Consider the following 41,616-nt stretch of genomic DNA (forward strand, 5'->3'; position numbering starts at 1 on the left):
CCATCAGGCCGGACTACGCCAGCTTATGGATAGCGCTTCATCCGGCCTGATGACCCCCTGCGTCGTGCCCGGATCATACCGTTCAATGAAGCGACAGGCACGGTGCAGACTGTCCAGATAACGTGCCCTTTTCCTCGAAGCCATAGTCGGCCTTGAGCTTGGCAGTCAGTTCTCGGTGCAAATCTTCACGCATGGGAGCGGGGTCGATCTTTCAGGCAAGCCGGGGGCGTTCCCGGCAGCGGGGGAGCTGCCGCCGGGTCCGGCGGGTGTTCGGTCGGGTCGGGAGCGGTGCGTGCGGCCGAGGCCGCGCAGGATCAGCCGCTCATGGTGATTTCAGCCGGGGGCGGCGTCACGCCGACGTCGTTCGCCGGCTCGGGCGTGTCGTCGTTGGCGTGGCGCGGCTTCGGGCCGCAAAGCTGCGGGTTGGCGACCGGCAGGTGAACCTTGGGGTTGGGCTTCCCGCTCGGGCGGATCGTGCGAATGATCGACAGTTGGGCGAGGAAGCTGTGGTTGCACTCCTCGTCCGAGCAGGTGAAGCGGATCTCGCGCACCAGGTTGTCGAGTTCCTCACTGGTGCGGACCATCGACCGCGCGCCGCAGTGCGGGCAGCTGATAGTGGGTAGGCGGTGACGGGTAATCTTACTCATTGGGCTCCCCCGGTCTTCCCTGCGGCCGACCCCGCGCCGAACGTCAGGAAACTGGTGACCCGCCGGCGCATGCGGACGAGGGCGCTCTCAGCCTGGTCGATCTCGATCAGGGCGCGCCGCGTGTCGTTCTCGCTGTGGCCGGGCTGGGTAAGGGAAACGGTGGCTTCGATCGCTTCGCCGAACTCGCGGGATGCGGAGGCGATGTCGGCGACCAGGGCGCGATGGCAGGCGGTGCGGCGGGCGATGGTCACCTCGAGCTGGTCGGCATAGGCCTCCAGCAGGGGCGCCCCCTCCCCGCCGGCTGCGGCAAAGGCGGCGTCCAGGGCGATGGCCTGCCGCCAGGTGGGGCAGGACGTGCGATCCTCGTTCATCCACCCGCGCAGGCAGTGCTTGGACCGGCCGACGATCTCGCGGCTAAGCTCGAACCCGAGCAGGCCGACGATCCGCGTCACGGCATGGGCCGAGGTGTTCGGGGTCTTCGGCTTCGTCACGAGCGAACCGCCGGGTCAAAAACGGGTGCGGGATTGGACGCGACCGATGCCGCACCCGTGCGGTACGAGTGCGGCATGAGCGGGAATGGGGGACGGCCGATGCTGGTCAGCGCGGCAGCGGCATCGTGAGGGATCGACAGGTTCGGCCAGTTGGCGGGCTCGCGGAACCAGGCCGCGAACTTTTCGAGATTGTGGACATGGAAGGTTTTGCCCTCCCGCAGCCGCGTGAAGAAGGCGCCACTGCTGACGACGATCGTTGCAATGCGAGCGAGGGACTTTCCTCCATGCTCAGCTACAGCGGCCTCGTAAGCGTCTGCGACTGTCGCCAGCGCGGTTTGATAGGCGTTGTCCATACCGCTCATGTGCGTCAGGCGTGACGCTCTTGTCAACGTCAAACTTGACGCTCGCGGCAAGCGGCATGCTGAGGCAGAAGCGCGTCATGGGTGCCGCGCCTGAAATCCTGAAAGAACGGCTTGAGGCTAAGCTGCTGGAGCTGGGCGTGACAGCACGCGAAGTCTCTATGGCAGCACTCGGCCAGCCTGACGGTATCCGGAACATCATCAGGAAGGGCGCCATGCCCGGGGCAGCGCGGCTCGACGCCATCGCTGCGGAACTCGGCACCACCTCAGATTGGCTGCTCGGCCGCGAGAATGGGATCGAGCGCACCATTCCGGCGGAAGGCGGCTTCTCGGCTGACACGTTTCGGCGCCTGCCAAAGACGCTTCCGATCTACGGTAGCGCGTTAGGCGCTGACATCGAGTACGACGATGAAACCGGCGTCGTGGTGAAAGTCGAACAGACGGAAGTGCATATGGTCGAGGCGATCGACTTTATGGCGCGCCCGATCGGGGTGACCGGGCGGCCCGACCTCTATGTCGTGGAGGTTGCCGGTCACTCGATGGAGCCCCGCTACGACTCGGGCCGGCGCCTGTTGATCGACCCGAAGCGTTCTCCGGGCGTCGGCGACGACGTCGTCGTGCAGCTGCGCGGCCCGACGTTCGACGGTGAGGAAGTGCGGCACGTCCTGATCAAGCAACTGGTGCGGCGCCGGCCGGGGGCGGTGATGCTGCGCCAGTTCAATCCGGACGCGACCTTCGCGGTGCCGAACGAGCAGGTCGCCGCCGTGCATCGGGTTATGCCTTGGGATGAGGCGCTAGGGTTTTAGGGGGGCACAGGGGGGGCTTAATGAAGGCAGACGAGAAGAAGTGTCCGCGCTGCGCTGAGGTGGTGAAAGCCGACGCGCTAGTCTGCCGACATTGCGGGCACGAGTTTGATCCTGCCGAAGTGAAAGCGGCGCAGGACAAAAAGAAGAACGATACGAAAGCCGGAGCGATCGGCTGTCTGGTACTCGGGGGCGTCCTGCTGGCAGCTCTCGGCATGTGCAGCGGCTCATCCGAAACACCCGAGGAGGCGAAAGCCAAAGAAGTCGCGGCGGCGGAGGATCGACGCAAAGGCATGCATTGCCTGAGCGAGTGGGATGGATCGAACAACAGCTTCACCGAGAAGGTGAAGGCCGCTCTGCGCGATCCGGAATCTTTCGAGCACGTTGAGACCCGCATCACCCCAGTCGACAAAGACGGCGAGCACATGATCTTTATGCGGTATCGCGCGAAGAACGGCTTCGGAGGGACGAACAATCCCACGGCGACTGGCGTTGTTCGGCAATCCGACTGCTCCGCACGAGTGGCCACCATATCACTAGACGGTCAGTAAACTGAGCGCGCTCCTCGCCTGCTTGCTGGTCGCGATCGACGGCGACACGCTGCGGTGTGGGCGGGAGCGTATCCGGCTGCTCGGGATCGACGCACCCGAGCTGCCGGGACATTGCCGAAGCGGCCGGAGGTGCGCCAAAGGCGACCCGCAAGCGTCCAAGGAGTCGCTGGCTGCGGCGATCGAGGGAAAGGCGACGATCGAGCGGCGCGGGCGGGACCGCTACGGCCGCACGCTGGCACGGGTGCGGGTGAACGGGGTGGACCTGTCGTGCTATCAGCTGCGCGCCAAAGCAGCTGCATACGTTCCGAAATGGGACACGGGCAAGGTCATCGCTCGCCGCTGCGCCCTGCGTAGGTGAGCCGCTTGGTCTATCAAACCCCCGATGAAGTTCCACGCTTCACGAGCAAGAGGTTGGCAGGCATGGGCATTACCACGATCGAAAACTTCGTTTCTCTTGACGCGATCGAAGAGGTGGACGCCAAACATCAGGGCGCGGGGCTGTTTATCCTGCATGATACTCAGCGCCCCGTCGGTCGCCAGTGGCTGCTTACCGTATCCCACGCGAAACAGCGCGCGGTATATCTTGATGCACCCGACTACCAATTCCGCTTCGTGGATCTCGCATCTGCGATACCTACGGTCCGGGGTGTATTGTTCCCCGAACCTGTCATCGAGGTCGATTACACGAGCGCATTCGCCGCAGATGCCAGCAAGGGGGAACCCGGCGATTTGATCGTCAATGCTGGGATTGCGTCAATCGTCGCTCTTCCAGTTGGCGGCGAGCACGGCTTCGATAACGAGCGGGTTTCCCTGTGGCCGACTTCCATGAAGGTGTCTGCCGAAACCGGGTTCAAGCGTTGGCGGTTGGTAGTGGGAGCTGGTACCGACCGGAAGGCGCTCTGGGCGCGCTTCTAGGCGCCCTCCAGCTTCGCACTGACCGTGTACCCTCTATCCCTGGAGAGGCTGTGCGACACCTCTTCGACCAGCCACCCAAGCTTATCGATCTCCGGCCGAAAGCCGGAGGTCGCAACCCGCCGCTCTGGATAAAGATCCGCGCGACCGAGCGCGAACGTCAGCTCCAGGCTGCGCGGCTGCCGACCGGCGCGCGCCTTTGCCGCACTGGCCGCCTCGCGCGCGGCCGCTTCGTTCGGGTAGACCTTGCGCAGGCGCTTGGCGCCCTTCCCCTCCCCGACCGTCACCGTCTGCCGCTTCGCGCCCTTGCGGTCGTGCCAGCTGGCGGTGATGCCGGTCGCCTCTTCGCGTTTCTCAACGCGGAAGCGGTGGCTGTCGCCCTCCCGCCTATTGATGGTGAGCGACGGGATCGCGCCGCCGGCGGGCGTCACGCCCGCGCCCTTGCCGCTGAAGATCAGCAGGCCCTGCTTGATGGTGGCAACCGCGTCGTGCTGGCGGCCGAGGCGGCGCAGAAAGGCGAGATCGCTCTCCCGGCTCTGCGCGAGCGCGGGCACGGCGATGGCGGCGAGCGCCGGGGCGATGCGCGCGGTGAGCCCGTTGCGGCCGGCGAGTGCGGCAACGACGGCGCCCAGCGTGGTGTCGTGCCAGCTATGCTCGCGCCGGGTGGTGAGCGCGCCGGTGAAGTCGGCGGAATGGGCACGGATGGTGACGACGTCGGGCGGGCCGCTGTGCTCGACCTCGTCCACCACGAAGCTGCCCTTGTCGACCAGGCCGGGCTGCACGTCGGCCCCGGACAGCCAGCCCAGCTGGATTCGCAGCGTCGCGCCGGCGGCGGGCAGCGGAATGTCGTGCCGGCTGTCGTCGAGCACCAGGTCGAGCTGATCGGCCTCGTCGCCACGCTTCTCGGTGAGCCCAAGCGACATCAGCCGCGGGCGCAGCTTGTCCGTCAGGTCGCGGTCGCCCAGGTGCACACGGAAATCGGGGATGTTGTTGCGCGGCTTCATGCGCGCTCCTCGTCCACGCGCAGCAGATCGAGGCCGAAGTCGATGCGCAGGGGAGTGCCATCGGCCAAGAAGATTTTGTGCTTTTCGTCCAAAGCGGTGATGACGAAGGCGCCGTAGATCCTGCCGGCGCCGTCGACCAGCGACCAGGCTTCGCCGGCATCGGCCATGCGGCGCAGCTCGGCGAGCGAGGCCTGCCCGTCGCACAGCTCGGCATAGGCGGTGCCCGACAGGCTGATGGTGTCGTCGCCCGGGCCGGTGAACTGCGTCGCGTCGCGCGCACCGATGCGCGGGTTGCGCGCGTGGCGCCAATCGGTGCGGCGCTGCAGCTCCTCATAGGCGAGCAGCGGCAGGTCGAAGGGGAACATGCCCAGAGCCATCAGCATCGTTATTCATCCCAATCGTCAGGGCGGGTGAAGCTGGAGCGGTCACGCGCGCTCGCCTGGTTCTGGTGGTCGGAAAACCACTTCTTCCACAGGTCGAACAGCTCACGCTCGTCCATGCCGGGCGCGGCGTGGAAGTGCGGCTCGTAGCGGGCGCCCGCAGCTGCCGCCGGGCCGCCACCGGCGGAACCCGCTGCGGCCGCTGCCGCAGGCGCACCGGCCGCCAGCGCGGGCACCGCGAGGCCGGTGCCGACCGCGCCGGCGATGCGGCGGGACAGCTTATCGAGCCGGGCGATCGGGGCGCCCTCCCCGGCCGCTATGCCGTTGGTGAGCCCTTCCATCATGAAGCCGCCAAAGCCCATGAAGACGCGGCTCGGCGAGTGAATGCCGAGCTTCTGCTTGAACCAGGTCGCGGCCGAGTTGGCGGTGCCGACGATCGTCGACTTCAGTTTGCCAAGCATGCCCGTGACGCCGTTGATGAGGCCCTGAATAAGGTTGCGCCCAATCTCTGCCAGCATCCCAGGCAACGGCGACAGATAGACAATCCATCCGTACAGGTAGCCCTTGAGGCGTGGCCACAGCGTGGAGGCGAAGCCGACGACTGCGTCGATCCCTGCGGAAAAGAAGCTCTTGATGCTGGCCCAGAGGCCGGAGAACCAGGCGGCGATGCCGCTCCAGTTGGCGTAAACGAGATACGCGGCAGCCGCGAGCAGCGCGATGCCGGCGACGACGGCCGCGACGATGCCGATCATCGGCAGCATGGCGATGTTGAAGGCGCCGGCGACGAAAGTCAGCGCCGCGAAGGGTGCGAGGATGCCGGCAATTGCAATCGCGCCGCCGCCCAGCACCAGGAACAGCGCGGCGAGGACGCCGGCGGCAATCGCCGCGCCCTTGGCGAGCTGGGGATTGGCCTCGGCCCAGGCGTTCGCACGCTCAAGGAAGCCGGAGGCCTTGTCGGCGAGCGCGCTGACGCTGGGCAGCAGCATGCCGCCAAGGGTACGGGAAAGCCGCTGGCTGGTGATCGTCCAGCGCTTCGTCTTCTCGGCACTGTCCTCGAGACGGCCGACAAAGTCGGTGTCTGTGGTGCCGCTTGCGCCCATGGCTTCGCCACGGATGCGGCGATATTCCTCCATGTTCTGGATCAGCGGGCGCAGGCCCTGCTGCACCTGGGCGTCCTCGAACAGGTAGCCGAGCTTCGACAGGTCGCCCTTCAGCGTCTTGTTCGTCAGCTCGGAGATCGCCTCAATCGGGGTCTTGCCCTCGGCGTAGAGCTTCTTCAGCGACGCCGGCAGGTCGACGCCCATCTTCTTGAAGGCGCGCACGGTCGCCGGCGACGTGATCTTCTGCAGGATGTTGCCGAGGTTGGTGGCGGCGGTGGCGCTGTCGCCCGCGCCCTTGCGCACGATCTGCAGGGCGGCCGCGAGATCGCCGCCAGCGGCGACGCCCGTCTGGCCCAGCCCCTGATAAGCGGCGCTGAGCGACGGGAAATAGGCCGCCATGTCCTTGACCTCGAAGGCGCCCGACTTGCCCGCCTGCGCCATGATGTCGATCATGCGGGCGGTGTCCTCGAGCGGCACCTTGAGGTTGTCGTGCGCGGCGAAGGATGCGGCGGCGAGATCCGCGATCTCGGCCTTGTAGGCGGTGGCCGCGCGCCCGATCGGCGTCATCATTTGCGTCGCCTGGCGCGGATCGAGGCCGAAGCCGGCCAGCACGTCGACGCCCTGCTGCAGAGCCTCGGGCAGCTGGTTGGCCTTGCCGGCGGCGATCAGCAGGTTGCGACCCATCTGCGCGGACGCCTCGCGCGACAGATCGGCCTTCTGCCCGATGTCGGTCATCACCGACTCATAGGCCTGCGCGTCTTCGATGGCGGCGATCAGCGGACGCCCGAGCGTCATGCCGGTAGCGATGCCGGAGGCGCCGCTCGCGGCGAGCCCGACCGCGGCGCCCTGGACGCGGCCGAACCCGTCGCGTGCGCGGGCCATGCGCTGGGCGCGCGCTGACGCGGCCTGTAAGCGCCGCTCCTGCTCGGCCAGCTCCTCGTTGGTGGCGCGGGCCTGCTGGCGCAGATCGCGTTCGTGACGGGCGAGGTCGTTGGTGGCGACGCCGGCGGCGCGCAATCGGTCGCGCAGCTCCTGCAGGCGGCGGCTCTCGCTTTCGTGCTGCTGCCCGAGCTGCTGCGCCTCCCGCTTGGCGCGGGCGAAGTCGGCGGCCAGCTTCTTGGTCGGATTGTCGGTAGCCTGCATTTCGCGCGCGAGCTGGCCGACGCGCGTCTGTGCGGCCTGCAATGCCTGTTCGGTGGTGCGCAGGCCCGCCTTCAGCTGTCGGAAATCGCCGACGTCCTGCTGCGCGCGGTTGATCTCCTTCAGCCGATCGCGCGTGATCTTGAGCGCCTGGCCGGCGCGAGTGGAGCCGCCGGCGATATCGCGCAGCGGCCGGGTGACCCGGTCGCCCGCCTCGAGCAGCATGCGGATGCGCAGGTTGCGGTCGGCCACCGGGTCACTCCTTGGGGTTGTGGCGTTTGGCGGCGCGCTCGCGCCACTCCATCAGTTCGGGCAGGGTCATGGGGTCCATGTCCGCCGGCACCCATCCGAAGACGAGCGCCAGGTCGGCCATGGCGTCTTCTACTCGGTCGGGGAGACCGCCTCCTTGGCGGCAGTCGGCAGCAAAAAATCCATCACCTCGCCGCCGAACTGCATCAGGTCGGCCGGATCCATTTCGCCGAACACCTGCTTGGTGAGCACGGGGCTGGTGATGCGCGGGGCGAGCCGCTCGAGCTGGTTATAGTCGAGCTGGCTGAGGCCCATCAGGGTAAGCCCGCGCATCTCGCCGGCACCGGGCTTTCGCACCGTGATCTCGGTGCCGGCGGCGTGGAGCACTTCACCAGCGACGACGATCTCGTGGTCGAGCTTGAACTTGCGGAACTTGGCGCCGGCGCTGGGCGCGGCAGTCTGTTCGGTCATGGTCGGTTCCTATGGAGCGGGAAGAAAGGCGACGCCGGCGAACCGGCGCCGAGGGGATCAGCCGAGGCCGAGCGCGGCACGGTGAGGCGCCATCAGGTCGACGCCGTCGACGATCTCGATCATGTTGATCGGGTCGCTCTCGATCTCGGTGCGGCCGTTCCAGACGAGCTTGTAATAGGCGACGGCCATCTTCGCCTTCAGCTCGGTGTCCTCGCCGGGCTTGCTTTCGCCCATGTCGATCTCTTCGTATCGGCCGCGCAGCACGACCTCGACCGACGTGATCTCGCCGGTGTCGTCGTTCTCGTAGGATCCGGCGAAGCGGAGCGCGACGCCTGCGATCGAGGCGCCATAGCCGCGCAGCACGTCGCGCACGACGCCAGCGCAGGTGAACTCGGCCTCCAGGGCTTCGCCGCCCATGTCGGTCTTGACGGGGCGGCCCATGCCGCCACCACGATACTCCTCGAGCTTGCGAGTGAGCTTGGGAAGGGTGACCGACGCGGTTTCGTCGACCCAGCGGCCGTCGATGAACAGCGCCATCTGCTTAAGCTTGCGGGGGAAGCCCATGGTGGTTCTCCAATTCTAAGGGCGTGGTGGCGATCAGCCGGCGGTGGCGAGGCTGGAGAAGTCGGCGAGGAACTCGTCGGTGATCTCCTGCACCAGGCCAAGCTGCTCGAGCGGCGGCGTGGGCGTGTAGCGGTAGGAGATGGCGAGCTTGCCGACCTTGAGGCTCTCGGTCGGGTTACGGCTCGGGTCGTACCAGGCCTCGGCGCCGAGGATCTGGCCCGCCGACTTCATCTGGCGGAACGCGGCGTTGATCTCCTCGACGATGTCGCGTGCGAGGCTGGGGAGCAGCGGGCGGTCGATCGCCCAGACCAGGCCGTTCGCCATCGTGTCGGCGATGATGTGCGCGGTGCGGGTCGCGCTTTCGAAGGCGAAGTTCGGGTCTTCCGAGCAGGTGCGCGAGCCCCAGAAGCGAAGCTGCCCGTTCAAGCGCACCAGCGTGGTCACGTCATGGGCGTTGAGCCGGTTGGCGTCGCACTCCGGATCCTGCAGGTCGAAGGCGATGTCGCGGGTGATGCCGACCACGTCCGCTACGGCCACGTTGGACAGCGTCTTGTTCCAGCCCTCCGTCTTGTCGATCGCGGCGCGCAGGCCCATTGCATGGGCGACGGCGTAGCTGGTGACGATCGCGCCGGCGTCGCGCACGGTGAAATCCGGATGGATCAGCATCAGCGCGCGCGAGGTGAAGGCGCCACGGTAGGCGATGACGGTCTCGACGTCGTCGCCCTCGGCACGGGCATAGGCGATGGCGCGCAGCCGATCGCCCAGCTCGCCCAGCGCCTCGGCAACATCGGCATCGTCGAGGCCGGGGGCGCCGAGGATGCGCGGCTTCACGCCCAGCAGGGCCTCGGCCGCAAGCATCGCCTGCATGCCGGTGCGCCGGCCGGCCACGTCGGTGCCGATGACGTTCAGCGAGGTGGCGTCCGGATCGGCGGCATCGGCGACGCGCACCACGACGACGGGCGCGCGCACCTGGACGAGGATCGCCTCGAGGGCGTGCTTGAGCGTGCCGGTCGCGCCGGCTTTGGCGATGGCGGCGGGGAGATCCTCGACCAGCACCGGCCGGTCGAGCGGGAACGCGGCGGCGTCGGCGGCGGGGCCGGTCGCGATCAGGCCGATCACGGCGGTGGCGATCGTCGAGATCGCGCGCGAGACGGTGGCGGTTTCGGAGACGGTGATGCCGTGGCGGTAGTCAGGGAGGGCAGCCATGGTGGATCCTTTCAGGCGGCGCGGACGGGGACGGTGAGCAACAGGGCGGAAGCGGCAGCCGCGGTGTCGGTGCGGCTGCCCTGCAGGGTCAGCACTGCGCTGCCGGGGCGATCGCCGGCCACGAAGCTGACGCGGGAGAGCGCGATGCGCGGCTCGTGGCGGCGCAGGGCATCGGCCGTGGCGGCGTAGATCAGCACGCGGGTGCGGGCGTTCATGGGCTGGTCGAGCAGCTCGGGCAGGCGCGAGCCGAAGTCGCGCCGGCCGACGCGGCTGCCGAGCGGCGTGCCGAGGATCTTGCCTACCGACTGCTCGAGGTGGTCGGCGCCGGCGAGCGGCTTGCCGGTCAACGCATCCATCCCGATCATTGCGGCGCTCCGGAAATCCCGGTGCCGGGCTGCACCTTGAGGTGCACGTGATCCTTGAGGCTCTTGCCGGCGGCGACCACGTCCTCGGTCGCGGTGAGCGTCCCTTCGATGGTGACGGAGCCGCGGATGGTGAGCCCGCCGGGCGCGTCGATGGCAGCGGTGCCGCCGGGGGCGAGGATCGCCTCGAGCGCGTGGGTGGCGGGATCGTAGCGCAGGCGGGTGCCGTCTTCGAAGGTCACCAGCCATGCGTCGTCATCGGCCGGCGCCGGATTTGCTTCGGAGAAGATGCCCGGTAGTACGATTCCGGCGGCAGCGTCGCCCTCGGGGCAGATCAGGAGAACCTGCTCGCCGATGCTTGGGGGCGACCAGACGCGGGCGTTGCCGGCACGGCCAGAGATCCACGGCAGGTCGCCGGTGAGCAGGTCGCCGACCCGCACTCGGCAGGTGTCGCCGCTGCGAGAGGCGATAACGCCAAGGCGCGCGATGTCGCCGATTAGCCGAGGGAGGTCGGGAGTGTCGCCCATGCAAGCGACCTTGGCGCGGTCGCCGAGCCTTCGCGCGGTCCCGCTCTTGTGGAAAGCGTCTCCACAAGAGCGAGGGCGCATTCGTCAGATGAGCACTGGCTCTACCCTGCCCACGTCCTCAGCCCAGCGCCGCGCGGGGCTGAATGGCGTGAACAGGCTCCACCCAGCGGGCTCCAAGCGACGAAGCCAGAACCGCGGCGAAGTTCGGGAACACCAGAAACACTCCCTGAAATTCCGGCTTCACCTGGGACATCTTGGAAAAGTCGAGCTTTCCCGGGCGACCTGGGTCTTCCGGCGCCAGAGGCACAACGATAGATCCCTCATCGCCCGCAAAACGGCGCGCAGGATTGGTCGGCGTGACGACGAAAGGCTCCAGATCCTCCGACATCAAGTGAGGATTGCGAAGATTGATCTCATAGCCGGTCGCCGGTTTTCTCCGTGCATCAGCCGGTACGAGCTGCAGATCATCGATATCCGGAGTGTTCCACATCGCCTTATCCTTCACCCAATATCGATCCACGCCCCATCGACCAGGAACGAGGCCTGGTTCGCGAAGACGGTATCGACGTTCATCAGAAAATGCGTCGCCCATGGCGGCACCACGATTTGTGACGCCGGCCCATAGAAGGTTTGCAGTCGGTACTTGTCGGTGGGCGGGGTGATCGTGATCTCGCCCGGCGACTGGCTGCGCACGATGTTTGGTCGGTTCGCCGTGGTGTACCCATCGATTTTGACGAACTCGCCACGCATGACCAACCGCTGGTCATATCCAGGGCGATCAGGCGCGGTCCGCACCCGAATACCGGCCGTGACCTTGTCCCCGTAGCGCACCGGGATGCAGGCAACGACGACCTGGCCACTGGAATAGCTGCCATACTGCTTGTTGATGCGAAGGCACGCTGCCCCGTCATACTGATTGACCGTCGAGCGTTCGAGCTTCAGGTTCTCAGCCGCGTAGCGCGACGTGATCCCGCCTTGATCCGCGCGTATCCAGATCAAGTCCTCGCTGCCCGTGACCTGCCCGTTTTCGTCAACTTTCAGTCGCTCGAATTCACCGTCCGACAGCCGGTTGGCGCTATTGTGCTGGCGCGCCGGAAACCCGCCGAATTCGAACGCGGGTTCGGTTCCGGTCATCTCGAACCGGCCCGGGCCCGTGGCCCAGGTCGTCGGCGTGGTGTCGTTTGGCGTGGCAAGATTGTGTGTGTTGTTGGTCAGCACGTCGCGCAGCTTCACAGCCGCGCTGGCGCCGACGTAGAACAGGTTGGTGGCGTTGCCGTAGTTATGCTGCTGCACGATCCAGCCACCGTCTATGATGGCTCGCGCATCACCAGCGTTCGTGTTGAACGGGCGATCATTCCAATTGGACGCTTCGAAATGGCAGGTACCTGCAGAGATCTTGCCGTTTGTAAGGTCCCAGACCCGGTTCACATAGTCGATGGAACAAGCGCTCAGAAACAGATTGCCTGCCGGCCGGCTGTGCTTGATCGCGAGGTTGCTGTTATACAGGTCGCACGCGAGCAGGAAGTTGCGTTCGTCTGCGTCAGGCGTATCGCCAGGCCAGTGGACGCATGTGCCGCAGTCGAAAATCTGGCAGTTGAACAGCAGCGTGTTGTACGCGCGCGCACCATACCAGACGCCAAAGCCGCACTTGGTGATGCTGAGGCCGACAAGACGGGTGCGGGCATTTCCGCTTGCAACGGTGTTTTCGAGCATGACGCCGATGCCGGCCGCATTGCCGGCGCCTGACCCGACAATCGCGATAGCGCCTTCGAAGCAACCATGCCGGCCATAGCCGTTACCGAATTCGGTGAGCCGGCCGGTGACGGTGATATATGTCCCGGTCCAAGAGCTGAAATCCAGCGTCGCGTAGCCCGTCATGCTGACGCAGCTGGCGTTGATGACCAACGCAGAGCCGCACTTGTACCATTTGCCGGGAGCCAGAAGCACCACGCCAGGTCGCGTCTGCCCAGGCGTTGCGGTCGCGGTATCCACAATGTGATTGATCGCGCGCTGGATCGCAGGGGCGTCATCCGCCACGCCATCGCCGATCGCGCCGAACTGCTCCGCCGTCACCGCATATGCGGCGAGCGTAGCGCTTGCAGTCTGTGCCACTGCAGTAGGCGCTGGACGCTTGAAAATGACGCCGTCCGTCCGCTGAGCGACCCACCCGCCGATCGTACCGGTCGGGTTGCTGTATGGACCATCAGGATGCGGGGGCACGTCGGTGTCGCCCACCAGGCGCGCAGACTTGCGGGTGGGGTCCGAGGCCTGCATCGCCGCGTAGCTGGTGTAGGTGTTGCCTGCGGGGCCTGTGTCGCCCCGGTCGCCCTTGTACCAGTATTGCAAGAACGGCGTGATGAGGTCGCGGAAGGCAGCCATGGTGGCGCACTTGGTGCTCGCCCCTTGGACGATCGGAAGAAGCTCTTCGCCGGACAGTTGCTCGGCGACATCGAGGGCAGTGATTTTGGCCATGGGTCAGCGTCCGATGACGAGGAGGTTGATGCCGTCGATGCGGCGGTCGTTCTGATCGTCGGCCTGCACCTGGATGAGGCAGGACGCGGGACCGGGGTTGCCGACGATCTGGGTCCACCCGTCGCGCGCCTGGCTGGACGCGGAGATGTACGGGCAGGTCAGCGCGAACAGGCACCCGTTGGGGAAGGCGATCGGATAGGTCAGTGTCACCGCGGGCTCGTCCGCCAGCAGCGCGCGATAACTGACCCACTGAACGATCAGCCCGCCGGGAAGGGTGTAATAGCCGTTGGCGTCGAAGAGCTTGGCAAGCCCTCCGAACGACTGCGGGGTCAGTGCCACGTTGCTCGCTGCAGCAGCGAGCAACTGCTCAGCTGTGGCGGCGGGCACCGAAATGGTCGGATCGGTAGCGAGCGTGGCACCGCCGAGCACCAGCCCAGAGGTGTTGATGCGGCGGGTGAGCGGCACGCGCGCGGCGATCGAGGCGAGCACGTTGACGAGGCTGGCCGGCGTCAGTGCCTTGGTCGCGAGCGCACCGGCGTCCGCCTCGGCGGCGCTGGCGGCGGTGACGGTGATGGTGCGATCGGCCGAGAGGTCGCCGCCGCCGGTGGCGAGGCCGGCGGTCGCGACCTTGCGGCCAAAGATCGAGGTGGTGAGCGCCGACAGGCGCTGCGCGAGCGTGCGCGGGGTGACGATGCGGGCCGCGTCGGTGCCGGCGTCCACCTCCGCCTGCGTCGCCAGTTCGGCGACGCCCTTGATCTCCGTCGTGGCCGGCGGGTTGAGGAAGTTGGTGTCGCCGAAGGTGAGCGCGGCCACCTGTCCGACCGGGAAGGCGATGTCGAGCGCCAGGTGCATCTCGCTCGCGGTCGATTTTTCGAACAGCGGCGCGTCGTGGCAATAAGCGGCGAGCAGCGTGCCATCCGCCAGGAACAGCCCGAAACCGCGCACGGTGTACGCAAGCGGCTCGGCGTCGCGCACGATCATGTGCACGATGTTGTCGCCCACCACGGCGCCCGAAACCGTCTCGACGCTGCGGAACTCGCCGGGCAGTCCGGTGAGCGTCGGTGCTGCCACGAACGCGCGATCGGTAAGCCCCACGCGCGCGACCTGAAGGTCGATCGTGTCGCCGAGCTGGGCAGCGGCAAAGCGGGCCTGGCCCGCTTGAGTGATGACGAGGACGAGTTTGCTCATGGGGCGGTGTCCAGAAAGCTGCCCGCCTCAGCCTGGAGCGGCTCGCCGTCCTCGGTCTGGAGGTAGAAGTCCCAGGCGGGCGAGGTGTCGAAGTCGGGAGTGGTGTCGGCGCGGCGCACGTCAGCAAGGCGGCCTGCGCCCTGGATGGCGACGGCGCTGGTGAGCGCGAGCGTCTGGGCGAGGATGAAGTGCTCGCGCGCGGGCTTCACGCGGCCGATTTCGCGCACGATCGCGCTGGCGAAGTCGGCAGTGGCGCGGCGCCCACCGGGCTCGATGCCATCGCCGGCGATCGGCAGGCGCACCTCGAAGGTGTGCGGATCCGCGCGCGGCGTCGCCTGGTGCCACTCGATCAACTCGAGCAGCTGGTCGAAGCGGGCGAGCACAGACTTGATCGACGCGGGCGTGCCCTTGATCCGGTGAAGGGAAATGGAGTTGGAGACGGCATCCCGCCGGTCCTGCTCGGTCCATTCGGCGTCCCAGCTGTCGACCGACAGCCCCCAGGCAAGCCAAGGCAGCAGCTCGGCCGGGCAGGCCTGCGGATCCCACAGCAGCTCGAGCGGGTACGGCACCTCGCCCAGCTGCGCGACGCCCTGCTCGAGCGCGCGCTCCAGCGGGGTGGCGTTGGGCGGCAGCAGCGAGACGCGATCAGTCGCCATAGCCGCCGTGGATCAAGGTGACGCCGGTGCAGTGCGCCGCCTGGGTGGCGCCACAGACGATGTCGGCAGTCGGCGCGAGGATCTCGACCCGCATGACGCCGGCGACGTGCAGCGCGGCGAAGAGGCCGGAGAGGGTGATGTCGCGGCCGAGCAGTCGGCTGCTCGCAAGATATACGTCGAGGCTCGAGCGTGCGGCGGCGAGGACGAGGCCGATGTCGGGCCCGGAGAAGGTGACGAGCCGCGCATCGAGGGCAAACGGCCGGATCTCGGCGGAGGCGACGGTGACCAGGTCGCCCAGCGGACGGACGCTGTCGCTGTTCACCACCGCTGCCACCTTGCCGAGCAGTTCGGCCGAGGCCCTGCCGTCCCCCTCGCGCGCGAGCACCGATACCAGCACTTCGCCGGGCGCGGGCGACGTTGCGCGGGCGTCCAGAACGGCACCGTCCGCCGCCTTGGCATGATAGACATAGGCGAGTTCGGGGCCCGCCACCGAGAAGCTTTCCGGCGCCAGGACTATGCGCTGGCGCAGTTCGTCGTCGCCTTCCAGTTTCGGCGGGATGCCCTGTCCAGGATCACCGCCATCAACCGTGCGGCGGGATGCGCCGACCAAGGCGGCAAGATGGTCGAGGTTGGCACCCGTTGCCGAGGCGACCATCAGCTGACGCGCCTTGTCGTTCACGGCGGCAACGTGCAGCTGCAGGTGATAGGCCGCGACCTGCAGGACGATGACTGCCGGATCGGAATCGACCGTAGCATCGAAGCCCGGCAGCCGCAGACGCACGTCCGCAACCATGCGAGCAAGCACGTCGTCGAACGACAGCTGCTCGATCAGGTCTGGCGCCGGAAGGCTGGAGAGGTCGAGGGTGGAGGCGGTGCCGGCGGACATGCCGCCCATGTCGCGGGCGCGGTGCCGGTCAGGCTAGACGCGCGGGTTTGTGGAGATGCTCTCCACAAGAGCCGGATCAGCGGGCGGCGATCTGCTCGAACAGCAGATCGAGGATCCGCGTGCGATCCGCCTCGGTCACCCCAAGGATCGTGCGCCTAGCGTAGCGAACCGGCTTCGCCTTCAGCGACGGGCGATCCATTCCACCTTGCTGGTGGATGCTGGCGACGCGCGCCGCCTGCCCCGCGAACCCGACCCAAGCCTCTGTGTCGGTCGATCCGGCTTCCAGGAAGTCGGGGCCGCGCAGCTTGCGGAACATCGCCTTGCGGCGGATGTGCCCGTTGCGACGAAGCTTGCCCGCTCCCTTGTTCTGTTCCTCGGCAGACACCGGCAGCCAGCTGTCGACCTTGTCCCAGAAGAAGCTGCGCATGCCGCCCGCCTCGATGTCGAAGCCGGTCAGCAGCGGGCCGTCGTGCACCCAGCTTTTCATATAGACCAGGCGGGGTTCGCTCGAGCCCTTGGGGTAGAGGAACTTCACCGCATGATTGCCACGGCGGGGCGCCGGCCGTTCCTTGCGTTCCGCGAACGTGCTGCCATCGGGGTTCTTCTGGCGCGCGATGCGGTCACGCTGCGACCTCTGCAGCGCGCGTGAAACCCGGCGGAGCGCGCGGCGACGCTCCGCAGCCGAAAGGCTGCGCAGAAGCGCGCCAGCGAGCTTCTCCACCTCCTCGAGGTCGTGGTTCACGCCTGGGGCACCAGCGTGGTTTCGGGCACCTCCACGTCGGTAAGCGCGATCTGCGCCAGGCGCGCGGCGATGCCGAAGCTATCCTCGACCGGCGCGTCGGGAACGTACACCAGCGCGCCGCCCTGAATCCGCACGCGCTCCGACAGCTCGAGCTCGATCGACACGTCGGCGCGGTCGCCGTCGAGGATCTCGGTCTCGAAGGTGAAGGGCTCGTGCGGATCCTTCGCGAGCAGATCCGGTTCGTTCGCAGCGATCCAGGCGAGCAGCGGCACCATGAGCGTGTTCACGTCGCCGGCATAATCCTGCGCCACGATGTTGAGGCTGTAGCGATAGGCGAACGACAGCGAGGCGGTGGGGCGGCAGACGAGCCGCCCCTTGTCGACGAACAGGTCGAGCTTGGTCGGATCGGCCGCAAGCGCGGCCACGCTGTCGAGCAGGTGCTGCCGCAACGCCTGGGGCTTCTTCACCGGCACGCCTCCAGATCATGCCAGCGAATCAGCCGCACCAGCTGGTCGCCCCGCGCGCGGAAGGCGCGGGCGAGACGGATGGCCGCAGCGCGCACACCATCGGGCATGCTCGCCTCCGCATCCAGCGGGAAGCCCGCGGGTGCCTCCGGGCACGCCAGCAGCTCGGCCGGCGGCGTATCCTTCACCGGCACCGCGACCGGCATCGGCGTCGCAACCGGCACCTCAACGGCGCGGCGCGCGCAGCCCGGCAACGTCGTTGAGAGCAGCAAACCAAGGGCGATCGACGCGGTTCGTGGCGGAAGCTTCAGCATCGGCGGTCTCCATGCGCAGGGCGGCGTCGCGCGCGGCCTCCGCGGCGGTGCGGGCAAGGGCAGAGTCGGCGGCGGCCTTGGTCTCGCGGGCGCGCATGGCGTCAGCGAGCAGCTGGGCCGTCTCCTGGTCGGATCTCGCCTTGAAGGCGACGGCAGCGGTGACGGCGGTGCGGCAGCGCTGGCCGCGCTCGAAGGTGACCTTCACCGCCTTGCCGTTGCTGTCGACGCGATCCTCGGCCGAGCCTTCGAACGGAGCGCCGGCACCGGCGCAGGTGACCTCGGCCCACGTCACCAAGGCGTCGCGCTCGGCGCGCGCTTCGGAATACTGGACGTAGAGCCAGGCGCCGACGCCGGCAACGACGAGCAGCGTCAGCCACTCGCGCGCCGCGCCGATCGCGGCGAAGAGCTTTGTCACGGCAGATCCTTTCGGCAGAGGTCGCGCTCGGCGCGGCGGCGGTTGACCAAGCCCTGCACGACCCGGCCGCCGGCCTTGTTCCACATCAGGAAGGCATCGCACGCGCCCGCCCAATCGCCGGCGTTGAAGCGGCGGGCGACTGTGGATCCGCAATAGCCGTTGGTGCCGATGTTGTAGGCGAGCGAGATGGCGGCGGCGAGCTGGTTGGGGTGGCCCTTTAGCCGCGGCGTGCAGGCGAGCACCGGGGCGGCATGGGCAGCCAGCTGGCGATCGGTGCTGTCTGCGCATTCGGCGGCGGTGTAGCGGCGGCCTACGACGACGTTGCTGGTGTCGCCCGAGCACTTCGTCGCCACGCCGACGATGTCACGATAGCCGACGCGCTCGTCGCCCTCCCATCCGACGACGAACGGCGCGACGATCGCGGCGGTGGCGGCGCCGACGATCATGAGCAGGCGGGACTTGGGCGCGGACGCGCGCGTGGCGGTGTTGCTCACTTCGGATCCTTTCGGGGCAGAAAGCGGTCGCGGAGCGCCGCGGGCAGGCCGCCGGCGACGTCGGCCGCGGCGGCGATGAAGCGGGGCGTCGACTTGTAGGCGATCATGCCGGCGGTGAAGTTCACGCCCTGCAGCACGAAGGGGTTGAGATCGACGGTGGCGCCGAGCGCGCGCGCGACGAACCACGACACGACAGTGCCGGCGGCGAGCTGGGTGAAGCGCTCGGCCCAGCTGAGCCCCTTTTCATGCGCGAGGCCGACCGCGGAGCCGATCGCGCCAGGTGTGAGGCCGATCACGAACGTCTGCGCGGCGTCGAGCCATTCGGGAGGGATCTTCATGGGCTCAGTCCCACAGCTGAAGGAGTTTGACGGTGGCGGGCGCGGCGACGGCGGCATCCGGCACCAGCACCGGCGTGCCGACCGGCAGCACCGGGCCGAGCGCGGCCAAGCCGGGGTTTGCGGCGAGCACGGTGTCGATCGCCTCGGGGCCAAGGCCGCAGTCGCGGTGCAGCATCAGGTCGAGCGTGTCGCCCTGCTGCGCATGCAGCGTGTCGGCCATCAGATCAGCTCGACGTCGGTGCGGGCGCGGCCGAGGATGTCGCGCACGGCATGGATGGCGTCGCGGCGCAGCTCGCCGATCGACGGCTGCACCGCGTCGGCGTCGCGCTGGCCGGCGCCGGTGAAGTCGACGTCGCGATAACGCTCGGCAAGATCGGCCTTGGCATAAGCGGCGACCGCGCGCTGGTAGAGCAGCGCATTGCGGCTCTGCCCGTCGATCTTCGGCGCGGGCACGTCGGCGAGGCTGAGGTAGCCGGTGGCCTGCTGGCGTGCCTGCCAGTCCGCCAGTTCGTTACCCACGGTGATGATCGCGGCGACGATCGCGGCGCGCAGCCGCGGCCCGGTGATGCTGTCGGGGATCCGCTGCTCGTTCTTGACCGCCGCCGGATCGACGTCGGGCAGCCAGCCATCGTTGGTCACAACCTCCGGGGCGGCATCGGTGACGCTGGGGCCGTTGAAGCTGAAGCCGCTCATGGGCGGTGGATCTCCTGTGATTTCGGGGGTGGGGATCGGGTCCGATCGCGGCCCTCAGCCCGTAGGCCCTCCCGCGTCGCACGATCCGCCCCCGAGCGCCGGGTGGCGAGCTTGGTTCAGCCGGGCGTGCCGGCAGGATCGGGTTGCGGCGCCGCGGCCTTGATGGCCTTCTCGACGCTGCGGATGGTGGTTTTGACGCCGACGCGGTCGTTGAGCTTTTGCGCTTCCTGCAGCGCGGTGAGCGACCGGCAGAGCAACGACAGCGCATCCGCATCGGCGCCGGCTTCGGCGGCAGCGCGAGCGGTCCGGTCCAGCTCGTAGCCGATCGCCTTCATCAGTTTGGCGCGGACCTGGTCGTGCATGTCGATGCCGTGGACCAGCGCCTCGACATGCTCGAGCACCGCCAGGTCGAACGGCTCGCCGGCGGCCTGCGCCTTGTTCGCGGCCTCGGCGATTTCCTCGACGATCAGCGTCGGGGCGTCGCGCACGTAGCGGGTCGGCAGCGCGACGCGGTGGCGCAGGACATGCTCGGCCAGAACCAGCGCGTCGGGATAGTCGCCGACGTCGATCAGCCAGACCATGATGGTTGGCAGCACTTCGCCGGAAATGCCGGCGCCAGCCTCCGTCGAGCCGGCGAGCAGCCCTTTGATCCAAGGGGCATATTCCGGAAGCATTTCGCGCTTGGCCGCGATCTTGGCGGCAACCGACTTGATCTCTTTCAGCCGGCGCAGGTCGTGCGTCAGCCGCAGTCCGATTTGGCGGGCCATGGTAGTGGCCGCGCGGTCGACCGGAAGGGGAACGGTCGACCGCGCGGGGCTGTGCCCGCCGCTCAAAGGAACGGCCTCGGCGGTTTGCTTACCCAGGACACGGGCCTGGTGCTGGCGAGCGAGGCTCATTGCGGGTTCCTTGAAACGGCGGGCAACTTCGGGGAGGCGGCGTTAGGCGCCGGCTTCGGCGTCCGCTTCGACCGCGGCCGCTTCCTCCATGACGATGTTCTCGTAGATTGCGATCAGGCCGTAATCCTCGACGACATAGGCCTCGTTGACGCTCTCGAAGTTCTCGACCTGGTCGCGCTTCGGATTGTCGATCAGCGCCCGGCGACGGGTGCCGTTCTGGTTGTAGATCGACAGGTTGTCATAGGTCGTGATGACGACGGTGCCGGCCGGGAAATTGGGCACGACCGCCGCCAGCTTGCCGCCGATCTTGTCCTGCAGCAGCAGCACGTCGCGGGCGAGCTGCTCGGTCGCAGTGTCGCCGGCGGCGTTCACCAGCGCGAACTTCTTGTCGTGCACCAGTTCGTCGGAGACGAACACGACCAGATCGGTGCGACGGCGGTGCTGTTCGTCGAGCAGCTGCAGCGCGTCGAACACCAGCGCGTCGAGGTTGACGTAATCCGCCGTTCCCTTGGCCGAGACGAAGATCGCCGGCTCATGGCCCGCAGCATCGGCATCGCCGCTGTGCTTGCCGTCGCTCAGGATCCGTGCCGGCGCGTCCTCGCGCGTGTGCTGGATCCACCCCTTGTTGACGTCCTGCAGCAGCGGGAACTCGGCGCGATCCGTCTGCTTGGCGACATGGGTGCCGTGCCAACCGATGATCATGCGGTCGAGGCCCTGACGCTTGGTGATCGCGTCGCGGATGATCGTCTGGAACTCGGGCTTGTGCGCCCAGGCGTCCAGCTTGGCATAGGAGATCGCGGTGTCGAAGTTGGTCTGCTCGCAGCGGTAGCGGGTCGCCGTCAGGCCGGTGGGGTCGATCGGCTGACGCTCGCCCTTCGAGGTGTCGGTGCGCCCTGCAATCGAGCTGGTGATGCCGACGCCGACCTTTTCGCCTTCCTGCTGGTCGACGGTGACGAAGTTGATCTTCGTCAGGAACTCGCTCGATGCCTGTGTCTTTTCCTCCAGCTTCTGCGCGACCGAGGGAAGGACGTCGAACTTCTCCGCGGCCGAAGGCACGTTGGAGAGCATCGCGATCTGGCTGCTGTAGGCGAGGTAGGCGGTACGGGTCTTGTTGCGCATGAAACGGCTCCGGGAGGCGAGAGGGGCTGACGGGGTAGGAAGCCGGGCGGCTCAGCAGTCGGTGACGATGTCGGTGCCGGCACCGGTGGCCGGCTTGCGGCTGAAGGTGCTGGGTGCCTCGGTGCTCGCGAGCTGCGCCTCGAGCTTGGTGAAGCGGGCATCCATGGCGGTCTGCGCGTCCGTGATCGGCTTGAGCGCGGCGGCGAACTGCGTGCCCAGCTGCGAAATTGCCGTCGAGAAGTTGTCGTTGGCCGGCTCCTTGGGCGCAGGCGTTTCCTCGACCGGAGGCTTGTCGTCGGCCTTGCTGCCGGTGAGGCGGGCGGCGGCGGCCGAGAACATCGCGACGATGCTGTCGGCGATCGTGACGCTTGCCTGCGCGGCCTCAAACTCGATCTCGGCCGCTTCGTCGGCCGCCGCGAACACAGTGCCCGGCGCGTTGCGCGAGAACTTCAGCGCCTCGGTCGCGACGCTGGCAGGGCGATCCGTGAAGGCGAGACCAACGAGGCCGACCTTGCCGCAGCCGGCATAGCTGTCGGTCAGCTCGACCGAGGGGAACGGCTTCTGCTCGGCCTTGGCGAGCTTCACCAGCTGGTCGTTGCCGTCTACCTGGCAATAGAGCGCGCGGCGCTTCTCGACCTTGCCGTCGATGGTGACGTCGACGTCCTCGGCCTTTACCGCGATCACGCTGCCATAGCCGTTGAACGGAGGCTCCGGGCTGTATCCCGCCATGTGCTCGATGTTGACGCGCGGCGTGTAGGTGACGACGTTGAAGGTCTCGACGATCTGGTCGATCATTTCCGGCGTGATCGTGCGGCCGTCGCTGATGGTGTTGCCGGCGACGAAGGCGCGGAAGAACTTGCTCTTGGTGCCCATGGCGGTGCGGTCCTCGTGGGGTCGTTCGGTGCTACCGGGCTGACGCCCGCGATCTGAGCCCCAGACAGGCCGAAAGGCGCCGCGCTTCTCAAGCGAGCGGATTTGTGGAGAGCGTCTCCACAAGAGCGGGCGGGTGATCGGGCGATGGCGCGCACGGCAAGGTCGCGCCGCCATGTCCATCCTTGCCGACCCATCTTTCGTTCCGCCCGAGCGCCAGGCGCGCAGCCTCTACTGGCGCGGGTGGGGCGTGACCCAGATCGCCGACGAGCTGGGCCAGCCCCGCCCAACGGTTGAAAGCTGGCGCCGGCGCGGCGGATGGGACGCGGCGCCGTCGATCGCGAAGCTCGAGGACTGCCTGGAGACGCGCTGGATGGCGCTGGTCGCCAAGCAGAAGAAAACCGGCGAGGATTACAAGGAGATCGACCTGCTCGGCCGCCAGGTCGCGGCGCTCGCCAAGGTGCGCCGGTACGAGGCGCCGGGCGGGCACGAGGGTGACCTCAACGACAAGGTCGCCAATCGTAACGCCGGCGAGCGCAAGCCCAAGAAGAAGCCGAACCACTTCACCGCCGAGCAGGCGGAAAAGCTGCGCGAGATCTTCCTAGACCAGCTGTTCGGCTATCAGGAGACGTGGTGGGAGAACCTGTCCCGCCGCACGCGCATGATCCTGAAGTCGCGCCAGATCGGCGCGACCTATTACTTCGCCTTCGAAGCGCTGATGGACGCGATCGAGAGTGGGCGGAACCAGATCTTCCTGTCGGCATCCAAGGCCCAGGCGCACCAGTTTCGCAACTACATCATCGCGTTTGCCAAGCAGGCCGGTGTCGACCTGAAGGGCGACCCGATGCTCATCACGAGCGAACTGCGGCCGGAGGGCGAGGCGGCGGCCGAGCTGCACTTCCTGGGCACCAACTTCCGCACCGCGCAGGGCCGCTCGGGAAACTTCTATTTCGACGAGTTCTTCTGGGTCCACGGCTTCGAGGAGCTGAACAAGGTCGCCTCGGGCATGGCGACGCATAAGCGGTGGCGGAAAACCTATTTCTCGACGCCGTCGACGGTGGCGCACCCGGCCCATCCGTACTGGACCGGCGAGCGGCGCAACCGGCGGCGCAAGAAGGAGGACCGCATCGAGATCGACGTCGGTCACGCCGCGCTGAAGGACGGCCGGCTGTGCGAGGACAAGGTCTGGCGCCAGATCGTCACCGTCGAGGACGCGATCGACAAGGGGTTCGACCTGGTCGACCTCGACGAGCTGCGCGACGAATATGCCGACGACGAGTTCGCCAACCTGTTCGGGTGCGTGTTCGTCGACGACAGCCTGTCGGCGTTCAAGTTCAATGACCTGGTCAAGCTCGGCTGCGACAGCCTGGTCGAATGGACCGACTTCGATCCCGAGGCCGCGCGCCCGTTCGGCGAGCGTGCCGTCTGGGCGGGCTATGATCCGCAGAACAGCGAGACCGGCGACAACGCCGCGCTGGTGATCGCCGCGCCGCCGGCGGCGCCGGGCGGATCGTTCCGGATCCTCGAAAAGCACCAGCTGCGCGGGCAGGACTTCGAACAGCAGGCCGAGTTCATCAAGGCGATGCTGTCCCGGTACAATTGCACGTACCTGGGCATCGACGCGACGGGCGTCGGCGCCGGCGTCTACCAGCTGCTCGCCAAGCCCGACAGCGGCATCAAGGGCGTCACCAAGATCGAATATTCGCTCGAGGTGAAGGCGGGCATGGTTATGAAGGCACAGAACGTGGTGCGCCGCGGGCGCCTGGCGTTCGACAGCGGCATGCTCGACATCGTGTCGTCGTTCATCTCGATCAAGAAGACGGCGACCAGCAGCGGGCGCAACGTCACCTTCAAGGCCGGGCGCGGTGGCGAGGACGGCCATGCCGACGTCGCCTGGGCGACCATGCACATCCTCATGAACGAGCCGCTGGACGGCAAAGAGAAGCCCAAGGGCTCGATGGAGATCTTCTGATGTCGAAGCGGAGCAAGGTGCGTGCGATGTCGCGTGGCGAGGCGGCGCAGGCGTCCGCCGGCGCGCTGGTGGCGAACGACAATGGCGGCGCGATCGAGGCCTTCAGCTTCGGCGATCCGGAGCCGGTGCTCGATCGGCGCACCATTCTCGACATGCTGGAGACGTACGACAACGGCCGCTGGTACGAGCCGCCGGTGCCGCTCGACGGCCTGGCGCGCGCCTATCGGGCAAGCCCGCACCACAGCTCCGCGATCCAGCTCAAGCGCAACCTGCTGGTGAAATATTTCGAGGCCTCGGCGCTGCTGCCGGCGAAGGACTTCACCGCGGCTGCGCTCGACTTCCTCATCTTCGGCAACGCCTATTTCGTGCGCCGGGCCAACCGCCTCGGCGGCACGATCAGGCTCGAGCATGTGCCGGCGAAATATGTGCGCCGGGGCATCCAGCCCGGCGTGTTCTGGTGGGTGCCGAACGTCCGCGATGCCGAGGCGTGGGCGCCGGGCGAGGTGCTGCAGATCCAGCAGCCCGACATCAACCAGGAGCTGTACGGCGTGCCCGAGTATCTGAGCGCGCTGCAGTCGGCGCTGCTCAACGAGGCGGCGACGCTGTTCCGGCGCCGCTACTATCTCAACGGCTCGCATGCCGGGTTCATCCTGTACGCGACCGGCGAGATCGATGTGAAGGACACCGACGCGCTGAAGACCGCGCTGCGCCAGGCGAAGGGGCCGGGCAATTTCCGCAACCTGTTCGTGCATGCGCCGAACGGCAAGGAGGGCAGCATCAAGCTGATGCCGATCGCCGAGGCCGGCGCGAAGGACGAGTTCCTGGGCATCAAGAACGTAACGGCGCAGGACATGCTGGCCGCGCACCGCACGCCGCCGCAGGTGCTGGGGATCGTGCCGGCGCAGGGATCGAGCGGGTTCGGCAATCCGCTCCAGGCCGCCGACATGTTCTTCGACCTAGAGATCGAACCGCTGCAGGTGGCGTTCCTTGAGGTGAACGCCTGGGCAGGTCGGGACGTGGTGACCTTCCGCGAGCGCGTGACCGCCGCGGCCGCATAGAATTTCCCGTTCGGCTTCGGCCGAGCGGGGGAGCCGGGTGGCAGCCCGGCAAACCGACGAGATCCAGCTCGCCACGACCAACGGCCATCGGCCGTCCCGCACCCGGCATGTCGCCGGGCGGGCACCCCATAGAGCGAGCTTTTTACCCGTGTATCCAACAATCGTACGTCCCGTCGCGCCTGCAGCCGGTTACATCGGCGGCAAGCGCAATCTTGCGTCTCGGCTGACCGCGATCATCGCCCAGGTCGAGCATGACGGCTATGCAGAGCCCTTCGTCGGCATGGGTGGCATCTTCCTGCGCCGCCGATCGCGGCCGAAGGTAGAGATCATCAACGACGTATCGGGCGACGTCGCCACGTTCTTCCGGGTGCTGCAGCGGCACTATCCCTACTTCATCGACATGCTGCGCTTCCGCGTGGCGAGCCGCAACGAGTTCGAGCGGCTGAAAGCGCAGGCGCCCGAGACGCTGACCGACCTGGAACGCGCCGCGCGGTTCCTCTACCTCCAGCGCCTGGCGTTCGGCGGCAAGGTGAACGGTCGGCACTTCGGCGTCGATCGGACGCAGGGTGCCCGTTTCAACGTCACCAAGCTGGAGCCGATGCTGGCGGACATTCACGAGCGCCTGGCCGGCGTCGTGATCGAGCAGCTGGGCTACGCCGAGTTCATCCGCCGATATGACCGTGCCGGCATGCTGTTCTACCTCGATCCGCCATATTGGGGGTGCGAGGACGATTACGGCCAGGACGTGTTCGGTCGGGCCGACTTCGCGGCGCTCGCGGACCAGCTCGCCAGCATCAAGGGCAAGTTCCTGCTGTCGATCAACGACACGCCCGGCGCTCGCGAGGTGTTCGGGCGTTTCCACCAGGTGCAGCTGCCGGTGACCTATACGGTTGCCGCCGGGGCCGCGAAACATGTCAGCGAGTTGGTGGTGGCGAACTTCGATGCCACCCGGCTATGCTCGCGGCGTGAGGCGGCCAACAACAACTGAGCTGGAGGCGGCGACGATCGGGGTGCTGATCGTCGCCGCCCTCGTGTTCGCGTTGTCCGCATATCTCTGAGCGGACGGTCGCGGCGCGATCGGCAGTTGCAATGTTGGATTCCGCCCGCTGTAAGCCTGTCGATGGGACGGGTTGTCGTGAAGGATCTATCGGACATGCTGCGGCACGACGCGCATGTGCGTGTGCGCTGCGGCCACTACCGCTGCCGGAACGAGACGATCATGCGCGTGGCCCCGCTGGTTGCGCTGTTCCGGAAGAAGCGGTGGAACACCGACCTGACGATCGCCGGCTACCGGCTCCGGTGTAGCCGCTGCGGCAGACGCGGCGCGCATCTGGAGATGGCGCCCGCCAGCGCAGCCCCGCACCTCGACCCGCCCCGCCACTTGCGGGCAGATTGTGGAACATAACCGGAACATGCTAAGCGCGCCTGCGTAAGGATAGCAGGAGTCGCATGGTGCAGACTGATCGTTACGGGGAGCCGCGCCCGAGCTTCGCGGCATGGTTGCTGATGCAACGGGATCGAGGCGATTGGATCGACCGCATCGCCGAACAGGCGCGCGCCGACCGCGCCTTTCCGCGCGAGGGCGATGCCGACCAGGTGCGGGCGCATCTGAACAAGCTGCAGGCGGATGGCGACGCCTTCGCCGCGATCGACGATGCCGAGGTCGACTACCATGCGTACTGACCGCAATTGGATAGCGCCACTGGGGCGCGAGCGGATGCTGCCGGCGGATCCACGCGAAGCGTTGCTAACCGTGGCGGCCGAGCGGAACGAGACGCTGGCCGCCTTGTCGCGCCTGATCGGCCGCAGCGCCGGCTACCTGTCGGGGTACGTCAAGCGCCAGTCCCCTGCAGCGCTGCCCGACGCCGACCGCCGGCTGCTGGGCAAGTACCTGGGGATCGACGACAGCCTGCTGGCCTGATCCGCGACGAGGGTTGCGCGGTCAGCGCGCGCCCGTACGGGTTGGGAACACCGGGCCGCGGACGGTCATATCCGCCGCGGGGTATGGCCGCTGGAGCGAGACGATGTCGTCATAGCTGCCGGTCAGCCACCGTTCGTGATCGTCAGGCTGCAGCACAGTGATCATCGCCTTCGGGTGGATCGGCGCGACCAGCTCGTTGGGATCGCAGGTCACCATCGTAAAGCCGGCGCCCTTCGCCGTTTCCTGCCAGAAGCCGGCAACGGCGAAGATCGGTTGTGACGGGACGGCGAACCACATCTCGCCTTTGATCCCGTGTTCGGGATCCTTGTCCGGCGTCCACTCGCAAAACTCGGTAAGCGGGACCAGGCAGCGGTTGCGAGGCTCGGCCGCGAGGCGGCGCCACTGAGCCAGGCCGAGCTGGCGGACGTTAGTCATCGGCCACTTGGCCTGGCCGCCAAGCACATCCCAGCTCATCACGTCGACGCCGCGTCGACCCTCACGATCGCGCACGACATAGGCGCGGCCACGCGGCACCAGCTCCGCCGGGTTGAAGCGATTGTCCATCGGCCGATCGGCAAGCCAGTCGGCACCGAAGTGCGTGCGGATCGTCTCGGGTTCGCCAAGCATGCGGGCACGGTTACACATAGATCGAGCGTAGCAGCGCTGCCTCGGATGTCGACCGGCCATCGGAAGTTGCGGCCCCGGCCGGAAAGGCGATCAAGCCCGCCCGCCGTACGGGCCTCTAAGGCCGCCTAGGAGGCCCGCTCAGCACCTCCCGCGGCAAAGGCTAGGAAAGTCACGCGTGGCGCGGGGCGACGCTCTGTGCGCCTTCCCTCCCCGCCCGTCGTCGCGTCGCGCGCCTCGACCCTGCGACCCCAGAGAACGCGCTTTCCACCCCGCCTCGCCCGCGAGCTTTTTGTGGCGCTTTCGATGCAGTCTTAGTTCTAAGCCGAGCTGGCCTAAGTTCTGGGCTGGCCGCGGCAATCTGGTGTCGGCGTCGTGATGCGTTTTGATGCCGCGACTGCGCTTCCGCGCGAGTATGCGGGTGCATCCAAGTCTGACCGGCCATGCCAGGTGCGTGACCATGCTTCGTAGGGCAGGCGAGCCGGCATACATGGGTCGGAGCGGTACAGGACGTGTTCGCTGGCGGCTCAATCAGCGAGGATGGCGCGCCGGCGCCTAGCCACCCTTTGGGTACTGTCCTAGCGCCGCGTCGATCATAGCGGTCCAGGCAACAACCGCGTCAGGACTCGCGGCCTCGCCAGCCGAACGTAGGTGATCACCGAGTGGCCTTAACGTCCAGATCGCAACGCGCGCAGCCTCGAACAAACGTTGCCGTGTTTCGTCAGAGGCCAAGTGCCAAGGAACATGGGACGGCTCCAACCGTCCGGCCCATCGCTCTGGCATAATCTCGTACAGCGCCTTCGCGACTTTATAGATAGCTGTCCCAGGCTCTACCATCACTTTACCTCCAACCGTCGGAGGGGTTATCGCCTTGCCGCAAAGTAGCTGCAAGCCCGGCGGAGTTTCCTCCGCCGGGTGCAGTCAGCGCCAGAAGATGACGATCAGAGCGATGGCGTGCGCCAGCGCCGCGACGTTGCACTTCACGGCCACATCGACCGCAATCGTGTACTGGTGTTTCATGGTGAAACTCCCAGTCCACGGCGCGCCGCAGACCAAGAGGTTGCGGTGTTGGCCCCGGACGAACGGAAAGCCCCCGTTCACCGGATGACGGGCCCACCATCACCAACCCGGGTTGGTTCAAGCAGTCGCTGGGTGGACTCCGCCGGGGCAGCTAAGGCGAGGTGGGCCTTATCCCATCCGGGGGGCTCCTCGCGGCCGCACCTTTGGCCACAGCTTGTGGGCCGGGCGCCTCAACCGAGTCCATCGGAGCGACGCTGCGACCGCACTCGATCGTAGCGCGCAACTGGTTACGCGAGCAAGCTACCCTGAAGGCTGCAGTACCCGACCGCCGCCGTCACGCTCAAGGGCCGGCGCGCTTCGCAGGGGAGAGGGGCTGGGAAACCCCAATATTCCCAACTGGTCGTCGCGATGGCGGGTCAAGTCTTTGGTTTAACCGGCTTATCCCTGTTGGTGCGAACACCAATATTTCCCCAACATCCGAACCGGAAAATTCCAATATCATTGAAATCGTTATCTTTTTTCATGTTCAAGTATTGGGGTACGCGACCCCAACCCTGTTGGGGCGATATTGGGTCATTATTGGGGCGCAAACCCGCAGAAAACTGCGGATATTGGGGTTGTTGGGGTTTTCCCGAACCCTCCCCCAGCCTGAGAGCCCACGCCCATGCGGGCCGCTATGCGAGCACTCCGCGCCGTCACTCACCGTCGGCACTCGCGTATCTCTAATCCCGCACTACCCTTCCCGCCCGTTCCCAGGTACAACGGTCTAGGCACACGCCCTTGCGTTATTCTAACCGGCGCCGTAGGCGCTCGCTGCGTCAGCTTCCGGTAGGCTGGCGGAATACCGATGCCAGCTCTGCGGTGGGGACATGGATGGACGCGGCTGAAATCCGGTTAGTCAAAGACGGAATCCAAGAAGCGGTTTGCGAACTGCGCTTCGAGACGCAGAACTCCCCAGAGATCACGATCGGTCGTTTGACCGATGCTCCTGTCTGGCGAGGCTACTCCCAAACCCGCCTGCCTACCGCTGACGTTCCCGAGCAGTTACGCAAGGCTGAGGAGAGCTTCCGCTTTGCTCCCAGCTATCAGCTCGTAAGCCCAAACGAGGCCTCCGAATTTGTTCGGGTCGGTCCGAATGTGGTCTCCTGCCATAGGCTTGCTCCCTATCCTGGTTGGGAGACATTTGGACCTGAGATTTGGCGGACGATTGAGGCCCTCTACGCGACCGTGCGGGATGCCCGCATTACTCGCGTTGGGTTCAGGTACGTCAATGCGCTGTCCGAGGCTGCTCATTTCATTCGAGGTGCCAGCGACCTGAATGTCTCGGTCACGGCCGGCGATAATGACGTGGGTGCCGAGTTCGTCCTTGTTTATTCGAGGGAACTCGAGAGCCGTCACACTGTTCAAGTTTCGTTAGCTACTCCGAAGTTCGTTCAGGTTGCCGACGGATCGGGTTTCGACGTCTTGATCGATATCGATGTCTCGACTCCAGCAGGCTTCTCGATCACGGGTTTGGAGGAGGCACGAGGTTGGATCGAGCTTGCGCATACCTACTTGAAGCAAGAATTTTTTAGGCTTATCCCCACAACCGTGGTAGACAAGCTAAGAGGCTAACATGCTGTCCATATCGTCCTATCACACCGCCATTATGCAAACCGGAGCTGCGATGTTTTGCATCGCTGCACCCGTTTCGGCGTCGGCGTTTGTGCCGCTCCCAGCTGCACCTGCCGCTCCTATGGTTACCCATGTGCCGTTGCGTGCGGTGAACGATAACCTGAACGCCACTCGCACCGAGGTGGGCGTTCAGCCGTTCGATCATGTGCACAATGAAGCGCTCTTCAATGCCCTGATGTGTTCCTCGACCGAGGTCAGCGGCCCGATCCACATCGACTGAAGTGAGCAATGTCGAGGGGGGCGATATTAGCCCGGCTGATATCGCACCTCTAGATGTAGCTGCTCTCGCATCGGAGTGTGAAGCCTGCATCCCCCATACCAAGAGTGGGGAGTTTTACGGCCCGGTCGGTGAGCTATCTTTCGGCACGGGGCTGATAGTCGCAAACCTACCCTACCCGGTCTATCTTCCCGACCGAGGAGCCTATGGCACTCGGCTCGGCAACGCACTCATTTTAACCCATGAATGCGATATCGACCCTGATAATATCAGGCCTTTCAACAGCAATGTGCTAGTGGCGCCGATTATCGGGCTAAATCAGTACGTGAACAGCGTAGCTGGAATACACAGCCAGAGCGAAACTAGGTCTCTGATGCTGAACGTGGCATCTGGAAACACCACGCGATTAGTTTTCCTACCTCGGTACGGCGACTCAAGCTGCCCGTTATATTACGGCGGCCTCGTTGATCTGAACTTCCTAGCCAGCTGTGGCGTCCAGGCCCTTACACAATCGGATAAGCTGTGCTTCCTATCAGGGGCTGCGATCGGGATGGTTGACGTGGCCCTACAGAACCACCTCATGCGCCCGAAGGCTGAGACACCGCCCCTCCCGCTGATGTAGCGGCGCCTGCGCAGGTCGGGAATAGGTCGGGACTCTCATGTCCGCACGTTTCCCCTCCGTTCCCCTCAGATCCGCTAAATGCCCTATTGCAGCGGCCGGAAATGGCGCTATTCCGCGGTTCTCTCGAGAGAGGGCGCTTAGCTCAGTTGGTAGAGCATCTCGTTTACACCGAGAGGGTCGGCGGTTCGAGCCCGTCAGCGCCCACCATGCGCCCATCCGGCGCATCCCCGGACCTCCCCGCGCCGCCGCCCCGCTTGGCCGCGCTCTTCCCTCCCGCTATGCCCGGCGCATGATCGCGGTCGGATGCCTGTCGCTCGTCGTGCTGCCGCTGCTCGGGCTGGTGCTCGGCGGCCTCGTCGCCGGGCCGGATGGCGCGACCTGGGGAGCCGTCGCGGGGCTGGTCGTGGCGATCGCGATCAGCGGCGTCATGGGCTATGCGCTGGTGAAGATCGGCCGCCGCCGCTAGCATCCGCCGACGAGGTGCGCAGCCTTTCGCCCCCTCGCCCGTTCCTGGATGCGCCCCGCATCAAGGAAGCCGCCCGATGACAGACACCGCCCCCCGCCCCTTCGCCGTCGTGACCGGCGGCTCCAACGGCATCGGCCTGGAGCTCGCCCGCCAGTTCGGCGAGAATGGCTACGACCTGCTGATCGCCGCCCAGGACGAGGCCCATCTGCACGCCGCCGCGGCCGAACTCGCCGGCACCGGTGCGCGGGTCGACGTCCACGCCGGCGATCTCGGCCAGGAACAGGCGGTCGACGCCCTCTTTCGCGCCATCGTCGCCACCGGCCGCCCGGTCGACGTGCTGTGCGTCAACGCCGGCATTGGCCTGGGCGGCCCGTTCGTGGAGACCGACCTCCAGACCGAGCTCCAGATGATCGACCTCAACGTCCGCGGCGCGGTGCAGCTCACCAAGCTCGTGCTCAAGGACATGGTCGCGCGCGACAGCGGCAAGCTGCTCTTCACCTCCTCGATCTCCGCGACCATGCCCGATCCGTTCGAGGCGGTGTACGGCGGCACCAAGGTGTTCCTGCGTTGGTTCGGCGAGGCGCTGCGCAACGAGCTGAAGGATACCGGCATCACCGTCACCGTGCTGATGCCGAGCATGACGGAAACCAACTTCTTCCACCGCGCCGACATGGACGACACCCGCGCCGGTCAGGCGAACAAGGACGATCCTGCCGTCGTCGCCAAGGCGGGGTTCGATGCGCTGATGGCCGGCAAGGACAAGGTGCTGCCGACGCTCAAGAACAAGCTGCTCGGCGCGATCGCCGACGCGCTGCCGGACCGGGCCGCCGCACAGGCCCATCGCGGCCTGTCGGAGCCGGGCTCCGCCGGCTGACCGCGGCGCGCCCATGGCCCGCGCCGCCAAGCTCAAGGTGTTCCGCACCCCCATCGGCTTCCACGACGCCTATGTCGCCGCGCCCAGCCAGAAGGCCGCGCTGGAAGCCTGGGGCAGCGACCACGACCTGTTCGCGCGCGGCGTCGCCGAACGGGTCGAGGATCCCGAGCTCACCCGCGAGCCGCTGGCGAACCCCGGCACCGTGATCCGCCGCCTGCGCGGCACCACCGCGGAGCAGATCGCAGCTCTTCCCAAGGACTCGCCCCGCCGCCCGCGCGCGGCGCCGGAGGCGGAAAAACCCGCCCGCAAGGCCAAGCCGAAGCCGAAGCCGAAGCCGAAGCCGGACCGCACGCCGCTGCGGGACGCGGAGCAGGCACTCGCGGACGCAGAAGCCCGCCACGCCGAGGAGCAGGAAGCGCTCGCCCGGCGCGAAGCCGACTTCGCGCGCGAACGCCGCGCGCTGGAAAAGCGCCAGGCGGCCGAGCAGGCACGCCTCGAACGCCTGCGGGACCAGGAACGCGATCGCTACGATCGCGCCATCCGCGATTGGCGCGGCTGACGCGCTTTTCGTCGGACAGCCGGGAACAGCGCCGCCGCCGTGTGGTTGGTCTGCCGAAGATCGAAGTGGAGCGCACATCCGTGACCGACAAGAGAACCGGCATCCCCCTGGATCGCGAGGGCAATTCGGACCAGCAGGCGCAGGGCGTCTCGGGCTTCCGCGGCGAGCGCGGCGGCGATCCCTCGGCCGGGCACCCGGAACAGCGCCGCACCGTGCCGACCGAGGACGGCGCGATCGTGGTGGAGGAAAGCTCCGGCACCAGCTTCGCCGAGGCTCGCGGCACCGGCCAGCGCGCGCCGCAGGCGTCGGAGGCGGGCACGCCCGAGACGGACGCACGCAACCTGCCGCCCGAAGCGCCGGAGGACGATCCCGACCGGATCGCCTGATCGGCGCCGCCGCGGAGAACCCGCAATGCCGGGGAAGGCCTTGCTCTTCCCGGGCGAGTTACCCTTTTCGGCCCCCACCGAACCCCTCGGGCCAGCGCTTCTTCCCGGACGCGCTGGCCTTTTCTTTGTTCGTTACGGGCGCGGCCTTGAAGCATCTCCAGATGCCGGCGCGGTCGCTTGCTGCGCCGCCTGCGCACGCTCCGGGGACCGGCTCGACTGGGAGTAGATCTCCATGCTGAGGAATCCGGCAGCGGCACCGATCATCGCCATCGCGACCTGAACGTCCAACCTGCTGCGGCGCAGGACAGCCTTGCGATGGAAGATCCCATCGATCAGCCGGACGTTTCCTCCGACCGCGGTCAGTGCCGCCAGGCCGAAGAAGATCACGGAGATCCACACCGACCCCGGCGCGCCCTGGAGCAGGCTTCCGATCAGCGTGATGGCCAGTCCCGCTCCGGCCACGCTCACGGTCGCAAGCTGGTCCAGCAATTTGGACTGGAGCTCATAGGCCAGGTCCGGCGACACCTCGGCCGGCCGTTCCTGGCTGACCTCCTCCGCCAATTCTTGATCCGATCGTCGAAGCAAGCGCCGCACCGTCTTCCCCCCAACCGCACGCAGACCGTCTGATCTATGGCCTGGGGTAGTCGATCCGTACAGATGCTGGGCTTCATCCTCGGCAAGGCGAGCCGCGCCCCGCTCGAATGCTGCCTTCACGGCGAAAGGGGGCAGGAACGAGCCCCACCCCCCTGATGCCCGCTTGGCGCCGCTATTCGCCTTCGCGCCGGGCCTTGGCCACGCGCTCGGGCGTCACGGTCGCGGCCTTGCCGCCGAAGTGGCGCAGAACATAGTTGGCCACCGCCGCGATCTCGGCATCGTCATAGGCGCGGCCGAACGAAGGCATCGACGCCCCGCCCTGCGGCGTGCGGATCTCCGAACCATGGAGGATCACCTGGACCAGGTTGGTCGCCTCGGGATCGTTCACCGTCTGCGCCCCGCGCAGCGCGCCATAGGGGCTGTGCGTCCCGGAACCGTCCCAGCCGTGGCAGCTGGCGCAGGCGCCCTCGAAGATGCGCAGGCCGACGGCGTCCGGGCCCACTTCCGCGCGTGCCGGCGCGAACGGCGTGGAGGCGGCCATCAGCGGCGGGTTCGGGTTGACCTTGGACCCCGGCGTGCCGGGCCTGGGCGGAATGGTCTTCAGATACACCGCCATCGCGCGCAGGTCCTGCGGCGTCAGCCGGCTCAGACTCAGGCTCACCGCCTCGCCCATCGATCCGGCCGCAGCCCCGCGGCCCGGCGTGTGCCCGGTCGCCAGATAGCGCGTGATCTCCTCCACCGACCAGCCGCCGATTCCCGTCTCGGGATCGCTGGTGAGGTTGTACGCCTTCCACCCCTGGGTCGTCGCACCCGCGAACTTCTGCCCGCTCTTGAGGCCATACAGCAGGTTGCGCGGCGTGTGGCACTCGGCGCAATGCCCGGCGCCCTCCACCAGATAGGCGCCCCGGTTCCATTCGGCCGACTGGTTCGGGTCCGGCCGCAGCGGCTGCTTGGGCATGAACAGCAGCTTCCACGCCCGCATCAGATAGCGCTGGTTGAACGGGAAGGAGAGCTGGTTGACCGCCACCGCCTGGTTCACCGGCCGCAGCGTGTTGAGGTACGCGCGGATCGCGAGCACGTCGTCGGTGCTCATGTGGGTATAGGCGGTGTAGGGAAACGCCGGATACAGCTGCTGCCCGTCGTTGCGCACGCCGTGGCGTACCGCGCGCACGAACTCGGCATCGCTCCACGCGCCGATGCCGTTCTTGGGATCGGGCGTGATGTTCGACGAATAGATGGTGCCGAACGGCAGCTTGAACGCCAGGCCGCCGGCAAAGGGCTCGCCATTGGGCGTCGAGTGGCAGGCGACGCAGTCGGCCGCGGTGGCGAGGTAGCGCCCCTTCTCCACCAGCGCGCGGCCGGTCGGCTGGGCGGGGCTCGGCGCCACCGCCTCCAGCTTGGCGGGCCAGGCGAAGAAGGCGATCGCAGCCACCAGCAGCAGGCCGGCGACGACCAGCGCGATCAGGCCGAAACGCCTGAGGCGAGAGCCCTTCATGCCGCGCCTCCCGTGTCGCTACCCCAGGCAAGCGCAGCCGCGCCCAGCCCCAGCGCCACCGCGGGCGGCGCGATCACGCGCTTGTGCGCGTCCTTCTCCATCAGCGCCGCGCGGTCGATCGGCAGCCGCCGCAGCCGGATGCCGGTCGCCGCGAAGATCGCATTGGCGAGCGCGGGCGCCGCCGACACGGTGCCCGCCTCGCCCACGCCGCCGGGATCGTCGGTGCTCTGGACGATGTGCACCTCGAACGGCGGCGTCTCGTTGATCCGCAGCTGGCGATAGTCGTTGAAGTTGCTCTGCTCGACCTGGCCTTCCTTGATGGTGATCGCATTGTAGAGCGCCGCCGAAAGGCCGAACAGCACGCCGCCCTCGATCTGCGCCTGGACGCTGTTGGGGTTCACCACCTGCCCGCAGTCGATCACCGCCACCAGCCGGCGCAGCCGCACCTCGCCCGCCGGGGTCACATGCGCCTCGCACACCAATGCCAGATGGCTGCCGAAGCTGTCGTGCAGCGACACGCCGCGGCCGGTACGCGGCGGCAGCGGCTTGCCCCACCCGGCCCGGCGCGCCGCCATCTCCAGCACCCGGTGCGAGCGCGGATTGTCCTTCAGCATCGCCAGCCGATATTCCACCGGATCGCGCCCCACCGAATGCGCGCATTCGTCCAGGAAGCTCTCGACCACATGGACGTTGTGGGCCGGGCCCACGCCGCGCCACCAGTTTACCTTGATCGGCGGGTCGCGCCGGATCCAGTCCACGCGTACCGCCGGGATCGAATAGGGCGTCCGGTCCGCGCCCTCGACCGCGTCGGTATCGAGCGTCCCGTCCGGAAGCCCGGTCGGCAGATAGCTGCCCAGCACCGATCCGCCGGTGATCCGGTCGGTCATCACCTTCACCAGCCCGTCCGGGCCGAGCCCGGCGGCGATGCGGTCGTAATAGGCCGGGCGGAACAGGTCGTGGCGGATGTCCTGCTCGCGCGTCTGCACCACCTTGAGCGGATAGGGCACCTGGCGCGCGAACTGCACCGCCTGGGTGACGCTTTCGGCCACCAGCCGCCGGCCGAAGCCGCCGCCGATCAAGTGGTTGTGCACCATCACCCGCTCGGGCGGGATGCCCAGCACCTTGGCGGCCGCGCCCTGCACCGCGGTCGGCGCCTGGGTGCCGACCCAGATGTCGCAGCCGTCCGGACGCACATGCACCGTGGTGTTCATCGGCTCCATGGTGGCGTGCGCCAGGAAGGGCAGCTCGTACACCGCCTCCACCCGGCTGTGCGCGTCGTCCATCGCCTTGTCGGCGTCGCCCAGCTCGCGGCCCAGGATCGGCTTGCCGTTCTCGGACGCATGCTTCAGGTCGGCGAGGATCCGCTCGCTCGACACCTTCTCGTGGCCCGCGAAGTCCCAGCGCAGTTCCAGCTGCTCCAGCCCCTTCTTGGCCGCCCAGAAATGGTCGGCGACCACCGCCACCGCATTGTCGATGCGCAGCACGTCGACCACGCCCGGCACGCTGCGCGCGCCGCGGTCCTCCATCGACCGGAGCCGGCCGCCTTGGGCGGGGCAGATCTCCATCACCGCCACCTTCATGTCCGGCACCTTCACGTCGATGCCGAACACCGCCGTGCCGTTGACCTTGGACGGCGTGTCCACCCGCTGCAACGATCGGCCGATCAGCTTGAACTGGCCCGACTGCTTGAGCGGCACGTTCTTGGGCACCGGCTGGTTGCGCACCGCCTGCACCAGCGCGCCATACGGCAGCGACTGGCCGTTGGCGCGGCAATAGACGCGGCCCTGGTCGGCAAAGCAGGTGTCGGGCGCAACGTTCCAGCGCTGGGCGGCGGCCGCGATCAACATGGTGCGCGCGGCCGCACCCGCCTGGCGCAGCGGACCCCAGGCGCCGCGGGTGGAGGTCGATCCGCCGGTGGCCTGGCTCTTCAGGATCGGCTGGCTGTAGAGCAGCTCGTTGGGCGGTGCCGGCACCACTTCCACCTGCTCGAGCGTGACTTCCAGCTCCTCGGCCAGCAGCATCGCCTCGCCGGTGTAGATGCCCTGCCCCATCTCGGTCGACGGGATGATGAAGGTGATCTTGCCCTCGGGCGGGATGCGGATGAAGCCGCCCGGCGCAAAGCCGTCGAAGGCGGCGCCGCTTTCCGGCCCGCCGGGCGTGATCGCGCGCAGCGAGGGTTCCTCGCCCTGGCTCTGCGCCGCCGCCTTGCCCGCGCGCGCGAGCACCGCGAACCCGAACATGAACGTGCCCGCCTTCAGGAACCGGCGGCGCGAGGCGACGCTCAGGTCCTCGGGCTCCAGCACGCCATAGGCGGGCCGGCCGATCGGTCCGTGCATCAGACGGTCTCCGCCGGCAGCCCGGCCGCCCGCTTGATGGCGGCGCGGATGCGGGGATAGGTGGCGCAGCGACAGATGTTGCCCGACATGGCCGCATCGATCGCGGCATCGTCCGGCGCCGGGTTGCGCCCCAGCAGCGCCGCTGCCGACATGATCTGGCCCGACTGGCAATAACCGCACTGGACGACCTCGACGCCCAGCCACGCCTCCTGCACCTTGCGGCCGATCTCGGTCTCGCCCACCGCCTCGACGGTGGTGACGGCGCGGTTGCCGACGGCGGAGACCGGCAGCACGCAGCTGCGCGCCGGCTTGCCGTCGACATGCACGGTGCAGGCGCCGCACTGGGCGATGCCGCAGCCGAACTTGGTGCCGGTCAGGCCGACCACGTCGCGCAGCACCCACAGCAGCGGCATGTCGGGCGGCACATCGACCTCCCGGGCCTCGCCATTGATCAGGATCGTCGTCACTCGTGTCTCCGCATCGCGCCGCCTGTTCCGCGGCACGCAATGCGGCGAGCGCTACGCCCGCGCTTCCGCGCCGTGCAACAACCCAGGTCAGCCTTCCTGCAACGCCTCTTGGTTGATCTCGGCGTCGGCGATCGCGGTCAGGTCCTCGTCGGTCTGCGACTCTTCCTGCAGCGTCTCGTCGAGCAGCGCCACGGCGTCCTTCAGGCCGAGCACGCCGGCCCAGCGCTTGAGCGTGCCATAGCGGGTGATCTCGTAATGCTCGACGGCCTGGGCCGCCGCCAGCAGCCCCGCGTCCAGCGCCGGAGTATCCTTATACTCCTCCATGATCTCCTCGCCCTCGGCCAGGATGCCCTCGATCGCGTCGCAGGTCTTGCCGCGCGGGGCCTTGCCGATGATCTCGAACACCTGTTGCAGGCGCTCGATCTGGCCCTCGGTCTGCTCCTTGTGCTTTTCAAAGGCGGCCTTGAGCGCCTCCGACTGCGCCGCCCGCTTCATCTTGGGCAGCGACTTCAGGATCTTGCGCTCGGCGTAGTAGATGTCCTTGAGCGTGTCGTGAAACAGGGTGTCCAGGGTCTTTTGCGCCACGGCTTGGTCCTCCAGCTGGTTCGACTGAAACCGCACGGCCCCGGGAAGGTTCCTGCCCGCCGCGCCGGGCGGTGATCCGCAGGCGAGGCACGGCAACCCTCACTCGATCACCAGCCGGACATCCCAGCTCTGCAGGCCGCTCATGGGCAGGAAACTGCCGTCGTCGCGGCCGATCTCGCGCGCGATGATCGCGTTCAGCTTCGCGTTCAGCGCCTCGATCAGGTCCAGATGCGCATCGCCCTCCGCCGCCAGATTGTGCAGTTCCCCCGGGTCCTCCACCGTGTCGAACAGCTCCAGGTCGTTGTAAGACGTCAGCGCCTCGACCGTCTCCGGGAGGTTGTGCTGCCGGAGCGAGAAGTAGCGCGCGAACTTGTAGCGTCCGTCGTAGAGGCAGCGGATGCCGGATCGTTTGGTCAGGTCCATCGGCACCTTGCCGATGGCCAGCTGCTTCCCTTCTGCGGTCAGCGCGTCACTTCGCCGGATCGCCTGGACTTTCCCGAGGTAATCGCCGTCGGCATAGGTGAACATGCTGAAGCAGTAGAGGCTGTCCGCCCGGATCGCGTCGACGGGCGCGGCTTCCGGTTGGGACAGGAGTGGAGAGAAATCCACGCCCTGCCGCTTGCCCAGGATGGCGTCGCGCTGCTCGGCGGCAAGGCCGGTCAAGGCCAGCAGCGTCGGCGCCACGTCCAGGTGGCAGGTCAGCGCCTCGCATGCCGATCCGCCCGGATAGGCCGGGTGCGCCACGATCATCGGCACGTTGATCTGCTCGCGATACACCGACGATCCCTTGCCATGCATGCCATGCGACCCGCCGAGTTCGCCGTGGTCGGAGGTGAAGACTACGATGGTGCTCTCCGTGAGCCCCAGGCTGTCGAGCTCGTCCAGCACGCGCGCGACGTGGCGGTCGCTGTCGCGGATGCAGTTGAAATAATAATCCTGCAGCTTGCGCCAGCGGCGATCCTCGTCCGCGAAGTCGCCGACCAGCGCCGCGCGGGCGCGCTGATACTCCGCATGCGCCTGCGGACGGCCCGGCTCGTCGAAGCGCTGGTGGCGGCTGGCGGGCAGCGGGACGTCGGCCCACTCCGCCTTGTAGAGCTCGTTCTCGGGCGGCTGCGCCGGGTTCATCGAGACGCCGCCCTCGTTGATCGCGCCCGTCCACTGGACCTGCTCGTCCGGCCGGTCGGTGTCGATGAACATGACGTCGTGCGGATTGACCAGGTTGAGCGCGAGAAACCAGTTGCGCCCCGCCCGGCGCAGCGACTGGCCGGTGCCGCGAAGCCAGTTCACCGTCTGGGCGGCGATGATCTCGTCGTACAGATAGCCGCCCTGCGACCAGCCGATCGCATCGCCGATGCCGTGATAGTCGCTGAACCCGTACCGCTCCATCACCTGGGCGAGCCGGGGTTCGGTGTGGATGCCCCCTTCGAACGCGGCGGTCAGGTGCCATTTGCCCTTGTAGACGGCGTAATAGCCCGCCTGCCGCATCATCGACCCCAGCGTGCCGAGCGCCGGATCGAGGTCGTTGGTCATCCACGGCAGGCCGAAGTTGTCGAACATGCCCGTCACTGGCATGTGCCACCCCGTGTAGAGCACCGAGCGGGAGGACGTGCAGACGTTGGAGCAGTTCTGGTGCCGGTTGAAGCTGGTGCCCGCGCGGATCAGCCGCTCCCGCGCCGGCACGGGGAAGGGATAGCGGCCGAAGTGCCGCTCCTGATCGACCACCACCAGCAGGATGTTGTAGCCGCTGGGAGGGGAGGCGGGCGGATGGATCGTCATGGGCGCTCCGATGCCAGGGGCGCGCTCCCGGCTGGCGGAGCGGCGCCCGGGGAAAGAAGATCCACCGCAACCCGGCGTCTTCCTTCCGCCGCCTCGCCGGTGGTTTTTTGTGTATGACGTGACCCCAGTCTTTCATCCAGCTGCGACCAGAGACCGACCGGTGTTGTTGCGCATGAGCGCAGGTGAAGCAACGGGCGGGGTTAACCCCGCCCGTTGCTGTTCAAGCCCGGCAGCGAATGCGGCCGGGGTAGCGTAGCCGAGCGACGAGTGCGGGCGCTCGGTGTTGTAGTCGTCGACCCAGCGAGCCAGGATCGAGCGAGCCTGACCGATGGTGAAGAACAGCGTCTCATTGAGCAGCTCGTCGCGCATCCGGCCGTTGAAGCTCTCGACGAACCCGTTCTGCGTCGGCTTGCCCGGCGCGATGTAATGCCACTCGACGCCCACGTCGCCGGACCAGGCAAGCACCGCGTTCGAGGTGAGTTCGGTCCCGTTGTCGCTGACGATCATCTTCGGTTTGCCACGCTCGGCGATCAGATCGGTCAACTCGCGCACGACCCGCCGGCCCGAGATCGAGGTGTCCACCACCGCCCGGAGGCACTCGCGCGTCACGTCATCGACGATGTTGAGCACACGGAACCGCCGTCCGGTGACGAACCG

The 41,616-nt window shown here is 67.3% G+C and carries 53 protein-coding genes and 1 tRNA gene; 18 read left to right on the forward strand and 36 right to left on the reverse strand.

The window, feature by feature from the left end; all coding sequences use genetic code 11:
- Positions 1 to 314: 314 nt before the first annotated feature.
- The 3 genes from MHZ35_RS13670 to MHZ35_RS13680 are packed head-to-tail and all read right to left on the reverse strand — an operon-like array spanning position 315 to position 1,500.
- Positions 315 to 647, reverse strand: a complete 333-nt coding sequence (locus MHZ35_RS13670) for an ogr/Delta-like zinc finger family protein (RefSeq protein ID WP_239436154.1) — start codon at positions 645 to 647, stop codon at positions 315 to 317.
- A complete protein-coding gene (locus tag MHZ35_RS13675) occupies positions 644 to 1,138 on the reverse strand; it encodes a hypothetical protein (RefSeq protein ID WP_239436155.1) in 495 nt (164 codons plus the stop codon). The genes MHZ35_RS13670 and MHZ35_RS13675 overlap by 4 nt, the downstream gene beginning before the upstream one ends.
- Entirely contained in the window at positions 1,135 to 1,500 is a 366-nt protein-coding gene (locus tag MHZ35_RS13680; RefSeq protein WP_239436156.1) for a hypothetical protein, read from the reverse strand. The genes MHZ35_RS13675 and MHZ35_RS13680 overlap by 4 nt, the downstream gene beginning before the upstream one ends.
- 56 nt (positions 1,501 to 1,556) lie before the next feature.
- On the opposite strand from MHZ35_RS13680, the gene MHZ35_RS13685 reads away from it, so the two are divergent.
- Genes MHZ35_RS13685 through MHZ35_RS13700 form a run of 4 tightly spaced genes read left to right on the forward strand, consistent with a single transcriptional unit; the run spans position 1,557 to position 3,766 of the window.
- Positions 1,557 to 2,303 carry a S24 family peptidase gene (locus MHZ35_RS13685; RefSeq protein WP_239436157.1) on the forward strand — a complete coding sequence of 249 codons (747 nt, stop codon included), beginning with the start codon at positions 1,557 to 1,559 and terminating at the stop codon, positions 2,301 to 2,303.
- Positions 2,304 to 2,323: 20 nt separating this feature from the next.
- On the forward strand, positions 2,324 to 2,851 hold the full coding sequence (locus tag MHZ35_RS13690) for a zinc ribbon domain-containing protein (RefSeq protein WP_239436158.1): 528 nt from the start codon (positions 2,324 to 2,326) through the stop codon (positions 2,849 to 2,851).
- A gap of 22 nt (positions 2,852 to 2,873) precedes the next feature.
- Entirely contained in the window at positions 2,874 to 3,209 is a 336-nt protein-coding gene (locus MHZ35_RS13695; protein ID WP_239436159.1) for a thermonuclease family protein, read from the forward strand.
- 5 nt (positions 3,210 to 3,214) lie between these two features.
- Entirely contained in the window at positions 3,215 to 3,766 is a 552-nt protein-coding gene (locus tag MHZ35_RS13700; protein ID WP_239436160.1) for a hypothetical protein, read from the forward strand.
- Here the strand turns inward: MHZ35_RS13700 and MHZ35_RS13705 are convergent.
- The 25 genes from MHZ35_RS13705 to MHZ35_RS13825 all read right to left on the reverse strand — a co-directional run bounded on the left by MHZ35_RS13705 (position 3,763) and on the right by MHZ35_RS13825 (position 22,316).
- On the reverse strand, positions 3,763 to 4,767 hold the full coding sequence (locus MHZ35_RS13705) for a contractile injection system protein, VgrG/Pvc8 family (RefSeq protein WP_239436161.1): 1,005 nt from the start codon (positions 4,765 to 4,767) through the stop codon (positions 3,763 to 3,765). The genes MHZ35_RS13700 and MHZ35_RS13705 overlap by 4 nt on opposite strands.
- Positions 4,764 to 5,150: a phage tail protein gene (locus MHZ35_RS13710; protein ID WP_239436162.1), complete on the reverse strand. Its 387-nt coding sequence runs from the start codon at positions 5,148 to 5,150 to the stop codon at positions 4,764 to 4,766. Before MHZ35_RS13710 ends, MHZ35_RS13705 begins: the two co-directional genes overlap by 4 nt.
- A gap of 2 nt (positions 5,151 to 5,152) precedes the next feature.
- Positions 5,153 to 7,639, reverse strand: coding sequence for a phage tail tape measure protein (locus MHZ35_RS13715; protein ID WP_239436163.1), 2,487 nt, complete (start codon positions 7,637 to 7,639; stop codon positions 5,153 to 5,155).
- 4 nt (positions 7,640 to 7,643) lie between these two features.
- Positions 7,644 to 7,760: a GpE family phage tail protein gene (locus tag MHZ35_RS13720; RefSeq protein ID WP_239436164.1), complete on the reverse strand. Its 117-nt coding sequence runs from the start codon at positions 7,758 to 7,760 to the stop codon at positions 7,644 to 7,646.
- An 8-nt stretch (positions 7,761 to 7,768) separates the two neighbouring features.
- Positions 7,769 to 8,107, reverse strand: coding sequence for a phage tail assembly protein (locus MHZ35_RS13725; protein WP_239436165.1), 339 nt, complete (start codon positions 8,105 to 8,107; stop codon positions 7,769 to 7,771).
- Between the two features lie 57 nt (positions 8,108 to 8,164).
- Positions 8,165 to 8,671 carry a phage major tail tube protein gene (locus MHZ35_RS13730; RefSeq protein WP_239436166.1) on the reverse strand — a complete coding sequence of 169 codons (507 nt, stop codon included), beginning with the start codon at positions 8,669 to 8,671 and terminating at the stop codon, positions 8,165 to 8,167.
- A gap of 33 nt (positions 8,672 to 8,704) precedes the next feature.
- A complete protein-coding gene (locus MHZ35_RS13735; protein WP_239436167.1) occupies positions 8,705 to 9,877 on the reverse strand; it encodes a phage tail sheath subtilisin-like domain-containing protein in 1,173 nt (390 codons plus the stop codon).
- 11 nt (positions 9,878 to 9,888) lie between these two features.
- A complete protein-coding gene (locus MHZ35_RS13740; protein ID WP_239436168.1) occupies positions 9,889 to 10,242 on the reverse strand; it encodes a GPW/gp25 family protein in 354 nt (117 codons plus the stop codon).
- Complete coding sequence (locus tag MHZ35_RS13745) at positions 10,239 to 10,766, reverse strand: phage baseplate assembly protein V (protein ID WP_239436169.1); 528 nt, start codon at positions 10,764 to 10,766, stop codon at positions 10,239 to 10,241. The genes MHZ35_RS13740 and MHZ35_RS13745 overlap by 4 nt, the downstream gene beginning before the upstream one ends.
- A gap of 118 nt (positions 10,767 to 10,884) precedes the next feature.
- Entirely contained in the window at positions 10,885 to 11,256 is a 372-nt protein-coding gene (locus tag MHZ35_RS13750; RefSeq protein ID WP_239436170.1) for a hypothetical protein, read from the reverse strand.
- A gap of 11 nt (positions 11,257 to 11,267) precedes the next feature.
- The gene (locus tag MHZ35_RS13755; RefSeq protein WP_239436171.1) at positions 11,268 to 13,238 is read right to left on the reverse strand and encodes a hypothetical protein; all 1,971 of its coding nucleotides are present in this window, start codon (positions 13,236 to 13,238) and stop codon (positions 11,268 to 11,270) included.
- A 3-nt stretch (positions 13,239 to 13,241) separates the two neighbouring features.
- Positions 13,242 to 14,426: a gp53-like domain-containing protein gene (locus MHZ35_RS13760; RefSeq protein ID WP_239436172.1), complete on the reverse strand. Its 1,185-nt coding sequence runs from the start codon at positions 14,424 to 14,426 to the stop codon at positions 13,242 to 13,244.
- Positions 14,423 to 15,082 carry a phage tail protein I gene (locus MHZ35_RS13765; protein ID WP_239436173.1) on the reverse strand — a complete coding sequence of 220 codons (660 nt, stop codon included), beginning with the start codon at positions 15,080 to 15,082 and terminating at the stop codon, positions 14,423 to 14,425. Before MHZ35_RS13765 ends, MHZ35_RS13760 begins: the two co-directional genes overlap by 4 nt.
- Positions 15,072 to 15,968, reverse strand: coding sequence for a baseplate assembly protein (locus MHZ35_RS13770; protein WP_239436174.1), 897 nt, complete (start codon positions 15,966 to 15,968; stop codon positions 15,072 to 15,074). The genes MHZ35_RS13765 and MHZ35_RS13770 overlap by 11 nt, the downstream gene beginning before the upstream one ends.
- Before the next feature lie 76 nt (positions 15,969 to 16,044).
- A complete protein-coding gene (locus MHZ35_RS18155; RefSeq protein WP_239436175.1) occupies positions 16,045 to 16,710 on the reverse strand; it encodes a phage virion morphogenesis protein in 666 nt (221 codons plus the stop codon).
- Positions 16,707 to 17,177, reverse strand: a complete 471-nt coding sequence (locus tag MHZ35_RS13780; protein ID WP_239436176.1) for a phage tail protein — start codon at positions 17,175 to 17,177, stop codon at positions 16,707 to 16,709. Before MHZ35_RS13780 ends, MHZ35_RS18155 begins: the two co-directional genes overlap by 4 nt.
- Positions 17,174 to 17,380 carry a hypothetical protein gene (locus tag MHZ35_RS13785; protein ID WP_239436177.1) on the reverse strand — a complete coding sequence of 69 codons (207 nt, stop codon included), beginning with the start codon at positions 17,378 to 17,380 and terminating at the stop codon, positions 17,174 to 17,176. The genes MHZ35_RS13780 and MHZ35_RS13785 overlap by 4 nt, the downstream gene beginning before the upstream one ends.
- Before the next feature lie 19 nt (positions 17,381 to 17,399).
- A complete protein-coding gene (locus tag MHZ35_RS13790; RefSeq protein ID WP_239436178.1) occupies positions 17,400 to 17,903 on the reverse strand; it encodes a hypothetical protein in 504 nt (167 codons plus the stop codon).
- On the reverse strand, positions 17,900 to 18,397 hold the full coding sequence (locus MHZ35_RS13795; RefSeq protein WP_239436179.1) for a lysozyme: 498 nt from the start codon (positions 18,395 to 18,397) through the stop codon (positions 17,900 to 17,902). Before MHZ35_RS13795 ends, MHZ35_RS13790 begins: the two co-directional genes overlap by 4 nt.
- On the reverse strand, positions 18,394 to 18,735 hold the full coding sequence (locus MHZ35_RS13800; RefSeq protein ID WP_239436180.1) for a hypothetical protein: 342 nt from the start codon (positions 18,733 to 18,735) through the stop codon (positions 18,394 to 18,396). Before MHZ35_RS13800 ends, MHZ35_RS13795 begins: the two co-directional genes overlap by 4 nt.
- A 4-nt stretch (positions 18,736 to 18,739) precedes the next feature.
- Complete coding sequence (locus tag MHZ35_RS13805; RefSeq protein WP_239436181.1) at positions 18,740 to 18,955, reverse strand: tail protein X; 216 nt, start codon at positions 18,953 to 18,955, stop codon at positions 18,740 to 18,742.
- Positions 18,955 to 19,428, reverse strand: coding sequence for a head completion/stabilization protein (locus tag MHZ35_RS13810; protein WP_239436182.1), 474 nt, complete (start codon positions 19,426 to 19,428; stop codon positions 18,955 to 18,957). The genes MHZ35_RS13805 and MHZ35_RS13810 overlap by 1 nt, the downstream gene beginning before the upstream one ends.
- A 116-nt stretch (positions 19,429 to 19,544) precedes the next feature.
- Positions 19,545 to 20,195, reverse strand: a complete 651-nt coding sequence (gene gpM, locus MHZ35_RS13815) for a phage terminase small subunit (RefSeq protein ID WP_239436183.1) — start codon at positions 20,193 to 20,195, stop codon at positions 19,545 to 19,547.
- Positions 20,196 to 20,366: 171 nt separating this feature from the next.
- Complete coding sequence (locus MHZ35_RS13820) at positions 20,367 to 21,443, reverse strand: phage major capsid protein, P2 family (RefSeq protein ID WP_239436184.1); 1,077 nt, start codon at positions 21,441 to 21,443, stop codon at positions 20,367 to 20,369.
- A 51-nt stretch (positions 21,444 to 21,494) separates the two neighbouring features.
- Complete coding sequence (locus MHZ35_RS13825) at positions 21,495 to 22,316, reverse strand: GPO family capsid scaffolding protein (protein ID WP_239436185.1); 822 nt, start codon at positions 22,314 to 22,316, stop codon at positions 21,495 to 21,497.
- A 172-nt stretch (positions 22,317 to 22,488) separates the two neighbouring features.
- On the opposite strand from MHZ35_RS13825, the gene MHZ35_RS13830 reads away from it, so the two are divergent.
- From MHZ35_RS13830 to MHZ35_RS13855, 6 genes are all read left to right on the forward strand, one after another.
- The gene (locus tag MHZ35_RS13830; protein WP_239436186.1) at positions 22,489 to 24,285 is read left to right on the forward strand and encodes a terminase large subunit domain-containing protein; all 1,797 of its coding nucleotides are present in this window, start codon (positions 22,489 to 22,491) and stop codon (positions 24,283 to 24,285) included.
- The gene (locus tag MHZ35_RS13835; protein WP_239436187.1) at positions 24,285 to 25,343 is read left to right on the forward strand and encodes a phage portal protein; all 1,059 of its coding nucleotides are present in this window, start codon (positions 24,285 to 24,287) and stop codon (positions 25,341 to 25,343) included. Before MHZ35_RS13830 ends, MHZ35_RS13835 begins: the two co-directional genes overlap by 1 nt.
- Before the next feature lie 148 nt (positions 25,344 to 25,491).
- Positions 25,492 to 26,331, forward strand: a complete 840-nt coding sequence (locus tag MHZ35_RS13840; RefSeq protein WP_239436188.1) for a DNA adenine methylase — start codon at positions 25,492 to 25,494, stop codon at positions 26,329 to 26,331.
- Between the two features lie 147 nt (positions 26,332 to 26,478).
- On the forward strand, positions 26,479 to 26,748 hold the full coding sequence (locus tag MHZ35_RS13845; protein WP_239436189.1) for a hypothetical protein: 270 nt from the start codon (positions 26,479 to 26,481) through the stop codon (positions 26,746 to 26,748).
- Between the two features lie 44 nt (positions 26,749 to 26,792).
- Entirely contained in the window at positions 26,793 to 27,026 is a 234-nt protein-coding gene (locus MHZ35_RS13850; RefSeq protein WP_239436190.1) for a YozE family protein, read from the forward strand.
- Complete coding sequence (locus tag MHZ35_RS13855; protein WP_239436191.1) at positions 27,016 to 27,264, forward strand: hypothetical protein; 249 nt, start codon at positions 27,016 to 27,018, stop codon at positions 27,262 to 27,264. Before MHZ35_RS13850 ends, MHZ35_RS13855 begins: the two co-directional genes overlap by 11 nt.
- Before the next feature lie 21 nt (positions 27,265 to 27,285).
- Here the strand turns inward: MHZ35_RS13855 and MHZ35_RS13860 are convergent, their stop codons facing one another.
- Entirely contained in the window at positions 27,286 to 27,909 is a 624-nt protein-coding gene (locus MHZ35_RS13860; protein ID WP_239436192.1) for an SOS response-associated peptidase family protein, read from the reverse strand.
- A 1,872-nt stretch (positions 27,910 to 29,781) separates the two neighbouring features.
- Here MHZ35_RS13860 and MHZ35_RS13865 point away from each other — a divergent pair.
- The 8 genes from MHZ35_RS13865 to MHZ35_RS13900 all read left to right on the forward strand — a co-directional run bounded on the left by MHZ35_RS13865 (position 29,782) and on the right by MHZ35_RS13900 (position 33,706).
- Positions 29,782 to 30,522: a TIGR04255 family protein gene (locus MHZ35_RS13865; RefSeq protein WP_239436193.1), complete on the forward strand. Its 741-nt coding sequence runs from the start codon at positions 29,782 to 29,784 to the stop codon at positions 30,520 to 30,522.
- Position 30,523: 1 nt separating this feature from the next.
- Positions 30,524 to 30,802: a hypothetical protein gene (locus tag MHZ35_RS13870; protein ID WP_239436194.1), complete on the forward strand. Its 279-nt coding sequence runs from the start codon at positions 30,524 to 30,526 to the stop codon at positions 30,800 to 30,802.
- 1 nt (position 30,803) lies between these two features.
- Complete coding sequence (locus tag MHZ35_RS13875) at positions 30,804 to 31,421, forward strand: hypothetical protein (protein ID WP_239436195.1); 618 nt, start codon at positions 30,804 to 30,806, stop codon at positions 31,419 to 31,421.
- 131 nt (positions 31,422 to 31,552) lie between these two features.
- A tRNA-Val gene (locus MHZ35_RS13880) sits at positions 31,553 to 31,628 on the forward strand.
- Positions 31,629 to 31,710: 82 nt separating this feature from the next.
- Positions 31,711 to 31,887, forward strand: coding sequence for a hypothetical protein (locus tag MHZ35_RS13885; RefSeq protein ID WP_165284571.1), 177 nt, complete (start codon positions 31,711 to 31,713; stop codon positions 31,885 to 31,887).
- A gap of 76 nt (positions 31,888 to 31,963) precedes the next feature.
- Positions 31,964 to 32,761, forward strand: a complete 798-nt coding sequence (locus MHZ35_RS13890) for an SDR family NAD(P)-dependent oxidoreductase (RefSeq protein WP_239436196.1) — start codon at positions 31,964 to 31,966, stop codon at positions 32,759 to 32,761.
- A 13-nt stretch (positions 32,762 to 32,774) separates the two neighbouring features.
- The gene (locus MHZ35_RS13895) at positions 32,775 to 33,320 is read left to right on the forward strand and encodes a hypothetical protein (RefSeq protein ID WP_239436197.1); all 546 of its coding nucleotides are present in this window, start codon (positions 32,775 to 32,777) and stop codon (positions 33,318 to 33,320) included.
- Positions 33,321 to 33,400: 80 nt separating this feature from the next.
- Positions 33,401 to 33,706, forward strand: coding sequence for a hypothetical protein (locus MHZ35_RS13900; RefSeq protein WP_239436198.1), 306 nt, complete (start codon positions 33,401 to 33,403; stop codon positions 33,704 to 33,706).
- Positions 33,707 to 33,838: 132 nt separating this feature from the next.
- Here the strand turns inward: MHZ35_RS13900 and MHZ35_RS13905 are convergent, their stop codons facing one another.
- From MHZ35_RS13905 to MHZ35_RS13935, 7 genes are all read right to left on the reverse strand, one after another.
- Positions 33,839 to 34,267, reverse strand: coding sequence for a hypothetical protein (locus MHZ35_RS13905; protein ID WP_239436199.1), 429 nt, complete (start codon positions 34,265 to 34,267; stop codon positions 33,839 to 33,841).
- A gap of 205 nt (positions 34,268 to 34,472) precedes the next feature.
- Complete coding sequence (locus MHZ35_RS13910; RefSeq protein ID WP_239436200.1) at positions 34,473 to 35,795, reverse strand: c-type cytochrome; 1,323 nt, start codon at positions 35,793 to 35,795, stop codon at positions 34,473 to 34,475.
- On the reverse strand, positions 35,792 to 38,131 hold the full coding sequence (locus MHZ35_RS13915; RefSeq protein WP_239436201.1) for a xanthine dehydrogenase family protein molybdopterin-binding subunit: 2,340 nt from the start codon (positions 38,129 to 38,131) through the stop codon (positions 35,792 to 35,794). Before MHZ35_RS13915 ends, MHZ35_RS13910 begins: the two co-directional genes overlap by 4 nt.
- Positions 38,131 to 38,598: a (2Fe-2S)-binding protein gene (locus MHZ35_RS13920; RefSeq protein WP_125961247.1), complete on the reverse strand. Its 468-nt coding sequence runs from the start codon at positions 38,596 to 38,598 to the stop codon at positions 38,131 to 38,133. Before MHZ35_RS13920 ends, MHZ35_RS13915 begins: the two co-directional genes overlap by 1 nt.
- Before the next feature lie 87 nt (positions 38,599 to 38,685).
- Positions 38,686 to 39,183 carry a YciE/YciF ferroxidase family protein gene (locus MHZ35_RS13925; RefSeq protein ID WP_125961343.1) on the reverse strand — a complete coding sequence of 166 codons (498 nt, stop codon included), beginning with the start codon at positions 39,181 to 39,183 and terminating at the stop codon, positions 38,686 to 38,688.
- A gap of 99 nt (positions 39,184 to 39,282) precedes the next feature.
- On the reverse strand, positions 39,283 to 40,959 hold the full coding sequence (locus MHZ35_RS13930; protein WP_239436202.1) for a sulfatase-like hydrolase/transferase: 1,677 nt from the start codon (positions 40,957 to 40,959) through the stop codon (positions 39,283 to 39,285).
- 132 nt (positions 40,960 to 41,091) lie between these two features.
- The coding region (locus MHZ35_RS13935) for an integrase core domain-containing protein (RefSeq protein WP_239436203.1) at positions 41,092 to 41,616 on the reverse strand (525 nt) is incomplete at its 5' end.

It is taken from the genome of Sphingomonas sp. ACRSK (assembly GCF_022346685.1).
GTDB lineage: Bacteria > Pseudomonadota > Alphaproteobacteria > Sphingomonadales > Sphingomonadaceae > Sphingomonas > Sphingomonas molluscorum.

What these genes read in the sequence shown, in the direction of transcription:
- MHZ35_RS13670 (WP_239436154.1), bottom strand. Translation starts at nt 647, where the DNA reads ATGAGTAAGATTACCCGTCACCGCCTACCCACTATCAGCTGCCCGCAC.
- MHZ35_RS13680 (WP_239436156.1), bottom strand. Translation starts at nt 1,500, where the DNA reads ATGAGCGGTATGGACAACGCCTATCAAACCGCGCTGGCGACAGTCGCA.
- MHZ35_RS13685 (WP_239436157.1), top strand. Translation starts at nt 1,557, where the DNA reads ATGCTGAGGCAGAAGCGCGTCATGGGTGCCGCGCCTGAAATCCTGAAA.
- MHZ35_RS13690 (WP_239436158.1), top strand. Translation starts at nt 2,324, where the DNA reads ATGAAGGCAGACGAGAAGAAGTGTCCGCGCTGCGCTGAGGTGGTGAAA.
- MHZ35_RS13705 (WP_239436161.1), bottom strand. Translation starts at nt 4,767, where the DNA reads ATGAAGCCGCGCAACAACATCCCCGATTTCCGTGTGCACCTGGGCGAC.
- MHZ35_RS13710 (WP_239436162.1), bottom strand. Translation starts at nt 5,150, where the DNA reads ATGCTGATGGCTCTGGGCATGTTCCCCTTCGACCTGCCGCTGCTCGCC.
- MHZ35_RS13720 (WP_239436164.1), bottom strand. Translation starts at nt 7,760, where the DNA reads ATGGCCGACCTGGCGCTCGTCTTCGGATGGGTGCCGGCGGACATGGAC.
- MHZ35_RS13725 (WP_239436165.1), bottom strand. Translation starts at nt 8,107, where the DNA reads ATGACCGAACAGACTGCCGCGCCCAGCGCCGGCGCCAAGTTCCGCAAG.
- MHZ35_RS13730 (WP_239436166.1), bottom strand. Translation starts at nt 8,671, where the DNA reads ATGGGCTTCCCCCGCAAGCTTAAGCAGATGGCGCTGTTCATCGACGGC.
- MHZ35_RS13735 (WP_239436167.1), bottom strand. Translation starts at nt 9,877, where the DNA reads ATGGCTGCCCTCCCTGACTACCGCCACGGCATCACCGTCTCCGAAACC.
- MHZ35_RS13740 (WP_239436168.1), bottom strand. Translation starts at nt 10,242, where the DNA reads ATGATCGGGATGGATGCGTTGACCGGCAAGCCGCTCGCCGGCGCCGAC.
- MHZ35_RS13745 (WP_239436169.1), bottom strand. Translation starts at nt 10,766, where the DNA reads ATGGGCGACACTCCCGACCTCCCTCGGCTAATCGGCGACATCGCGCGC.
- MHZ35_RS13750 (WP_239436170.1), bottom strand. Translation starts at nt 11,256, where the DNA reads ATGTGGAACACTCCGGATATCGATGATCTGCAGCTCGTACCGGCTGAT.
- MHZ35_RS13755 (WP_239436171.1), bottom strand. Translation starts at nt 13,238, where the DNA reads ATGGCCAAAATCACTGCCCTCGATGTCGCCGAGCAACTGTCCGGCGAA.
- MHZ35_RS13760 (WP_239436172.1), bottom strand. Translation starts at nt 14,426, where the DNA reads ATGAGCAAACTCGTCCTCGTCATCACTCAAGCGGGCCAGGCCCGCTTT.
- MHZ35_RS13765 (WP_239436173.1), bottom strand. Translation starts at nt 15,082, where the DNA reads ATGGCGACTGATCGCGTCTCGCTGCTGCCGCCCAACGCCACCCCGCTG.
- MHZ35_RS13770 (WP_239436174.1), bottom strand. Translation starts at nt 15,968, where the DNA reads ATGTCCGCCGGCACCGCCTCCACCCTCGACCTCTCCAGCCTTCCGGCG.
- MHZ35_RS13785 (WP_239436177.1), bottom strand. Translation starts at nt 17,380, where the DNA reads ATGCCGGTCGCGGTGCCGGTGAAGGATACGCCGCCGGCCGAGCTGCTG.
- MHZ35_RS13800 (WP_239436180.1), bottom strand. Translation starts at nt 18,735, where the DNA reads ATGAAGATCCCTCCCGAATGGCTCGACGCCGCGCAGACGTTCGTGATC.
- MHZ35_RS13805 (WP_239436181.1), bottom strand. Translation starts at nt 18,955, where the DNA reads ATGGCCGACACGCTGCATGCGCAGCAGGGCGACACGCTCGACCTGATG.
- MHZ35_RS13810 (WP_239436182.1), bottom strand. Translation starts at nt 19,428, where the DNA reads ATGAGCGGCTTCAGCTTCAACGGCCCCAGCGTCACCGATGCCGCCCCG.
- gpM (WP_239436183.1), bottom strand. Translation starts at nt 20,195, where the DNA reads ATGGCCCGCCAAATCGGACTGCGGCTGACGCACGACCTGCGCCGGCTG.
- MHZ35_RS13820 (WP_239436184.1), bottom strand. Translation starts at nt 21,443, where the DNA reads ATGCGCAACAAGACCCGTACCGCCTACCTCGCCTACAGCAGCCAGATC.
- MHZ35_RS13825 (WP_239436185.1), bottom strand. Translation starts at nt 22,316, where the DNA reads ATGGGCACCAAGAGCAAGTTCTTCCGCGCCTTCGTCGCCGGCAACACC.
- MHZ35_RS13830 (WP_239436186.1), top strand. Translation starts at nt 22,489, where the DNA reads ATGTCCATCCTTGCCGACCCATCTTTCGTTCCGCCCGAGCGCCAGGCG.
- MHZ35_RS13835 (WP_239436187.1), top strand. Translation starts at nt 24,285, where the DNA reads ATGTCGAAGCGGAGCAAGGTGCGTGCGATGTCGCGTGGCGAGGCGGCG.
- MHZ35_RS13850 (WP_239436190.1), top strand. Translation starts at nt 26,793, where the DNA reads ATGGTGCAGACTGATCGTTACGGGGAGCCGCGCCCGAGCTTCGCGGCA.
- MHZ35_RS13855 (WP_239436191.1), top strand. Translation starts at nt 27,016, where the DNA reads ATGCGTACTGACCGCAATTGGATAGCGCCACTGGGGCGCGAGCGGATG.
- MHZ35_RS13860 (WP_239436192.1), bottom strand. Translation starts at nt 27,909, where the DNA reads ATGTGTAACCGTGCCCGCATGCTTGGCGAACCCGAGACGATCCGCACG.
- MHZ35_RS13865 (WP_239436193.1), top strand. Translation starts at nt 29,782, where the DNA reads ATGGACGCGGCTGAAATCCGGTTAGTCAAAGACGGAATCCAAGAAGCG.
- MHZ35_RS13870 (WP_239436194.1), top strand. Translation starts at nt 30,524, where the DNA reads ATGCTGTCCATATCGTCCTATCACACCGCCATTATGCAAACCGGAGCT.
- MHZ35_RS13885 (WP_165284571.1), top strand. Translation starts at nt 31,711, where the DNA reads ATGATCGCGGTCGGATGCCTGTCGCTCGTCGTGCTGCCGCTGCTCGGG.
- MHZ35_RS13890 (WP_239436196.1), top strand. Translation starts at nt 31,964, where the DNA reads ATGACAGACACCGCCCCCCGCCCCTTCGCCGTCGTGACCGGCGGCTCC.
- MHZ35_RS13895 (WP_239436197.1), top strand. Translation starts at nt 32,775, where the DNA reads ATGGCCCGCGCCGCCAAGCTCAAGGTGTTCCGCACCCCCATCGGCTTC.
- MHZ35_RS13910 (WP_239436200.1), bottom strand. Translation starts at nt 35,795, where the DNA reads ATGAAGGGCTCTCGCCTCAGGCGTTTCGGCCTGATCGCGCTGGTCGTC.
- MHZ35_RS13915 (WP_239436201.1), bottom strand. Translation starts at nt 38,131, where the DNA reads ATGCACGGACCGATCGGCCGGCCCGCCTATGGCGTGCTGGAGCCCGAG.
- MHZ35_RS13930 (WP_239436202.1), bottom strand. Translation starts at nt 40,959, where the DNA reads ATGACGATCCATCCGCCCGCCTCCCCTCCCAGCGGCTACAACATCCTG.